This is a genomic window from Streptomyces himastatinicus ATCC 53653 (assembly GCF_000158915.1).
Lineage (GTDB): Bacteria > Actinomycetota > Actinomycetes > Streptomycetales > Streptomycetaceae > Streptomyces > Streptomyces himastatinicus.
In genome coordinates, this window is sequence record NZ_GG657754.1 from 912,430 (window position 1) to 961,803 (window position 49,374).

44 protein-coding genes and 2 pseudogenes are annotated in these 49,374 nt (G+C 70.5%); 22 read left to right on the forward strand and 24 right to left on the reverse strand.

The features are described from left to right. The 4 genes and pseudogenes from SSOG_RS03195 to SSOG_RS03210 form a co-directional block, all read left to right on the forward strand. On the forward strand, positions 1 to 476 hold a 476-nt coding region (locus SSOG_RS03195), incomplete at its 5' end, for a carbohydrate ABC transporter permease (protein WP_039936457.1). Further along, a pseudogene (locus SSOG_RS03200) lies at positions 473 to 1,353 on the forward strand (carbohydrate ABC transporter permease). The gene SSOG_RS03195 and the pseudogene SSOG_RS03200, both read left to right, overlap by 4 nt. Beyond that, positions 1,350 to 2,339, forward strand: coding sequence for a zinc-dependent alcohol dehydrogenase family protein (locus SSOG_RS03205; RefSeq protein WP_009712767.1), 990 nt, complete (start codon positions 1,350 to 1,352; stop codon positions 2,337 to 2,339). The pseudogene SSOG_RS03200 and the gene SSOG_RS03205 overlap by 4 nt, the downstream one beginning before the upstream one ends. 77 nt (positions 2,340 to 2,416) lie before the next feature. Further along, positions 2,417 to 3,790: an NAD(P)/FAD-dependent oxidoreductase gene (locus SSOG_RS03210; protein ID WP_039936459.1), complete on the forward strand. Its 1,374-nt coding sequence runs from the start codon at positions 2,417 to 2,419 to the stop codon at positions 3,788 to 3,790. Between the two features lie 6 nt (positions 3,791 to 3,796). On the opposite strand, the gene SSOG_RS03215 is transcribed toward SSOG_RS03210, so the two are convergent. Further along, entirely contained in the window at positions 3,797 to 4,564 is a 768-nt protein-coding gene (locus SSOG_RS03215; protein WP_009712769.1) for an HpcH/HpaI aldolase family protein, read from the reverse strand. Positions 4,565 to 4,739: 175 nt separating this feature from the next. Here SSOG_RS03215 and SSOG_RS03220 point away from each other — a divergent pair, with 175 nt between their 5' ends. Continuing rightward, positions 4,740 to 5,531, forward strand: a complete 792-nt coding sequence (locus tag SSOG_RS03220; protein ID WP_009712770.1) for a DeoR/GlpR family DNA-binding transcription regulator — start codon at positions 4,740 to 4,742, stop codon at positions 5,529 to 5,531. A 65-nt stretch (positions 5,532 to 5,596) separates the two neighbouring features. On the opposite strand, the gene SSOG_RS03225 is transcribed toward SSOG_RS03220, so the two are convergent. Continuing rightward, complete coding sequence (locus tag SSOG_RS03225; RefSeq protein ID WP_009712771.1) at positions 5,597 to 6,139, reverse strand: snapalysin family zinc-dependent metalloprotease; 543 nt, start codon at positions 6,137 to 6,139, stop codon at positions 5,597 to 5,599. 177 nt (positions 6,140 to 6,316) lie between these two features. Between SSOG_RS03225 and SSOG_RS03230 the strand changes: the two genes are divergently transcribed. Further along, a complete protein-coding gene (locus SSOG_RS03230; RefSeq protein ID WP_009712772.1) occupies positions 6,317 to 6,862 on the forward strand; it encodes a YceI family protein in 546 nt (181 codons plus the stop codon). Between the two features lie 34 nt (positions 6,863 to 6,896). Beyond that, complete coding sequence (recQ, locus tag SSOG_RS03235) at positions 6,897 to 8,762, forward strand: DNA helicase RecQ (RefSeq protein WP_009712773.1); 1,866 nt, start codon at positions 6,897 to 6,899, stop codon at positions 8,760 to 8,762. 151 nt (positions 8,763 to 8,913) lie between these two features. Here the strand turns inward: recQ and SSOG_RS03240 are convergent, their stop codons facing one another. Together SSOG_RS03240 and SSOG_RS03245 are read right to left on the reverse strand one after the other, a co-directional pair. Further along, on the reverse strand, positions 8,914 to 11,094 hold the full coding sequence (locus tag SSOG_RS03240; RefSeq protein WP_039936462.1) for an OmpL47-type beta-barrel domain-containing protein: 2,181 nt from the start codon (positions 11,092 to 11,094) through the stop codon (positions 8,914 to 8,916). 41 nt (positions 11,095 to 11,135) lie between these two features. Then, a complete protein-coding gene (locus SSOG_RS03245) occupies positions 11,136 to 13,523 on the reverse strand; it encodes a ThuA domain-containing protein (RefSeq protein WP_050800255.1) in 2,388 nt (795 codons plus the stop codon). Between the two features lie 338 nt (positions 13,524 to 13,861). Between SSOG_RS03245 and SSOG_RS03250 the strand changes: the two genes are divergently transcribed. Next, positions 13,862 to 14,896, forward strand: coding sequence for a multicopper oxidase domain-containing protein (locus tag SSOG_RS03250; RefSeq protein WP_009712776.1), 1,035 nt, complete (start codon positions 13,862 to 13,864; stop codon positions 14,894 to 14,896). Between the two features lie 16 nt (positions 14,897 to 14,912). Here SSOG_RS03250 and SSOG_RS03255 read toward each other — a convergent pair whose 3' ends face one another. Continuing rightward, entirely contained in the window at positions 14,913 to 15,869 is a 957-nt protein-coding gene (locus tag SSOG_RS03255) for an FG-GAP repeat domain-containing protein (protein ID WP_208867321.1), read from the reverse strand. Between the two features lie 171 nt (positions 15,870 to 16,040). Beyond that, the gene (locus SSOG_RS03260) at positions 16,041 to 16,751 is read right to left on the reverse strand and encodes a FadR/GntR family transcriptional regulator (RefSeq protein ID WP_009712778.1); all 711 of its coding nucleotides are present in this window, start codon (positions 16,749 to 16,751) and stop codon (positions 16,041 to 16,043) included. A 184-nt stretch (positions 16,752 to 16,935) separates the two neighbouring features. On the opposite strand from SSOG_RS03260, the gene SSOG_RS03265 reads away from it, so the two are divergent. Continuing rightward, entirely contained in the window at positions 16,936 to 18,204 is a 1,269-nt protein-coding gene (locus SSOG_RS03265) for an SLC13 family permease (protein WP_009712779.1), read from the forward strand. A gap of 24 nt (positions 18,205 to 18,228) precedes the next feature. On the opposite strand, the gene SSOG_RS03270 is transcribed toward SSOG_RS03265, so the two are convergent. Both SSOG_RS03270 and SSOG_RS03275 read right to left on the reverse strand, forming a co-directional pair. Next, positions 18,229 to 18,684: a lamin tail domain-containing protein gene (locus SSOG_RS03270; RefSeq protein WP_039936463.1), complete on the reverse strand. Its 456-nt coding sequence runs from the start codon at positions 18,682 to 18,684 to the stop codon at positions 18,229 to 18,231. A gap of 237 nt (positions 18,685 to 18,921) precedes the next feature. Then, positions 18,922 to 19,665: an SDR family NAD(P)-dependent oxidoreductase gene (locus tag SSOG_RS03275; protein WP_039936465.1), complete on the reverse strand. Its 744-nt coding sequence runs from the start codon at positions 19,663 to 19,665 to the stop codon at positions 18,922 to 18,924. Positions 19,666 to 19,873: 208 nt separating this feature from the next. Here SSOG_RS03275 and SSOG_RS03280 point away from each other — a divergent pair. Beyond that, positions 19,874 to 22,451: pseudogene (locus tag SSOG_RS03280) on the forward strand (PA14 domain-containing protein). Positions 22,452 to 22,510: 59 nt separating this feature from the next. Here SSOG_RS03280 and SSOG_RS03285 read toward each other — a convergent pair. Together SSOG_RS03285 and SSOG_RS03290 are read right to left on the reverse strand one after the other, a co-directional pair. Continuing rightward, a complete protein-coding gene (locus SSOG_RS03285; RefSeq protein ID WP_009712783.1) occupies positions 22,511 to 22,984 on the reverse strand; it encodes a hypothetical protein in 474 nt (157 codons plus the stop codon). A gap of 51 nt (positions 22,985 to 23,035) precedes the next feature. Beyond that, positions 23,036 to 23,509: a hypothetical protein gene (locus SSOG_RS03290; RefSeq protein ID WP_039936466.1), complete on the reverse strand. Its 474-nt coding sequence runs from the start codon at positions 23,507 to 23,509 to the stop codon at positions 23,036 to 23,038. Between the two features lie 258 nt (positions 23,510 to 23,767). Between SSOG_RS03290 and SSOG_RS03295 the strand changes: the two genes are divergently transcribed. The 5 genes from SSOG_RS03295 to SSOG_RS03315 all read left to right on the forward strand — a co-directional run bounded on the left by SSOG_RS03295 (position 23,768) and on the right by SSOG_RS03315 (position 29,610). After that, positions 23,768 to 24,676, forward strand: a complete 909-nt coding sequence (locus SSOG_RS03295) for an amino acid ABC transporter permease (RefSeq protein WP_039936467.1) — start codon at positions 23,768 to 23,770, stop codon at positions 24,674 to 24,676. Continuing rightward, positions 24,673 to 25,461, forward strand: a complete 789-nt coding sequence (locus SSOG_RS03300; RefSeq protein WP_039936469.1) for an amino acid ABC transporter ATP-binding protein — start codon at positions 24,673 to 24,675, stop codon at positions 25,459 to 25,461. The genes SSOG_RS03295 and SSOG_RS03300 overlap by 4 nt, the downstream gene beginning before the upstream one ends. Next, positions 25,458 to 26,711, forward strand: coding sequence for a dipeptidase (locus SSOG_RS03305; RefSeq protein WP_009712786.1), 1,254 nt, complete (start codon positions 25,458 to 25,460; stop codon positions 26,709 to 26,711). The genes SSOG_RS03300 and SSOG_RS03305 overlap by 4 nt, the downstream gene beginning before the upstream one ends. A gap of 71 nt (positions 26,712 to 26,782) precedes the next feature. Continuing rightward, on the forward strand, positions 26,783 to 27,730 hold the full coding sequence (locus SSOG_RS03310) for a transporter substrate-binding domain-containing protein (RefSeq protein WP_009712787.1): 948 nt from the start codon (positions 26,783 to 26,785) through the stop codon (positions 27,728 to 27,730). Beyond that, positions 27,727 to 29,610, forward strand: coding sequence for a CocE/NonD family hydrolase (locus SSOG_RS03315; RefSeq protein ID WP_245606212.1), 1,884 nt, complete (start codon positions 27,727 to 27,729; stop codon positions 29,608 to 29,610). The genes SSOG_RS03310 and SSOG_RS03315 overlap by 4 nt, the downstream gene beginning before the upstream one ends. 12 nt (positions 29,611 to 29,622) lie before the next feature. Here SSOG_RS03315 and SSOG_RS03320 read toward each other — a convergent pair whose 3' ends face one another. From SSOG_RS03320 to SSOG_RS46580, 11 genes are all read right to left on the reverse strand, one after another. Then, entirely contained in the window at positions 29,623 to 30,714 is a 1,092-nt protein-coding gene (locus tag SSOG_RS03320) for a helix-turn-helix domain-containing protein (RefSeq protein WP_039936470.1), read from the reverse strand. A gap of 38 nt (positions 30,715 to 30,752) precedes the next feature. Beyond that, positions 30,753 to 31,085: a gas vesicle protein K gene (locus SSOG_RS03325; protein WP_009712790.1), complete on the reverse strand. Its 333-nt coding sequence runs from the start codon at positions 31,083 to 31,085 to the stop codon at positions 30,753 to 30,755. After that, positions 31,048 to 31,263: a gas vesicle protein gene (locus SSOG_RS03330; RefSeq protein WP_009712791.1), complete on the reverse strand. Its 216-nt coding sequence runs from the start codon at positions 31,261 to 31,263 to the stop codon at positions 31,048 to 31,050. The genes SSOG_RS03325 and SSOG_RS03330 overlap by 38 nt, the downstream gene beginning before the upstream one ends. After that, positions 31,260 to 31,922 (reverse strand): GvpL/GvpF family gas vesicle protein, encoded by a 663-nt coding sequence (locus SSOG_RS03335; protein WP_245606213.1) that lies wholly within the window; start codon positions 31,920 to 31,922, stop codon positions 31,260 to 31,262. The genes SSOG_RS03330 and SSOG_RS03335 overlap by 4 nt, the downstream gene beginning before the upstream one ends. A gap of 133 nt (positions 31,923 to 32,055) precedes the next feature. Further along, positions 32,056 to 32,433 carry a gas vesicle protein gene (locus SSOG_RS03340; protein WP_009712793.1) on the reverse strand — a complete coding sequence of 126 codons (378 nt, stop codon included), beginning with the start codon at positions 32,431 to 32,433 and terminating at the stop codon, positions 32,056 to 32,058. Continuing rightward, on the reverse strand, positions 32,430 to 32,834 hold the full coding sequence (gene gvpO, locus SSOG_RS03345; RefSeq protein WP_009712794.1) for a gas vesicle protein GvpO: 405 nt from the start codon (positions 32,832 to 32,834) through the stop codon (positions 32,430 to 32,432). The genes SSOG_RS03340 and gvpO overlap by 4 nt, the downstream gene beginning before the upstream one ends. A gap of 3 nt (positions 32,835 to 32,837) precedes the next feature. Continuing rightward, positions 32,838 to 33,089 carry a gas vesicle protein GvpG gene (locus SSOG_RS03350; RefSeq protein ID WP_009712795.1) on the reverse strand — a complete coding sequence of 84 codons (252 nt, stop codon included), beginning with the start codon at positions 33,087 to 33,089 and terminating at the stop codon, positions 32,838 to 32,840. 2 nt (positions 33,090 to 33,091) lie between these two features. Next, positions 33,092 to 33,874, reverse strand: coding sequence for a GvpL/GvpF family gas vesicle protein (locus SSOG_RS03355; RefSeq protein WP_039936472.1), 783 nt, complete (start codon positions 33,872 to 33,874; stop codon positions 33,092 to 33,094). After that, positions 33,874 to 34,338, reverse strand: a complete 465-nt coding sequence (gene gvpJ / locus SSOG_RS03360; protein WP_425385406.1) for a gas vesicle protein GvpJ — start codon at positions 34,336 to 34,338, stop codon at positions 33,874 to 33,876. The genes SSOG_RS03355 and gvpJ overlap by 1 nt, the downstream gene beginning before the upstream one ends. A 27-nt stretch (positions 34,339 to 34,365) precedes the next feature. Further along, positions 34,366 to 35,277 (reverse strand): SRPBCC family protein, encoded by a 912-nt coding sequence (locus tag SSOG_RS03365; protein WP_039940575.1) that lies wholly within the window; start codon positions 35,275 to 35,277, stop codon positions 34,366 to 34,368. After that, the gene (locus SSOG_RS46580) at positions 35,277 to 35,810 is read right to left on the reverse strand and encodes a hypothetical protein (RefSeq protein ID WP_050799750.1); all 534 of its coding nucleotides are present in this window, start codon (positions 35,808 to 35,810) and stop codon (positions 35,277 to 35,279) included. The genes SSOG_RS03365 and SSOG_RS46580 overlap by 1 nt, the downstream gene beginning before the upstream one ends. A gap of 185 nt (positions 35,811 to 35,995) precedes the next feature. Between SSOG_RS46580 and SSOG_RS03375 the strand changes: the two genes are divergently transcribed. The 5 genes from SSOG_RS03375 to SSOG_RS03395 are packed head-to-tail and all read left to right on the forward strand — an operon-like array spanning position 35,996 to position 42,213. Then, positions 35,996 to 36,976: a LacI family DNA-binding transcriptional regulator gene (locus SSOG_RS03375; protein WP_009712800.1), complete on the forward strand. Its 981-nt coding sequence runs from the start codon at positions 35,996 to 35,998 to the stop codon at positions 36,974 to 36,976. A gap of 30 nt (positions 36,977 to 37,006) precedes the next feature. Further along, positions 37,007 to 38,338, forward strand: coding sequence for an ABC transporter substrate-binding protein (locus tag SSOG_RS03380; protein ID WP_009712801.1), 1,332 nt, complete (start codon positions 37,007 to 37,009; stop codon positions 38,336 to 38,338). Between the two features lie 13 nt (positions 38,339 to 38,351). Then, on the forward strand, positions 38,352 to 39,209 hold the full coding sequence (locus tag SSOG_RS03385) for a carbohydrate ABC transporter permease (protein WP_009712802.1): 858 nt from the start codon (positions 38,352 to 38,354) through the stop codon (positions 39,207 to 39,209). 5 nt (positions 39,210 to 39,214) lie between these two features. Beyond that, positions 39,215 to 40,057 (forward strand): carbohydrate ABC transporter permease, encoded by an 843-nt coding sequence (locus SSOG_RS03390; RefSeq protein ID WP_009712803.1) that lies wholly within the window; start codon positions 39,215 to 39,217, stop codon positions 40,055 to 40,057. A gap of 56 nt (positions 40,058 to 40,113) precedes the next feature. Beyond that, positions 40,114 to 42,213 carry a beta-galactosidase gene (locus tag SSOG_RS03395; RefSeq protein ID WP_039940577.1) on the forward strand — a complete coding sequence of 700 codons (2,100 nt, stop codon included), beginning with the start codon at positions 40,114 to 40,116 and terminating at the stop codon, positions 42,211 to 42,213. Positions 42,214 to 42,298: 85 nt separating this feature from the next. Here SSOG_RS03395 and glpK read toward each other — a convergent pair whose 3' ends face one another. Further along, positions 42,299 to 43,816, reverse strand: coding sequence for a glycerol kinase GlpK (gene glpK / locus SSOG_RS03400; protein ID WP_009712805.1), 1,518 nt, complete (start codon positions 43,814 to 43,816; stop codon positions 42,299 to 42,301). Positions 43,817 to 43,825: 9 nt separating this feature from the next. Further along, a complete protein-coding gene (locus tag SSOG_RS03405; protein ID WP_009712806.1) occupies positions 43,826 to 44,683 on the reverse strand; it encodes an MIP/aquaporin family protein in 858 nt (285 codons plus the stop codon). Positions 44,684 to 44,908: 225 nt separating this feature from the next. Here SSOG_RS03405 and SSOG_RS03410 point away from each other — a divergent pair, with 225 nt between their 5' ends. Beyond that, on the forward strand, positions 44,909 to 46,201 hold the full coding sequence (locus tag SSOG_RS03410; RefSeq protein ID WP_009712807.1) for an FAD-binding protein: 1,293 nt from the start codon (positions 44,909 to 44,911) through the stop codon (positions 46,199 to 46,201). Between the two features lie 19 nt (positions 46,202 to 46,220). On the opposite strand, the gene SSOG_RS03415 is transcribed toward SSOG_RS03410, so the two are convergent. Beyond that, positions 46,221 to 48,614, reverse strand: a complete 2,394-nt coding sequence (locus SSOG_RS03415) for a phosphoketolase family protein (RefSeq protein ID WP_009712809.1) — start codon at positions 48,612 to 48,614, stop codon at positions 46,221 to 46,223. Between the two features lie 178 nt (positions 48,615 to 48,792). Here SSOG_RS03415 and SSOG_RS03420 point away from each other — a divergent pair, with 178 nt between their 5' ends. Beyond that, on the forward strand, positions 48,793 to 49,245 hold the full coding sequence (locus tag SSOG_RS03420; protein ID WP_342634268.1) for a CBS domain-containing protein: 453 nt from the start codon (positions 48,793 to 48,795) through the stop codon (positions 49,243 to 49,245). Positions 49,246 to 49,374: the final 129 nt, after the last annotated feature.

The window sequence follows — 49,374 nt, forward strand, 5'->3', positions numbered from 1 at the left end:
ACGGCGTCCTCAACTGGCTGGGCGGACCCCAGCCGGAGTGGCTCAGCGATATGCCGCTGATCGCCGTGGAGGCGTCGCTGATCTGGCAGTGGACACCGTTCATGATGCTCATCCTGCTGGCCGGACTCCAGGGCCGTCCGCTGGACATGATCGAGGCGGCCAAGCTGGACGGCGCGGGCAACTGGCAGATCTTCCGCTTTCTGACCCTGCCCCATCTGCGGCGCTATTTGGAGCTGGGCACCCTGCTCGGGTCGATCTACATCGTGCAGAACTTCGACGCGGTGTTCACCCTCACCCGTGGCGGTCTCGACACCGCCAACCTCCCCTACACCATCTACGAAACCTTCTACAACGCCCACGAGTACGGGCTGGCATCGGCGGCGGGTGTGCTGGTCGTGATCGGCACGATCATCATCGCCACCTTCGCGCTGCGCGTGGTGTCGTCCCTCTTCCGTGAGGAGGCGTCCCGCGCATGACCTCCCTGACCGCCCCCACCGCCATCACCGCGGTTCCCCCGACCGCCCGCCGGGCCAAGCGCCGCGGCGCCGCGCTCGGCCTGCTGGCCTGGTTCATCGGCATCCTGTTCGTCCTGCCGGTGCTGTGGATGCTGCTCACCTCGTTCCACTCCGAGAGCGACGCCGCCACCAACCCGCCCTCCCTGGCCGCCCCGTTGACCCTCGACGGCTACAAGGCGTTCTTCGGCGTGGACGGCCGGGGGCCAGCCCCTGGCCCGCGCTGCTCAACTCGATGGGCACGTCGCTCTTCTCCACCCTCTTCGTGCTGGTGCTGGCGCTCCCGGCCGCGTACGCGCTGTCGATCCGGCGGGTGCGCAAGTGGACCGACGTGATGTTCTTCTTCCTGTCCACCAAGATGCTGCCGGTGGTGGCGGGGCTGCTGCCGGTGTACCTGTTCGCGAAGGACACCGGCTTCCTGGACAACGTCTGGCTGCTGGTCATCCTCTACACGTCGATGAACCTGCCGATCGCCGTGTGGATGATGCAGTCGTTCCTCGCCGACATCCCCGTGTCCATCATCGAGGCCGCCCAGATGGACGGGGCGCGGCTGACGACCATCCTGTGGCGGGTCGTCGCCCCGATCGCCGGTCCCGGCATCGCCGCCACCTCGCTGATCTGCTTCATCTTCAGCTGGAACGAAATGCTGTTCGCGCAGGTGCTCACCGGCGTGGTCGCGCAGACCGCACCGGCCTTCCTGACCGGCTTCGTCACCAGCCAGGGGCTGTTCCTGGCCCAGGTGTGCGCCGCGTCGATCGTCATCTCCCTGCCGGTGCTCGCCGCGGGGTTCGCCGCCCAGGACAAACTCGTCCAGGGCCTGTCGCTAGGAGCAGTCAAATGAGGGCCGCCGTCATCGAAGCACCCGGCAAGGTCACCGTCGCCACGGTCGCGGACCCGGCCCCGGGGCCCCGCGAGGTCGTCGTCGACGTGGCGGCCTGCGGGCTGTGCGGAACCGATCTGCACATCCTCCAGGGGGAGTTCGCGCCCACCCTGCCGATCGTGCCCGGTCATGAGTTCGCCGGAGAGATCGTCGGCGTCGGCAAGGACGTCACCGAGCTGGCGATCGGCGACCGGGTCGCGGTCGACCCGTCCCTGCACTGCCACGAATGCCGCTACTGCCGCATCGGCCGGGGCAACCTGTGCGACAACTGGAACGCCATCGGGGTGAGCGTCCCCGGCGGCGCCGCCGAGTTCGCCGTCGCGCCGGTGGCCAACTGCGTCAAGCTCCCCGAGCACGTGGACGTGAGCGACGCGGCCCTGATCGAACCGCTGTCCTGCGCGGTGCGCGGCTATGACGTCCTCAACGGCAACCTGGGCGCCGAAGTGCTCATCTACGGCTCCGGCACCATGGGGCTGATGATGCTGGAGCTGGCCAAGCGGACCGGCGCCACCAGCGTCGACGTCCTCGACATCAACGCCGAGCGGCTGTCCACCGCCAAGACCCTCGGCTGCTCCCGGGCCGCGGGCTCGGCCGACGAACTCGACCAGCCGCGCGGCTGGGACGTGGTCATCGACGCCACCGGCAACCAGGCCGCCATCCAGGACGGTCTCGGCCGGGTCGCCAAGGCGGGCACCTTCCTCCAGTTCGGGGTCTCCGACTACGCGACCCGGGCCACCATCGAGCCGTACAAGATCTACAACCAGGAGATCACCATCACCGGTTCCATGGCGGTCCTGCACAGCTACGAACGCGCCGCCGGGCTCTTCGCCTCCGGTGTCCTCGACCCGAAGATCTTCATCAGCCACCGGATGCCGCTCGCCGAATACCCCGAGGCGTTGGAGCAGTTCCGGTCCGGCCAGGGCCGCAAGATCGTGGTCGAGCCGTAACCCTGTGTGGTTGACGGCCCATGCCCGGCACCACCAGGCTTGGGCCGTATCGATCACGGTCCAGGGGAGGCGGCGGGATGGGCAGGGGCGACGCGGTAGTGGTGGGCGGCGGGCTCGCGGGAACGCTGGCGGCGGCCGCGCTCCTCGGGCACGTGGACACGGTCACCGTCGTGGAGCGGGACCGCTATCCGGAGCAGCCCGTCTTCCGCAAGGGCGTCCCCCAGGGCCGCCACTTACACGTCCTCCTCAGCGGCGGCCGCCGCGCCCTGGAGAAGCTGCTCCCCGGGATCAACGCCGAACTGGAGGCGGCGGGCGCGCACCGTCTGGAGGCGCCGCGCGATGTCATCACCAGGGCCCCGAACGGCTGGCAGCACCGTTTCCACGAGGGCCGCCACGCCACGCTGAGCTGCACCCGGGCGCTGCTGGACGCCACCGTACGAACCCGGGTGCTGGCCGGGGCCGAGCGCTCCGGGACCCGGGTGGAGGTGCTCCAGGCGACCGAGGTCACCGGGCTGCTCGGCGGGGCGGACCGGGTGACCGGTGTGCGGGTGCGGTCGCGCGCCGCCGAACGCGCGGAGCGCGAGCTGCCCGCCGACCTGGTGATCGACGCCTCGGGGCGGGGCTCACGCGCCCCGAAGTGGCTGGGCGACCTCGGCCACCGGGCGCCGCGCGAGGAGGTCGTCGACGCGGGGATCGGCTACTGCACCCAGATGTTCCGGCCCGCCGCGCCGTGGGACATGGTCATGGTCATCCAGCCGCGCCCCGACTGCCCGCGCGGCGCGGCCTGGTCGCCCGTCGAGGGCGGCAACTGGCTGCTGACGCTCGCCGGGGTCCGTGGCCACCATCCGCCGACGGAGGGCTCGGCGGTGCCGGACTTCGTACGCTCCCTGGGCGAACCGGCGTTGGACGACCACCTGCGCACCTGCGAGCCGGTGTCCCCGCCGTACGGCTTCCGCGACACCTCCAACCGCCGCCGCCACTACGACGCCCGCGGCGGGGTGCCCGAAGGGTTCCTCGCGGTCTCGGACGCCGCCTGCACGTTCAACCCGATCTACGGGCAGGGCATGTCGGTCGCCGCCCTCAGCGGGCTGGCCCTCCGCCGGTGCCTGTCCGACGGCAGCCCCCTGCGCCCCGGTTTCACGGCCCGCGCACAGCACGCCGTGGCCCGGGCGAGCGACACCGCCTGGCTCACCGCCATCGGCGCGGACCGCCCGTACGCGGCCGCCTCGGACACCACGCCGCCGGGCGTCGCCGAGCGGGTGCAGAGTTGGTACTTCGAACGGCTGGCGGCCCGTGCCGCGATCGACCCGGTGGTCGGCGCCGCGTTCCGCGACGTCACCTATCTGGCCGCGCCGCCGTCTCGCCTGGTCTCCCCCGCCGTCGCCCTGCGGACGGTGCTGCTCCCCCGGGCCCGGGGGCTGACCTCCCCACCCCTGCGCGTGGAGGCATAGCCCCGGTTAGCCGCCTGCATCGCGGAGGTGGGCCGCGGCGGCCTGTTCCAGGTGGACCAGGTCGCTGCTGACGGTGGCGAACGTGAAGCCCTGGGCCAGCCGCTTGGCGGCGGTGGCACCGTCCGGGCAGTGGATCCCGGCCGCGATCCCGGCCGCCTCCGCGGCCTGCGCGACCGTCGTCAGGGCCGCGTCGAACCGCTCCGCCACCGACAGGTCGGTGGAGGTCCGTCCGCCGAGGGCGATCGTGAGGTCGGACGGGCCAATGTAGACGCCGTCCAGCCCCTCGGTCGCGCAGATCTCCGCCGTGTTGCCCAGCGCCTCCGCCGTTTCGATCATCACGACACAGGCGACCTGCTGGTTCGCCTCGGCCGGGGTGGGGCCGACGCGCAGGCCGGAGCGCATCGGGCCGTAGCTGCGGACGCCGAGCGGCGGATAGCGGCAGGCGCTCACCGCGGCGGCGGCCTGCTCGGCGGTGTTGACCAGGGGAACGATGACGCCACGGGCGCCCGCGTCCAGGGCCTGGCCGATCCAGAAGCCGTCATTGGCGGGGACGCGCACCAATCCGGCGGCGCTGCCGCGGGCGTCGATGGCGGTCATCGCGCCGAGGGTGCCCTTGTAGTCGAGCAGACCGTGCTGGGCGTCCACGCAGATGTAGTCGTACCCCAGCCCGGCGAGCCGCTCGGTGCCGACCGGGTTGTCGAGGACGACCCAGTAGCCGAGGATCCGCCGGCGGGCGCGGAGCCGGGACGCGAAGTCGGCTGGCGAGGTGTTCATGCTCCTAAGCTTCTCTCGTTTTCTCCCGTCGGGTCGATAGGCGGCGTACGTCGATAGGCGGCGTACGGAGCGGGCGTACGGAAGATAGTGTTCTCTCCCAGTCACGCAGAGTTGCGAAAGAGTCTTGGAAGAGTCGCGAGTCTCGGAAGAGTCGCGGAGAGGATGGCAGGCGCAGATGACATCCAACGGGGAGGGCCAGCGGCGACTGCGCGCCGCGGACCGCCGGGACCTGATCGCCCGCACGATCCGGACCGATGGCGCGGTGGTCGTCGAGGAGCTGGCGCGCTCGCTGGAGGTGACCCCCTCCACCATCCGCCGGGACCTCGCTCTGCTCACCGAGCAGGGCGCCATCGCCCGTACCTACGGCGGCGCGATGAGCGCGGGGCACACCCCCGAGCCGACGCTCGGGCAGCGCAGCGGGCTCGCGATCGCGGAGAAGGACCGCATCGGACGGTGGGCGGCCGCGCGGATCGCGCAGGGCGACACCGTCATCCTGGACGCGGGCACCACCACCGGACGGCTCGCCCACCATCTGCGCGCCCGCACCGAACTCACCGTCATCACCAGCGGGTTGACCGCGCTGCGCGCACTGGCCGAGGTGGACGGCATCGAGCTGATCACGCTCGCCGGGACGCTGCGCCATGTCAGCCAGGGCTTCGTGGGCCCGCTCGCCGAACTCACGCTGTCCCGGCTCACCGCGGACAAGGTCTTCCTGGGCGCCGACGGGCTCGACGCGCGGCGCGGCATCTGCGAGGCCAGTCTCCATCAGACCTCGCTGAAGGAGATGATGGCCGACCGCGGCCGGGAGGTGTTCGTGCTCGCCGACAGCAGCAAACTCGGCGAGTCCCCGTTCACCGCGTGGGCCCCGCTGGACCGGCCGTGGACGCTGGTCACCGACAGCGGCGCCACCGATGACCAGCTCGCACCGTTCCGCGCCCTCCCCGACACCGAGGTCATCACGGTGTGAGGACGGAAAACGGGCGGGCCGGGAGTATCCCCCGACCCGCCCGCATCGTTTCCGGTGAGCCCCGGTCAGTCCTTGTACGCGGCCGTCGTCGCTGCGGACGACTCGAGCAGCGCGAAGGCGTCCTCGACCTCGGCCTTCTCCGCCGCGTTGGGGTTGGCGTTGGTGCAGGACGTACCGGCGCTGGCACCGGACATCAGGCTGGAGCAGGGCCCCGGCTTCACATCGGGCAGGCCCAGGATGTGGCCCATCTCGTGCGAAGCGATCCGTACGGTGTTGTGGCCCTCGTCCACGGCCTGCCGTCCGAAGTAGATCGTGCCGCTGCCGAGCGCGGTGACCTGGGCACGGGGCCAGCCGTTGTCCGCGACGACGCGGAGGTTGGCCCGCTGACCGGAGGTGACCGGCTTGAGCTGTACGTTCTTCACGCTCTGGTTCCAGACCGCCGCGCCCTTGGTCACCGCGTCCTTGAACTCGGCGGCCCCGCTGGCGTCATACGTGACCACGCGCGCGGCGGCATCGGGTGCCGGTGCCGCCACCGCCTGACCACCCGCCAGGGCGAGCACCGCCGCGATCGCGACCGGTAGAGCGCGGACGAGTCTGCTGGATGTCACATCGGCCTCCTCGTGGGGAAAGGATCCATCTGGACGTGCACATGACGAACCGTCATGTTCCAACGGCCACTGTGCCCACGTCCGCCCCCATCCAACCTGCTCCCCTATCGCCACATCACACCGGGTCTCCCTAAGCTGCTGGGGAACGTGTCCCACACCGACGAGGACGTGATCGCCATGGCGGACGCCGCCGACACCGCCCGTACCCCCGTCTCGCCGTCCGCGATAGCGGCGGGCCGCTGGGTCCTGGACCCGGCCGGATCCACGGTCCGCGTCCGGCACAAGACGTTCTGGGGACTGGCCACCGTCAGCGGCGAATTCACGGCCGTCAGCGGGGAGGGCGAGGTGGCGGCGGACGGCTCCGCGCGGGGCACCCTGACCATCGACGCCGCCTCGCTGGACACCCGGAACACCCAGCGCGACGCCCATCTGCGCGGCGCGGACTTCCTCGATACGGATCAGCACCCCGAGATCGTGGTCGCGATCTCGGGCGCGGTGCCCGGCGAGGGCGCCGCCGTCACGGTCGACGGCGAGCTGACCGTCCTCGGCCGCACCCGGCCCCTGTCCTTCACGGCGCGGCTCACCGAGGCCACCGCCGACGCCGCCACGCTCACCGCCGACGTCGACATCGACCGCACCGGCTTCGGCATGACCTGGAACCGGCTGGGGATGATGAGGGGCGCCGCCGCGATGACCGTCACCACACGGTTCACCCGTCGTTGACCAGGGCACCTCGCGGGACCTCTAGAATCGGCGGATGGCTCTTCCCGAAAACGGACCCGACGTCGTCAACGGCCCCGATGGCAGCGAAGCCCTGCGCGTGCTGCACCGCGTCTTCGGCTATGACGCGTTCCGGGGAGGCCAGCAGGAGATCATCGAGCATGTCATAACCGGTGGTGACGCACTGGTCCTCATGCCGACCGGCGGCGGCAAATCGCTGTGCTACCAGATCCCCGCGCTCGTACGGAAGGGCGTCGGGGTCGTCATCTCGCCGCTGATCGCGCTGATGCAGGACCAGGTCGACGCCCTGCGGAACCTCGGGGTCCGGGCCGGGTTCCTCAACTCCACCCAGGATCTGGACGAGCGCCGGATGGTGGAGGCCGAGTTCCTCGCGGGCGAGCTGGATCTGCTCTACCTCGCGCCCGAGCGGCTGCGCGTGGAGTCCACGCTGCGGCTGCTGGACCGCGGCACGGTCTCGCTCTTCGCCATCGACGAGGCACACTGCGTGGCCCAGTGGGGGCACGACTTCCGGCCTGACTACCTGGCCCTGTCCGAGCTGCACGAGCGCTGGCCCACCGTGCCCCGGATCGCGCTGACCGCGACCGCCACCGAGGCCACCCACGCGGAGATCGCGTCCCGGCTGAAGCTCCAGGACGCCCACCACTTCGTGGCGAGCTTCGACCGCCCCAACATCCAGTACCGGATCGCCCCGAAGAACGAGCCGAAGAAGCAGCTGCTGGAGCTGCTGCGCACCGAGCACCCGGGCGACGCCGGAATCGTCTACTGCCTGTCCCGCGCCTCGGTCGAGAAGACGGCCGAGTTCCTGGTGAGCAACGGGATCGACGCGGTGCCGTACCACGCGGGCCTCGACGCCCAGGTCCGCGCCGAGAACCAGGCGCGCTTCCTGCGGGAGGACGGGCTGGTCGTAGTGGCGACGATCGCGTTCGGCATGGGTATCGACAAGCCGGACGTGCGGTTCGTGGCCCATCTGGATCTGCCGAAGTCGGTCGAGGGCTACTACCAGGAGACGGGCCGCGCCGGGCGGGACGGGCTGCCCTCCACCGCATGGCTGGCGTACGGGCTCCAGGACGTCATCCAGCAGCGGAAGATGATCGACACCTCCGAGGGTGACGACGCCCACCGGCGCAAGCTGGGCGCGCATCTGGAAGCGATGCTGGCCCTGTGCGAGACCGTCGAATGCCGCCGGGTCCAGCTGCTCGCGTACTTCGGCCAGCAGAGCACCGCGTGCGGCAACTGCGATACGTGTCTGACGCCCCCGGAGTCCTGGGACGGCACCGTCCCCGCGCAGAAGCTGCTGTCGACGGTGGTCCGGCTCAAGCGGGAGCGGAACCAGAAGTTCGGCGCCGGACAGGTGATCGACATCCTGCTCGGCAAGAAGACCGCCAAGGTCATCCAGTTCGACCATGACGCGCTGTCGGTGTTCGGCATCGGCACCGAGCTGCGCGAGGCCGAATGGCGCGGCGTGGTACGGCAGTTGCTGGCCCAGGGGCTGATCGGCGTCGAGGGCGACTACGGCACTCTGGTGCTCACCGACGCGAGCGCCGAGGTGCTGGGGCGGCAGCGCGAGGTCAGGCTGCGGCGCGAGCCCGAGAAGGTACGCGCCGGGAAGTCGGGTGCGTCCGGGTCGTCGTCGAAGTCCCGCAAGGCCGCGGTCGATCTCCCGGAGGAGGCGGTGCCGGTCTTCGAGCGGCTGCGCGCCTGGCGGGCGGCGACCGCGAAGGAGCAGGGTGTGCCCGCGTACGTGATCTTCCACGACGCGACGCTGCGCGAGATCGCGACCGTCGTCCCCTCGACGCTGGACGAGCTGGGCGCGGTGAGCGGGGTCGGCGAGAACAAGCTGGTCAAGTACGGACAGCAGATCCTGGACACGCTGGCGTCCTGAACGATGGGCCAAAGCCCCGCCCCGCTGGTCGGGGCGGGGCTTTGGCATGTCGTGAGTAGAGGGGTTACCGCTGAGTATTACCTCGGGTAACCTCGAGGGTGCCAGTGGCCGCCGGGGACTGGGGTACTCCGGCGGCCACTCATTCGTCTCCCTACAGCTCCTGGATCCGGATGTTGCGGTACGAGACCACATCGCTGGTGCTGTGGGTCTGGAGACCGATGTATCCGGAGGCGAACCGGCGGCCGTCGGTGCCCGGGTCGTCCGAGCGCGGCGGGGTGAAGTCCTGGCCCCCGGCGTTCTCGAACTCATTGATCAGCACACCGTTGCGGTAGATCGAGTAGTGCTGGCCGACCACCCGGATCTCGTAGTCGTTCCAGCTGCCCTTGGGCGTCACTCCCGCACCGCCCAGCCCGACCCGGTCGAAGCCGTAGATCGAGCCCGTCTTGTACATGTCGCCGTCCGGGCGGTCGTTGATCTGCACCTCGTGCCCGTACTTGATGGCGACCCACTCCGGGCGGGACTCCTCGGGGTGGTCGTTGACATCGGGGAAGCGGACGAAGACACCGCTGTTGGCGTTGCCCGTCCCCGGGGCGTCGTCACGGAACTGGAGCTTCAGCGAGAAGTCGTCATAGGTGCGCCGCGGGAACCACAGCATGCCCATGCCGTCGACCGTGGAGCTGCTGGTCATGGTGCCGTCGCCGTTCAGCCCGAAGGCGCCGCCGCCCACGTGCTGCCACGCGTCGAACGACTTCTTCGTCCCGTCGAAGAGGTCGCGGTAGCCCTCGCTCTGGCCGGGCTTGCCGATACCGGACTCGTCGGCGGCCTTGTTGATCGCCTCGTTCTCGCGCTGGTCGATGACGCCGTCGGAGAGCAGCTTGCCGGTCACCGAGGTGACGTGCTTCAGGAAGAGGGCGTGCGAGGACCAGTCCTTCTCGTCCTCGATCAGCTCGTTGATGGTGCAGCGACTGCGGGTGATGCGGTTGGGGACGCCGGTGTCGACCGTACCGACGATCACCGTGAGCCGCTCGTCCCACTCGGGGCACGCGGGGGCGGGCACGCCGCCGCCCTCGTCCACGGTGAACGCGAGCTTCTTGGCCGCCGAGGTGTTGCCCGCCTTGTCGGTGGCGCGGTGGGCGACGGTGTGGCGGCCGACCCGGTCGACGACGACGGGGGTGGTGTACGCGAGGTACGGGCCGCCGTCGAGGGAGTATTCGGTCTTCGTCACGCCCGAATCGGCGTCGGTGGCGGTGATGGTCACCTTGGCGCTGCCGAGGTAGTTGCCGTCCGAGTTCTTGGTGCCCTCCGCCTTCGCTGTGGTCTCGGGCGGGGTGGTGTCCGTGCTCGGCGCCGCGACCACGGAGAACGTCACCGATTTGGCCTCGGAGGTGTTCCCGGCCCGGTCGGTCGCGCGGTAGCGCACTGTATGGGCACCGTGTGCGGTCACCGCCACCGGCGCGGTGTACTTCGCGAAGTCGCCGTCGTCCAGGGCGTATTCGATGGTGTTGACGCCGGACCCGGTGTCGGAGGCCGTGACGGTGACGGTGGCCGTGTCGTAGTAGTCACCACCCGGGCCCTGCTTGCCGGACACGGTGGCGGACGTCTCGGGCGGGGTGGTGTCGTCCGTCGGCGGGGCCACGACGCGGAATTCCTCCGATTTCACCTCGGAGGTGTTCCCCGCCTTGTCGGTGGCCCGGTAGCGGATGGTGTGGGTGCCCACCTCGTGCACCATCACCGGGGCGGTGTACGCCTGGAACGCCCCGTCGCCCACCGCGTACTCGATCGTGTCCACGCCCGAGCCCGCGTCGTTGGCGGACACCGTGACCGTGGCCATGCCGATGTACGCGCCGTTCGCGTCCTTCTCACCCTCGACCTTCGCCGAGGTCTCGGGCGCGGCGGTATCCTCGCCCCCGCCCTCGGTGACCACGAGGATGCCCTGCATCTGGCCGTGGCCGGGGATGGTGCAGTAGTAGCGGTAGCGGCCCGGGGCGAGGGTGACCTCGACGGAGTGCTTGCCGCCGCTGTCGTCCGCGGGGTTGGCGAGGATGTTCAGCGGGACGTCGTTGTTGTACTCGGGGTCCGACACGTCGAACGTGAGGGTGTGCGGCATGCCCATGGTGTTGCCGGTGGCGGTGCTGTTCTCGAAGACGATGGTGGTCTTCCCGGCGACCGCCGTCTTGGGCGCCGAGACGTACTTGGTGATGTCGTCGCCCGCGGTCCAGGTCAGGGTCTGCTGGGCCGCCCGCTTGCCGGTGTCCTTGCCGGACGCGGCCGTGGCCGTGGACAGTCCCGAGGTCAGTCCGAGCACCATGAGCAGCGCGGCGAGCAGCGCCATCAGCGGTCTCGGAGTCTTCGGGGTTTTCTGCCGCCGTCGCGTCACCGCTGCTCCGCCTTCCTGGCCACGTCCTTGGCGAGCGGGGTGGGCTCGCCGCCCTTGTAGGTGATGTGCCACAGCGCCGACTTCGCGTCGGAGGTGAAGAAGCCGCGCCCGTAGTCGAGGACGTAGAGCGAGCCGTCGGGGGCGAACTTCCAGTCCATGAGGTTGCGGATGCCGTCGGCGCCCACCGGGATGATCTTCTTGAGGGATTCCGCGTGCACGGGCAGTCCGCCCTTCCCGATGGTCTTCGGGTCGGTCACGACGGCGTGGCGCGGCTGGTCGGCGTCGTAGAAGTCGCCGACGAACCACTTGCCGTCCCAGTACGCGGGCCATTTGGTGGCGCTGTTGCTGGTGTCGTCGTACCGGTACACCGGGCCGTTCATGGTGGCCTGGCCGCCGCCCTTGAGCCACGGCAGCAGGAACTTCGCCTCCGACGCCTTGTAGCTGGGGATGCCGTCGGCGTTGCGCGGATAGTCGGGGGCGCCGCCCTGGGGCGAGTACCAGATGGTGTTCCCGGTGACCGGCGGCAGGTTCACGAGGCCGTTGTTGTTGGGCGACTCGTTCTTCGGGGCGTCGCAGTCGTACCAGCCCAGCGGCTTGCTCGGATCGGGCAGATTGCGGTCGCGGTACGGCTGCTTGTTACCCATGCAGAACGGCCAGCCGTGGTTGCCCGCCTTGGTGATGGCGGCGAAGGTGTCGTACTTGGCGGGGCCCCAGGTGGTGCTGGGCTCGCTCGCGTCGGGGCCGACCCAGCCCGCGTACAGCGTGTCGGTCTTCTTGTCGACGAAGATCCGGGCCGGGTTGCGCACACCCATCACGTAGATCTCGCCACGGGTCTTGCCGCCGCCCTCGTCGGGCTCCTTGCCGGTGAACAGATTGCCCTCGGGGAGGGTGTACGTGCCGTCGGCCTCGGGGTGGATCCGCAGGATCTTGCCGTTGAGGTTGTTGGTGTTCCCGGCGGTGCGGCGGGCGTCGGCGAAGGACACGCCCTTGTAGTTCGGCTGCGGGTTGTTGCCCGAGTAACCGTCGCTGAACTGGGAGGAGTTGTTGTCGCCGGTGGCGATGTAGAGATTGCGCTTGGAGTCCCAGGCCATGCCGCCGCCCGCGTGGCAGCAGCTGTGGATCTGCACCGGCCAGGACAGCAGCACCTTCTCCGAGCCGAGGTCGAGCTTGTCGGTCTTGAGGTTCAAGGTGAAGCGGGAGACCCGGCGCTCGGCCATGCGGGTGTCACGGTTGATCTTGGAGTGCGGGGTGTAGTGCAGATACACCCAGCCGTTGGTGAGGAAGTCCGGGTCCAGCTCGATGCCGAGCAGCCCCTCCTCGTTCTTGATCAGCTCATCGCCGCCGCCCTTGTTGCCGAACACGGTGAGCGCACCGGCGAGCGTCACCTTGCCGGTCTTGGGGTCGTAGATGTGGATCTGGCCCTGGCCCTTGCCGATGTCGGGGTCGTTCCAGTCGGTGACGACGGGTGCGCTGTTGTCGCTGCCGCCGCGGCCGATGTACAGCACCCGGCCGTCCGGGGCGGTGACCAGGCCGTGCGGCTCGCCGATCTGGTCCGCCTGGCCGGGCTGGTTGGGCTTGGTGACCCGCTCGGCCTTGTAGTTGGCGGTGATGGTGGCTTGGCAGTCGGCGCGGGCGAGCCGGGTGGTCCAGAGCAGCGCGCCGCGCAGATGGGCGCGGAAGTCCGTCTCCCGGAAACCGGCCGCCGTGCCGCCCATGCCGGTGTAGAAGGACCGGCCGCCGTCGTAGTCGCGGCACCAGGAGATGGGGTGGTCCCAGCCGTTGGCGCCCGTACCGGGCTGGTAGCTGCTCTCCCGGACCCGGGCGACGGTGTGCACCTGGCCGGAGGGGTTCGTCTTCCAGTTGAGCCAGGTGTCGGGGCGCTTCCACTCCAGCGGCAGATCCTTGGTGGCCGGATGGCCGCGGTCGCCGACCTCGACGACGGCGCGCTGCACGGTGGCGGGGCCGGTGGTGGGGCGGGCGCCGATCAGACCGGTGTACCAGTCCGAGTACGGCTCGTTGCGGGCCGCGTCATGGATGCCGAGGAAGCCGCCGCCCGCCTCCATGTACGTTTCGAGCCCGGCTTCCTGCTCCGGGTCGAGCACATCGCCCGCGCCGGTCAGGAAGACGACGGCGTTGTACGTGCCGAGCTTCGGCGTCGTGAAGACGGAGGCGTCGGCGGTGGCGTCGACCGTGAAGCGGGTCGCCGCCGGGCCCTGGTTGCCGATCCGTTCGATGGCCTCGATACCGGCGTCCGCCGTCGGCGCCTCGTCCCCGGCCGAGCCGTGGAAGACCAGCACCTTGACGTCGTCGCCGCCCGGCGGGGACGGCAGCGCCAGCCGGGGGCGCTCCTCGGGGCGGGCGGCGGCAGGAGTGCCGCCGAGCATGGTCGCGGTGACGGCCCCGAACAGCAGTGCCGCCAACGCCGCGCGTCTCCTCCGCGGCCGACGCTTCGTCAGCCGATGCCATTTCGAGGGCTTTTGGTACGGTTCATCCCGCATGAGTAACCCATCCCTCTCCGGTACCGGATACACCGCTGAAGGAAGCTAGACGCCTTTTCGCACTCCGCCAATAGCTATGACCGCAACTCGACGAACTTTGTCCTGAGTGTGGATGAACGGGCGTCCTCCGGCTACCGTGATGCCATCCCCGGGGCACGTGCGCATCGGCAACATCGAGACACCCGCACCGAGTTGGGAGAGCGATGAGCGACGCACCCGGCACCATGCCCAGACGCGGCTTCAGCCGCCGGCTCCTCGCCGGTGGCGCGGCCGCCGCCGCGATCGGCGGCCCGCTGCCCCTCGCCTCCCCCGCCGCCTCCGCCGCCTCCGCCGCGTCTGCCACGTCTGCCACATCCGCCTCGTCTGCCTCGTCTGCCGAAGGTGCGAAGCGCCGGGTGGCCACGGCGGCGGCTGGTGGCGCGGTCCGCCGCATCAAGATGTACGCGGAGAAGCTGCCGGACGGGCAGATGGGCTACGGCCTGGAGAAGGGCAAGGCATCCATCCCCGGTCCGCTGATCGAGCTGACCGAGGGCGACACCCTGCACATCGAGTTCGAGAACACCATGGACGTCACCGCCAGCCTCCATGTCCACGGCCTGGACTACGACACCGCCAGCGACGGCACCCAGCTCAACCGGAGCGCCGTGGAACCGGGCGAGACGCGTACGTACACCTGGCGCACCCACGCCCCGGGCACCCGCGCGGACGGCACCTGGCGGCCGGGCAGCGCGGGCTACTGGCACTACCACGACCACGCGGTCGGCACCCCGCACGGCACCGGCGGCCTCCGCAAGGGGCTGTACGGGCCGGTGGTGGTGCGCCGCGCGGGGGACGTCCTGCCGCAGAAGCAGTTCACCATCGTCTTCAACGACATGACGATCAACAACAAGTCAGGCCATGACGCTCCCGAGTTCAGGGCGACGGTGGGCGAACGCGTCGAGATCATCATGATCACGCACGGCGAGTACTACCACACCTTCCATATGCACGGTCATCGCTGGGCGGACAACCGCACGGGGATCCTTGAGGGGCCGGACGACCCGAGCCGGGTCATCGACAACAAGATCACCGGCCCGGCCGACTCGTTCGGCTTCCAGGTGATCGCCGGGGAGAACACCGGCGCGGGCGCGTGGATGTACCACTGCCACGTCCAGAGCCACTCCGACATGGGGATGGCGGGACTCTTCCTGGTCGCCAAGCCCGACGGCACGATCCCGGGCTACGACCCGCACCATCTGACCGCGGGGCGCGGGTCATAGCTCGTGCGCCGATGGGTCAGCCGCCCAGGACGTGCACTTCGGTGGAGTTGGTGCCGGTGTTGCTCTTCTTCACCGCGACCAGGTCGGAGGTGCCGTCGCGGTTCCAGTCCGCCAGGCCGAAGTCGAAGGTGGCGTCGGTCTCGTGCAGCGCCGTACCGGTCTGGAGGACGAAGCGCTGGAAGGTGCTCGCGGCGGACAGCACATGGATCTCGGTGGAGTTCGTCCCCGTGTTGCTCTTCTTGATGGCCACGAGGTCCTGACGGCCGTCCTTGTCCCAGTCCGCCACCCCGAAGTCGAAGGTGGCATCGGTCTCGTGCAGCGCCGTACCGGTCTGGAGCACAAAACGCTGGAAGGTGCTGGCGCCGGAGAGGATGTGCACCTCGGTCGAGTTGGTACCGGTGGCGCTCTTCTTGATGGCGGCCAGATCCGGACGGCCGTCCCGGTCCCAGTCCGTCACCGCGAAGTCGAACGACCCATCGGTCTCATGCAGCGCCGTACCCGTCTGCACGATGAACCGCTGGAAATTGCTCGCACCGGACAGGATGTGCACCTCGGTCGAGTTCGTACCCGTGCCGCTCTTCTTGATCGCGACCAGGTCCGGACGACCATCGCGGTCCCAGTCCGTCACCGCGAAGTCGAACGACCCATCGGTCTCATGCAGCGCCGTACCCGTCTGCACGATGAACCGCTGGAAATTGCTCGCGCCCGAGAGAATGTGCACCTCGGTCGAGTTCGTACCCGTGTTGCTCTTCTTGACCTCGATGAGATCCGGACGGCCGTCGCGGTCCCAGTCGGCGACCAGGCTCGCGAACGTGTTGTCGGTCTCGTGGAGGGCCGTACCGGTCTGGAGGACGAACCCGCTGAACGGATTGGCGCGCACGCCCGATTCGGCGGCGGACGCGCTTCCGGGGAAGGCGAGGATCATGCCCAGTAGTGCGGGGGCGACGACACCAATGGCTCTCTTGACGCGCATAGAAACGTCTCCCTGCCTCATGCCCTCGGGGGCTCCCGAGAGCCGCGTTGATGCTATGGGCGGGTGTTGTGCCGTGCGCGTCGCGTGGTGCGCCATAGGCCGGAAAACACGGCTGAGCGACCGATTCCGGTCGGGGAGGCGCTGCGGACGCCGCGTGAAGGCGGTCCGCGCTCAGGAGGGTCCGTCCGGGTCCCAGTTCAGCAGGCGCACCTGGGCGACGGTGCGGACATGGCGGCGCATGGCGGCGGCCGCGGCCTTGGAGCGGCCCTCGGCGATGGCGTCCAGGATCTTCCGGTGCTGGGCGAACGACCGCTTGGGGCGGCCCGGCTGACGCAGCGACTCCGCACGGCTCTCCGCGATCTGCTCGGAGATGGAGCGCATGAACTCGGCCAGCAGCGGGCTGTGGGCGGCCGCGGTGACCGCGGCGTGGAAGCGGCGGTCACCCTCGATGCCGTGGCGGCCCGTCGCGATCTCGTCCTCCATCCAGTGGAGCGCCTGCTCCAGGGCGGCGAGGTCGTCGTCGGTGCGGCGCTCGGCGGCGAGTTCGGCGAGCTTGGTCTCCAGCGCCTCCCGGGCGTCCAGCACATCGGGCAGCCGGCGCCGCCGGTCCACCAGGCGCTCCACGGGCTCGGTGTCGAGGCTGTCGCGGAGCAGCCGCATACCGCCGCCCTGGCGCACCTCGACCAGGCCCTGCACCTCCAGGACGACGATGGCCTGCTTGACGGAGGCGCGGCTGATGCCAAGCCGCTCGGCCAGTTCCCGCTCGGTGGGCAGCCGGTCGCCCGCGCGCAGCCCGCCCTCCTCGACGTAGGTGCGCAGCCGCTCCAGCACCTGCTCGTACAGGCGCTGACGGGACATCGGGCGCAGTGCGTCGTCGGCCATGCGGGCTCCCCCCTGCTGCGGCTGGCTGCTGCGGTTGGTGACCGGCCCGATTCGCAGCGTAGCACCGAATGAACGGCGGAGTGGTCGATTGGCTCAGCCAATGTGCCACCTATGTATTGACTGTTGAACCATCGCACCCGCAACGTGAGTCGCGGCTGGGCCACTTGCGACGGGAGCGCGCTCGATGTCCGACGAACTGATCTCGATACTCGTGCTGGTGGTGGTCTTCGTGATCGCCACCACCAGATCGATCAACATGGGCGCGCTCTCCTTCGCCGCCGCTTTCGCGGTGGGGGAGCTGGTCGCCGGTTTCGACGCGGAACAGATCTTCGCGGGTTTCCCGGGCGATCTGTTCGTGGTGCTGGTGGGCGTGACGTATCTGTTCGCGCTCGCGCGGGCGAACGGGACCACCGACTGGCTGGTGCACGCGGCGATCCGGATGGTGGGCGGGCGGGTCGCGCTGATCCCCTGGGTGATGTTCGCGATCAGCGGCGTGCTGACCGCGATCGGCGCGGTGAGCCCGGCGGCGGTCGCGATCGTGGCGCCCCTCGCGCTGAGCTTCGCGGCGCGCTACCGGATCAGCCCGCTGCTGATGGGGGCCATGGTGGTGCACGGCGCCCAGGGCGGCGGCTTCTCCCCCATCAGCATCTACGGCTCGATCGTCAACGGCATCGTGGAGCGGGAGAAGCTGCCGGGCAACGAGGTCACCCTGTTCCTGGCCAGCCTCGTCGTCAACCTGCTCATCGCGGCCGTCGTGTTCGTCGTCTGCGGCGGGCTGAAGCTGCCCCGTACCGACACCGCGGCCGCGGCCGCGTCGGACGAGGAGGAGGCGGCGGCGTCGGACGCGGACACCCGGCTCACCCCGGCCCGGATCGCGACCCTGGTCGCGCTGGTGGCCCTGGTGGTCGCGGTCCTCGCCTTCGACCTGGACGCCGGGCTCACCGCGATCACCCTCGCGGTCGCGCTCAGCGTCGTCTGGCCGGACCACGGCAAGCGGGCGGTCAACGAGATCACCTGGCCCACCGTGCTGCTGATCTGCGGTGTCCTCACCTATGTCGGGGTGCTGGACGAGATGGGCACCATCACCTACGCGGGCAACGCGGTCACCGACATCGGCGTCCCGCTGCTCGCGGCGCTGCTGCTGTGCTACATCGGGGCGATCATCTCCGCCTTCGCCTCGTCCGTGGGCATCATGGGCGCGCTCATCCCGCTCGCCGTCCCCTTTCTCTCCCAGGGGCACATCGGCGCGGTGGGCATGATCGCCGCGCTCACGGTGTCGGCGACGGTCGTGGACATCAGCCCCTTCTCGACCAACGGCGCGCTGGTCCTGGCGGCCGCGCCCGATGTCGACCGGGACCGGTTCTTCCGCCAGCTGATGATCTACGGCGGCATCATGGTGGTCGCCGTCCCCGCCGCCGTCTGGCTGACGATGGTGGTCCCGGGCCTGGGCTGAGCCCCCGGCCCGGGACCCCCGGGTTCAGCACATCTTGTAGTCGGCCCGGCTGCTGTTGTACGAGCAGGTGTCGACCGTGGTGCCGCCGCTCTTGCGGAGCGTGGCCTTGTCGCTGGTGTTGTTCCAGACGTAGGCGCGGCGGTCCTGGTACTTGGTGGCGGAGGTGTCCGAGCCGGTGCCGGTGCGCACCGTCACGGTCTTGCCCGCGCCGAGGGTGTACGACGGGAAGGTGTACGCGTGGCGGCTCGCGTCGACCACCACCCATCCCCTGAGGCTCACTCCGCGCGAGGTGGAGTTCTTGATCTGCACATACTCGGCGTTGAGGCTGCTGTTGCTCCGGGTGTCCGAACCGGGAGAGTCGTAGTAGATCTTGTGCAGATGCACGGAGCCCGCGGCTCCGGCGGGCGCCGCGGGATACAGCAGCGCGATGGCACAGCCCGCGGCAATCGCGGCGGCGGCCCTGGCGGTCGTACGGAACATGACGTCTCTCCCCTTGCGTCGTGTCGCGGTGGTGCGCACACAGACGGACGGACGGCCGCGTCCGAGATGGTTTGGGAGTCACGAGGTGACTCCCTCGGTGCGGCCGTCCGTCCGTCTTTCCCCCACCTGTGTGGGCAACCAGAGTGGACCGTGGGGCTCCGTGGCGGCAGGGCTGCGCGGCCCCTGATCAGGGGCCGTCCGGCCCTTGCGACACGCCGGGGTTGGTGCGGGGGCGCGTCAGCGGCCGTACTGCGCCCCTCCGTTGATGTGCAGGACCTGCCCGGTGACATACGCGGCCTCCGGGGAGGCCAGATAGCGGATGGCGGCGGCTATCTCGGCGGGCACGCCCGGCTGTCCGGTGAGCGTCTGCCCGATCTGCTGCGCGATGAACTCGGGAGTTCCGCGCTCGCCGAAGAACTCGGTGTCCTCGACGTAGCCGGGGGCCACCGCGTTGGCGGTGACGCCCTCCGCGCCCAGCCGCTTGGCCAGTTCGAAGGTGTAGGTGTGCAGGGCGGCCTTGGTGCCGCCGTACGAACCGGGGCCGCGCAGCGCCGCTACCGAGGAAAGGTGCACGATCCGGCCACCGGGTCGGGCGATATGCGGAATGAGGGCTTCGGTCAGCAGGACGGCGGTGAGCACATTGGCCGCGAAGTTGCGCTGGTACTGGTCGGCGATGCCTTCCAGGGTGCCGTCGTTGCCGGGCGCGACATTGCCGCCCGCGTTGGTGACGATCACGTCGACGGGGCCGTCGGCGGCGATTTCGTCGGCCGCGCGGCGGGTCTGCCCGGGGTCGCTCAGGTCGGCGGCGGTCCAGGTGACCAGGCCGTCGCCATGGGTCGCGTTCAGTTTGTCCGCCGCCGCGCGCAGTACCTCGGTGCGGCGTCCCACGATGACGACGCGGTCGCCGTCCGCGGCGAAGGACTCCGCGGTCGCAAGACCGATGCCCGTACCGCCGCCCGACACCACGATCCGTCGCCCCATTACGGCCTCCATCGTGCAAATCGTTGAATCTCGATCATATGCGTGAACCGCACGCTAAGCAGAAAGGGCTTTCTCGTCAAGGGTGTTGGCTTGCGTTCAGTATTGACAGGTTCTGTCGCCAATGGCCGAATGATCGGCGCCCCAGCGTGTTCCACAGCTGTTCCGGCAAGGAGGACATGTGCGTTTACGTTCGGCTCTCACCAGACCCATCGTCGCGGCCCTGGTCCTGGCGCTCGGCGTACTCGGTCTGCTGACCGGCCCCGGTCCCGCCGTGGCCGCCGCATCCGACGACCGCGATCCCGATCCCGTCATCAACGGCCTGCGCGGCGACTACTACCTCCAGTCCGCCCCGGGCGCCTTCGACTTCCACGAACTCAAGGCGACCACCCTCGATCCGTCCCTCGACTTCGACAACCTGGAGCCGCGGCTCCAGACCGCCACCGGACGGTCCGACGACGTCAGCGTCCGGTGGACCGGCCGGATCGTCCCCGAGCGCTCCGGGACGCACACCTTCTCGATCACCGGCGACAACGGCTTCCGGCTGTGGATCGACGGCCGGCCCGTCATCGACCACTGGGTCGACGACTGGGACAAGGAACAGGTCTCCGGCCCGGTCGAGCTGACCGCGGGCCGCGCGTACGACATCAAGGTCGAGTACTTCGAGCACTACGGCGGCTCCAACTTCCACCTCGCCTGGACTCCGCCCGGCAAGACCAAGGAGCCGGTTCCGGCGTCGGCGTTCCGGCTGCCCCCGGACTTCGGCTACGAGGGCCCGGTGAGCAGCGCCGTCCAGCCGGACGGCCGGACGCTGCTGATGGACTTCGCCCGCCCCCTCGCCGCTCCCCCGGCCGGGCCCACCGGCCACCTCACCGCCGTCATCGGCGGCGCGGCCTGGCCGTTGGGCGCGGCCAGGCTGGACCCGGCCGACCGCTCGCGGCTGCTGCTCACGCTGAAGGAACCGGTGGTGGGCCGCGGCGGCGAGGCGATCGTGCGCTACGACGGCGAGGGCGGCCTGGAGAACGACCAGGGCGCCGTCGGCCAGTTCCTCGCCTTCGGCGGCAACAAGTCGACATATCAGCTCAGCACCCCCTGGGCGAAGGACGTCGGCCCGGACAACGCCCACCCCGAATACCCGCGCCCGCAGCTGACCCGCGAGCGGTGGAAGAACCTCAACGGCACCTGGCAGTTCGCCGCCGCCGAGAAGGGTCAGGCGCCCCCGTTCGGGCAGCGCCTGCGGGAAGACGTCCTGGTGCCGTATCCGGTGGAGTCCGAGCTGTCCGGGCTGGAACGCCACGAGGACCGCATGTGGTACCGGCGCACCTTCACCGTCCCCGCGAACTGGAAGGTCGGCGACGGACAGCGGCTGAAGCTGAACTTCGACGCCGTGGACTGGCAGGCCCAGGTCTACGTCAACGGCACCCGCGTCGCCGAACACCGCGGCGGCTACGACCGGTTCAGCGCCGATGTCACCGACGCCCTGCGCCCCGGCCGCACCCAGGAGCTGCTGGTCGGCGTGTACGACCAGACGGACGCCAGGGACGGCGAGAACCCGCCGATGGGCACGCAGCGGCTGGACCCCAGCGGCATCTTCTACCCCCCCTCCTCCGGTATCTGGCAGACCGTGGGATGGAGCCGTTCACTCCTACCACGCCGACAGCCTCAAGCTGATCCCGGATGTGCCGGGCAAGGCGCTCACCGCGGAGGTCCGCGGCGTACGGGACGGCGTGCCGGTCACCGCGACCGCGTACGACGGGAAGCGCGCGGTCGGCACGGCGACCGGGCGCACCGGCTCGGCGCTGACCGTGCCGGTACCCTCGCCCCGGCTGTGGTCGCCGGACGATCCGTATCTGTACCAGCTGAAGGTGACCGTCGGGCGGGGCGCGAAGGCCGACCGGGTGACAAGCTACTTCGGCATGCGCAGCATCGCGGTCGAGGAGGTCGACGGCAAGAAGCGCATGGTGCTCAACGGGAAGCCGTATCTATCCATGGCCACGCTCGACCAGGGCTTCTGGCCGGACGGTCTGCACACCGCGCCGACGGACCAGGCCCTGGCGTACGACCTGAAGATGCACAAGCGGATGGGGTTCAACTCCGTGCGCAAGCACATCAAGGTCGAACCCGACCGCTGGTACTACTGGGCCGACCGGCTCGGGCTGATGGTGTGGCAGGACATGCCCGCCATGAACACCATCGCGCCCTCGGAGCAGTCGCAAGCGCAGTACGAGCGCGAGATGAAGGCCATGGTCGACCAGCACATCAGCAGCCCGTCGATCGGCATCTGGGTCACCTTCAACGAGGGGTGGGGCCAGTACGGCGGGCCGAAGGTGCCCGCGCTCGCCAAGGGCTGGGACCCGTCCCGGCTCATCGACGGCGCCAGCGGCTGGAACGACACCGGCAATGGCGACCTCGCCGACATCCACGCCTATCCGGGCCCCGGCGAACCGCGCCCTGACGCCGAGCGGGCGGGCGTCATCGGCGAGTACGGCGGTCTGGGCCTGGCCGTACCGGGACACGCCTGGCCGGTGCAGCACACCTATGTGGGCGTGGACCAGGAGCAGTACACGGCCGAGTATCTGAAGCTGCTGGACAAGGTGCGGCAGCAGGTCGCCTGCCATGGGAACAGCGGCGCGGTCTACACCCAGATCACGGATGTGGAGGGCGAGCTGAACGGGCTCATCACCTATGACCGCAAGAAGGTCAAACCCGATGTGGAACGGCTGCGCCAGGCGCACCGGTCCCTGATCCGCGCGGCGGAGGACCCGGCGTCGATGGAGTGCACGGGCTAGACGGCGAAGAGCGGTGGCGCCCCGCCCGGGGGATCCCGGGCGGGGCGTCATACCCGGGCCTACTCGTCGACCCTGAGCGCGAAGTGGAGGAGCGGGCCCGCGAGGGTGACGGTGCCCTGGCCGTAGGCGGAGTGGTAGCGGCCGGTGCCGCCGACGATCGCCGTCTTGGCGGTGGCCGTCGCATGGCCCTTGTGGGTGACCTGGTCGCTGAGCACCAGCGAGCCCTTCTTCAGCCGCAGCACCCGGGTGCACTGGACGACCAGCTTGTGGGCGGTGACGCGGACGGTGTCGCACCGCGAAGTGCCGTTCCCGGCGTACGTCTTCTTCTTCTCGGTGTACAGCTTCAGCCGGGTCTTCCAGCTGTCACCGGGCTCGACGTGGCGGGGCTTGGTGCTGATCACGGTGACGCCGAGCAGGTCGACCTTCTCGATGTCCCCGCCCGCGGCGGCCCCCGCGGCGGACGGCGGGAGCAGGGTCAGGGCGGTGGTCAGTGCGGCGGTGGTGACGATGCCACGGACGGCTGACGGAATCATGGAATCTCCAGGAGTGGGGGTGTGACCGGCGGGCGAGTTCGTACGGGAACGTCAGTCGTCGACGGCGAGGGAGAAGCGGATCCGGTCCCGCCGCACGGTGACGGTGCCCTGGCCCTCGGCGTCGTTGTAGTGGCCGGTGCCGCCGAGGATGGCGGTCTTGGCGGTGACCGTGGCGCGGCCCTTGTGGGTGATCAGGTCGGCGAGGATCAGCGAGCCCCTCTTGAGGCGCAGCACCCGGGTGCACTGGACGACCCGCTTGCCGGCGGTCACCTTGACGGCGGTGCACTGGGAGGTGCCGTCACCGGCACGCTTCCCCTTGGGGGTGTACAGCCTCATGTAGGTCGTCCAGCTGTCGCCGGCCGCGCGGTCATCGGGTCTGTTCTCCGCCACCGTCACGCCGGTCACCGTGACCTTCTCGATGTCCTCGTCGCCCGCGTCCGCGAGCGCGACGGAGGCGGGGAGCAGCACACAGGCGGTGGTCAGGGCCGTGGTGGTGACGACGCCGCGAACGGCTGAACTGATCATGGAACCTCCAGGCTCGCGGGATGCCCCGGACTCCCCGGAGCCCTGACCGGTCATTCCATGTAAATGATCACTTTTGGGCAAGGCGGCCCGCACAAGCGGCCCGTCGTGCCACCCGGTCAGCCCCATCGCCCGGCACCTGCGGACACCTCGGCGCCCGACGGTTGACGGTTCTGTGTCAACTGTTCCAGGGGGTTCCGGAGGGCGGATTTAAGATGCGGTATTCCCCAGCCATGACGACGAACCGCTCGAGGGCCCTCCATGAGCAAAGTCCTGAATCTTGACGCTCTACCCGAGCCATCCCGGCTCAAACGCGTGAAGCGACGGCGCCCCGGACTGCTGGTGGCCAATGCCGCGGTGCTGCTGTTCGCCGCGATGGCGGTGACCACGATATTCACCAACCCGCGCTTCGAGTGGGAGACGGTCGGGAAATACTTCTTCGAGATCCGCATCATGAAGGGTATCGGCGTCAGTCTCGGGATGACCGCCGCGACCATGGCATTCGCCTTGGTGCTCGGCACCGTTGTAGCGCTCATGCGGATGGGTTCCTCGCGGCTGATGTCGGCGGCCGCCGGCATGTTCATCTGGGTGTTCCGCTCGATTCCCATGCTGGTGCAGCTGCTTTTCTGGTACAACCTGGCGGCGCTGTTTCCCACCCTGTCCCTCGGCATTCCCTGGGGCCCGCAGTTCGTCACCTTCGATGCGAATTCCCTGCTGGGTCCGCTTACCGCCGCGGTCATCGGATTGACCCTGCATGAAACGGCATACGTGGCGGAGTTGATCCGTTCCGGTTTGCTGTCCGTACCGGAGGGTCAGCACCAGGCGGCCGCAGCGCTCGGGTTGACGCCGACTCAGATCTTCTTCCGCATCACCCTCCCCCAGGCGCTGCGGGTCATCGTGCCGCCGATGGGAAATGAGCTGATATCTCTCCTCAAGGCCACATCTCTGGTCAGCGTGATCTCTCTGGCGGATCTGCTGTACTCGGTGCAGCTGATTTACTCGAAGAACTTCCAGACCGTTCCCCTGTTGATCGTGGCCGCCATCTGGTACATGATCATCACCGGCGTCATCACCCTCGTGCAGCAGCGCCTGGAGCGACGTCTGGGGCGACACACGTTGATACCGGCCGAAAAGGTCAGCAAAGTGAAGAGGATCGAGCACTCGGTATGACCGTGGCATCGGAAAGGGAAGCGCAGCCCATCGTCTCCCTGCGCGGGATCGTCAAGTCGTTCCGCTCCACAGAGGTGCTGCACGGCATTTCCCTGGATATCCACCGCGGTGAGACGGTCTGTGTCATCGGCCCGTCCGGATCGGGCAAGAGCACGCTGCTGCGCTGCGTCAATCACCTGGAGGTCCCGGACGACGGCCTGGTCGTGGTCGACGGCGACGTGATCGGCTACCGGCTGCGCGGCACCTCCCTGCACCAGCTCGGCCCCCGCGAACTGGCCGCCCAGCGCTCGGTCATGGGCATGGTCTTCCAGAGCTTCAACCTGTTCCCGCACCTCACCGCCCGCGAGAACATCGTGGAGGCGCCGTGCCGGGTCCTCGGGCTGTCGAAGGCGGAGGCCGGCGCCCGCGCCGAGGAGCTGATGCGCCGGGTCGGGCTCGACCACAAGCTGGACAGCTACCCCGAGCAGCTCTCCGGCGGCCAGCAGCAGCGCGTGGCCATCGCCCGGGCGCTGGCGATGCGGCCGAAGGTGATGCTGTTCGACGAGCCGACCTCCGCCCTGGACCCCGAGATGGTGCAGGAGGTCCTCAGCGTCATCCGGGACCTGGCCGGGGAGGGCATGACGTTGATGGTCGTCACCCATGAGATGCGCTTCGCCGCCGAGGTCGCCGACCGCGTCGTGTTCATGGACGACGGGCGGATCGTCGAGGAGGGCCCGCCGGACCGGCTGTTCGGCTCCCCCTCCCATGAGCGCACCCGCACGTTCCTGTCGAAGGTCAGCGCATGAGCGCCGAACGCCCTCTGCCCGCCAAGACCCGCGCCCGGCTGGAGCTGTGGGACGGCTACCGCTCGTACCACTACCTGGAGCCGGGCGCCGACTTCCAGGACTTCGAGCTGGTGCCCGCGGTGGGCCGGGTGCCCGGCTCGGCACCGGTGTGGAGCGAGGACGTCGAGGCCCGGGCGCGGGACTTCGAGGAACGCCATCTGGTGATCTCCGCGCACGACCATCTGTCGCTGCGGCCCGCGGACCCGGGTGACTTCGCCGCGTTCCGCCGCCAGGGCCGGGAGGCCATTCCGTACGAGGGCATCGCCCACTCGGGCGTGGACCTGTTCTTCGACGGCGGCCCCGCCGCCGTCAGCATGATCCGCTCGCACACCCCCTGGGACTGGGACGACGCGGTGAGCGATCTGGCCATGCGCCAGGCCGACTTCGCCCATCAGCGCCTGGTGACCCCGGTGCGCACCCTGGAGGACGCGGAGCGGGCCCGGGCCGGGAACCAGGTCGGTGTCGTGCTGACCCTGGAGTCCGCGTCCCCCATCGGCAACGACGTCGACCGGCTCGATCTGCTCTACGGACTGGGCGTGCGGCTGCTCGGGCTGGTGTACAGCGAGAGCAACCAGCTCGGCTCGGGGCTCGCGGACACCGGCGACACCGGGCTGACGGTGCTGGGCCGCCGCGCCCTGCGGCGCATGAACGACCTCGGCATCATCGTCGACGTCTCGCACTCCGGGGACGCGACGGCGCTGGACGCGGTGCGCCGCTCCACGGACCCCGTGGTGATCACCCACGCCGGGTCGCGGGCGCTGTGGCCGACCCCGCGGATGAAGCCCGACGATGTGATCCGGGCGTGCGCGGGCTCCGGCGGATTCATCGGCGTCGAGGCGGCCCCGCACACCACCGTCACCACCCGGCACCCCCGGCACAGCCTGGAGTCGGTGATGGAACACGTGGAGCGCTGCCTCGACCTGGTCGGCATCGACCATGTGGCCTTCGGCCCCGACACCAACTTCGGCGATCACACCGCCTGGCACCGCACGTTCGCCCCGCTGTTCGGCAAGGACGACGCGCTCGACGGCCAGAGTGCCGCACCGCCGCCGCACGAGCCGGTCGAGTACGTCCACGGCTGTGAGAACCCCGCGGAGGCCGTCGGCAACATGATCCGCTGGCTGTTCGACCACGGCTACTCCGACGAGGACGTGGCGAAGCTCGCCGGGGGCAATGTGCGGCGCGTCGCCGAGACCGTCTGGGGCCGCTGACCGTCCCCGTCCCGTAACCCCCCACGTCCCCTCATCCGGATCAGCCGGATCCCCCGAAACGGAGCTCAGTCATGCGCCACCGATCTCGCGCCGCCGGGTGCGCCCTGCTCATGTCCCTCGCGCTCACCCTCACCGCCTGTTCGGTGGATGACACTCCGGATGACAAGGGCAAGTCCAAAGAGGCCGTGCCCACGCCGACCCTCGCCCTGGAGCCGAAGGACGACGCCCTGGCGGCCGAGGTGCCCGCGGCGTACAAGAAGAAGACCCTGCTCATGGGCGTCAGCGAGTACGACCCGTATGTGACCATCGGCTCCGACGGGAAGATCACCGGCCTGGTCCCGGATCTGACCAAGCAGCTCGCCTCCCAGCTCGACATCAAGATCAAGGTGGTGCGGACGCCGTTCGACGCGGTGATCCCGGGGCTGAAGTCCGGCCGGATCGACCTCAGCGCGCCCTCCGGCGACTTCGTCGAGCGCCAGAAGGAGGTCGACTTCGCCGACTTCGCGCAGAGCCAGGTGACCGTGATGGTGAACAAGGACAGCGGGTTCCGCCCGGAGTCCGGCATCGGCATCTGCGGGCACAAGGTCGGCGTCGAGAAGGGCGCGGGCACCGAGAACGTCCTCGCGGGCCTCAGCAAGCGGTGCGCCAAGAAGGGCAAGAAGGCCGTGAGCCCGCAGGCGTACGGGGATCTGGCCGCCGCGAGCCTGGCCCTCCAGAGCAAGCGGATCGACGCGGTGGTCGCCCCCAGCGCCTCCAACACCAATGTCAGCGAGAACTCGGACGGCAAGTTCGAGACGCTGGAGCTGGAGGACATGCTGAGCCTCCCCGCGGCGACGGCGATCTACGGCATCCAGGCCAAGCAGGGCACCGGTCTCGCCGCCGTGATCGTCAAGGGGTTGCGGGAGATGCAGGAGTCGGGCACCTACGCGAAGCTGTTCGGCGGCTGGGGCATGCCGCTGTCCACCATCACCCGGTCGAAGATGCTCCTCAACGGCTCGAAGCAGTCCCAGGCCAAGTGAGCAGCACCCCCATGGCACCGACCGGGCGGACCGAGGCTGCGGAACACCTCGGCGGAGGAGTGTGGCGGCATGTGCTGAGCGTCCCCATGCGGGACGGAACAGCTCTCGCCGCGGACCTGTACGCGCCCGAGGAACGGCCCGGTCCCCGGCCGGTGATCCTGGAGCGCACCCCGTACGGCCGCCGCGACATCCGCGAGTCGGACCGCTGCCGCCACGACGAGCCGGTGCCGACCCCCGAGGAGACGTCCGCGTTCTTCGTCCGCGCCGGATACCACGTGGTGCGGCAGGACTGCCGGGGCCGGGGCGACTCCGAGGGCACCTTCGTGAAGTACCTGGGTGAAGGCCCGGACGGCGCGGACACCCTCGACTGGATCGCCGCGCAGCCCTGGTGCGACGGACGGGTCGCGATGATGGGCGTGTCCTATTCGGCGCACGCCCAGACGGCGGCCGCGGCCGAGTCCCCCGCCCCGCTGGCCGCGATGTTCATGGATTCAGGCGGCTTCGCGAGCGCGTACGAGGCGGGTATGCGGATGGGCGGTGCCTTCGAACTCAAGCAGGTCACCTGGGCGTTCCGGCACGGCGAGGAGAGCCCCGAGGCGGAGCGGGACCCGCTGGTGCGCAAGGCGTTCGCCAGGACCGACCTGCGGGACTGGTTCACCGTGCTGCCGTGGCGCACCGGCGTCTCCCCGCTGTCGCAGGTCGGCCACTACGAGCGGTATCTGCTGGACCAGTGGCGGCACGACGCGTTCGGCGAGTACTGGCGGCAGCCCGCGATCTACGGACGCGGGCACTACGACCGCTTCCCTGACGTGCCGACGCTGCACATGGCGAGCTGGTACGACCCGTATGTGCGCTCCACCATCGAGAACTTCACGGCCATGGGGCGGCTCATGACGTCCCCGGCGTATCTGGTGATGGGGCCGTGGACGCACGGCGCGCGCTGTGTCACCTTCGCCGGTGACGTGGACTTCGGGCCCGCCGCCACGTTCAGCGACAACGTGGACACCTCGTATCTGACCTTCCGGCAGCGCTGGTTCGACGCGGTGCTGGGCGGCGGTGACCTCGGGGTGATCCCCCGGGTGCGGTACTTCCTGATGGGCGGCGGCGACGGCCGCCGCGACGCGGCGGGACGGATGCGCCACGGCGGGCGGTGGCACACCGACACCCGGTGGCCGCCGTCCGGGACCCGGGAGACCGCGTTCTACTGCCACACCTCGGGTGAACTGAGCCGGGAGAGAACCAGAGACCGGGACGCATGGGTCGAGTACGACTTCGATCCGGGCGACCCGGTGCCGACCCTGGGCGGACAGGTGACCTCGGGCGAGCCGGTGATGGTCGGGGGCGCCTTCGACCAGGTGCCCGACGAGCGCTTCTACGGGGCGCGCGAGCCCTATCTGCCGGTGAACGCGCGGCCCGATGTGATCTCGCTGGTCACCCCGCCCCTGGACGAGCCGCTGGAGGTCGCTGGTCCCGTCACCGCCCGGCTGTTCATCTCCTCGACCGCCCCGGACACCGACTTCACGGTGAAGCTGGTCGATGTGCACCCGCCGAACGAGGACTATCCGCACGGGTTCGCCATGAACCTCACCGAGGGCATCTTCCGGTGCCGCTTCCACGCGTCGTTCGAGCGGCCCGAGCCGCTGGTGGCGGGCGAGGTGTACGAGATCGAGATCCCGGCGCCGGACACCGCCAACCGCTTCGGGGCCGGACACCGGCTGCGGGTGGACATCTCGTCGAGCAATTTCCCGCGCTTCGACGTCAACTCCAACACCGGTGCGCCCGAGGCCGTCACCCGGCGCAAGGTGGTCGCCACCAACCGCGTCCATATGGACGCCGACCACCCCTCGGCGGTGCTGCTGTGGACGCGGCCCGGCGCATAGCCACGCAGAGGGTCAGCGCATGATGGTGGCCAGCACGTCCTGCCCCAGCCGGAGCAGGGTGCCGGTGGCCAGCCGGTGGTACACGTACTTGCCCTCGCGCTCGGACTCCACCAGCCCGGCGTCCCGCAACTGCCGCAGGGTGCGCGAGACCTGCGTATCGTCCAGGCCCAGCCGCTGGGCCAGTTCGGACGTGGTGATCGGCTCGCCCAGCAGATGACGGCACAGCTCCATGCGGCCCAGCGACGCCAGCGCGGACATCCGGGCCCGCAGCTCCGCTTGCGTGAGCTGCCCGTCGGCCTGCCCCTCCAGCGCGGCGAACTGGACCACGACGGGATGGGACTCCTCGTCCTTGAAGGTCAGATGCGGCCAGACATGAACGGAAGGGACCAGGAAGAGCGGGCGCGGGCCGATGTCGATCTCGGCGACGGCCAGCTTGTCGTAGCGCACCCGCGTACCGCCCTGGGAGACGACCGCGGTGGGGCTGAGCCCGGCCAGCACCTCGGCCAGCCCGCTTCTGCGGACATCGGTGCGGAACCGCGCCACGGTCGCCTCCAGCCGGTCGTACACCGCGCGCCACTCCGCGGCGAAGAACGCGGTGCCGCAGCGCTCCAGGAAGTCGATCAGCCGGGTCCGCGTCCCCTCGGGCGAGGCCATCAGCTCATGCGCCAGCTCACCGCGCCGGAACGAGCGCCGCTCGCACTCGGCGATGAAGCGGCAGGCGGCCCCCGGGTCGTTCAGCAGGCTGTGCGCGTCGGGCACCCGCTCCCGGAAACCCAGCACCCCCTGCGCACACAGCTCCGTGAACTCCTCCAGCGGCAGCTTCTCCAGCAGCCGCAGCTCGTCCTCGAAGGACTGGTCCAGCGGCAGCGCCAGCGGGAACAGCAGTCGGCAGCGCAGCCGCGCCCACAGCGGCGACAGGGCGCTCATCTCCTGCGTGAGCGACACGTCGAAGGTCGTGCCGAGACGGCGCGTCCAGCGCTGCGCCTCGGGGTGGTGCTCCGGCTCGGCCAGGATGTGCAGCACCGACATGAGCTCGGCGAGCGGCGAGCGCCCGACGTGGACGTCGGCCGCTCGCGCTGACCTCAGGTTGAGCGTGATCCCCACCCGCGCAGCGTACCGCCGACGCAGGCAGCGGGAGACGGTCAGTCGCGGGGCAGCAGGGGACCGAGCGGTCCGAGGTCCAGGTTCAGGTCGTCCTCGGTGAGCCCGAAGTGTTCCCGCAGCTCGTCCATGTTCTTCTCCAGCGCCATCAGCGTGAGCCCGAGCTTCTCGATCTGCTCGTCGCTGACGCCTCCCTGGTCGACGCGGCGCAGCGCCTGCCGTTCCATCAGCTGGCGCAGCAGCTCCACGATGGTCAGCACCAGACCGGCCAGGCTCTTGCGGACCGACTCCTCGTCCACCTCGAGACGGCGGGGGCGGTCGCGGGGGTCACGGGGATCAGGACGGCGGTGGTCCGGGCGGCGCTCGATGCTCATCTGCGTCTTCCATGTCTTCTGTCCGTACAGAAGCGATCAGCGCACGAAGGGAAATGCGCACCAGATCGATGTCGGCGATGCTCAGGGTGATCTCCCCGGCGATCACGACGCCCCCGGCCAGCACCCGGTCGAGCAGATCGACCAGGGCCACCTCGCGCCGCTCGATCGCGTGGGTCACGGCGCCTCCTCACGCTCGGGCGGCGCGGTGAACGAGTACGGCGGCCACGGCCCGCTCAGCTCCAGGTCGACGTCCGGGTACCGCTCCCCCAGCCCGGTCACCGAGGCGGTGAACTCCTCCGTCCGGTCGTCCGGCACCAGATAGGAGTTGTTGAGCACCATCCAGCCCTCGTACGCGGCCAGCCGCGCGTCCTGCGGCGGATGGGCGGCGGTCGCCGCGGCCAGCGCGGTGAGGGCGGTGTGGATCTCCTCCGCCCGCTCGGTGGCGCGCAGATGGGCGGTCTCCTTGTCGTCCCGCTGGGCGCGGCGGCGCAGGAGATAGGCGGTGCCGGGGGTGTCGCCGCCGGAAGGGCCCTCCTCGCCCGGGTCGGGCAGGAAGGCGCGCGGGTCGACGTACGCCTTGACGCCCCACTCGGTCCGTCCGGCCACCCGCGCCAGCGTGGCCGTCAGGTCGTCCCGCCGCTCCTGGAGCATCGTGCGGACCCGGCCGTCGTCGTGGTAGATCGTGGCGAAGCGCAGCGGGATGACCTGGCCGTATCCGGCCGCCCTGCCGATGACCCGGTGGTGGGCCCTGGCCGCCCGCTCCAGCCACGGCAGATCCTCCAGATGGGCGCGCAGCGGCTCCTCGCCGAAGTCGGCCAGCGGTACGGAACCCACCACGGCGGCCAGTCCGGCGTTCTCGACACAGGCGCACCGGTTCGTCCGCCACGCCGGTGAGCCCGGGTGGGTGGAGCGCCGCTCTCGTCGCGGGCCGCGGTCACCGCGTACAGCCAGGTGGCACGTTCCTCGTCGGTCACGATCCGTCCTCCCCTCCCCGTTCACGCTCCGGCTCGCGCTCCGCGTCGCGGCCCGATTCCAGCTCGCCGACGCGCCGCCGCAGCCGCTCGTTCTCGTCCAGGACGTCGCGGGCGCCGGAGGAGAGCGTGGGGTCGTGCTCCCACCAGTCGATGCCCATCTCCTTGGCCCGGTCCACGGAGGCGATCAGCAGCCGGATCTTGATGGTCAGCAGCTCGATGTCCAGCAGGTTGATCTGGATGTCCCCGGCGATGACGATGCCCTTGTCGAGCACCCGCTCCAGGATGTCGGCCAGGCTCGCCGACTCCCGGCGGGCCGGTTCGGGCGGGGCGCCCATGCGCCGGCTCGGCACGTTCCAGTCGGCCCCCTGGCTCATGTGCGATCCTCCGACCTGCCGCGGTAGTAGCGCCGGGTGCGGCGGTACGAGACGAGTTCGCCCTCGTCATCGACCTGGACCCGGTACTCGGCGAGGATGTCGGTGGAGTCCGGGATCCGGTGGGTCTCCAGGACTTCGACGCCGACCAGCCAGCCGTCCTCATGGCGCTCCACCGACGTGATCCCCTCCGGGTCGCGTCCGATCAGCTCCCGCAGCTGGCGGGCGGCGCTCCGGGCGGCCGACCGGGCAGTGGCCGCGGGACGCCGGGTGTCGGACGCGGGGCGCGGGTCACGCCGGTCGTCGGACGCGGGACGCCGGTCGTCTGCCGCGGGGCGCCGGGCGCGCCGGGGCCGCTCCCGCTCCTCGCCGTGGTCGCGTCCGTCCCGTTCCTCGCGGGCCACGGCTCACACCTCCATGCCTCCGCCGGGCGGGCCGCCCGCCATCAGCCGGCGGACCAGTTCGTCCTCCTGACGGGCCGCCTCCTCCTCGGACAGCTCCCCCGACTCCCGCTGCTCCGCGACCTCTTCCAGGCGCTGCTGGATCACCTTGGGGTCGTACAGTTGCCGGTGGGCCTCGTCGTGGAGCCGCTCGGCGATCCAGCCGAGGCCGCGCACCGGGGCCAGCGGCCAGGTGACCAGTCCGGAGAACAGTCCCATGGCTATTCGCCTTCCTTGGCCGGGTTCATCGCGTCGGCCACGAAGTCGTACGGGGCCAGGGGCCCGAGCAGACGGATCCGGACCCGGCCGTTCCAGAGCTTGGCCAGTTCCTCGGCGGCCTGCTCGAACGCCGTCCGCCGTTCGTCCTCGACCAGGAAGGAGGCGTTCACCAGCCCCTCGGCGGAGGACGGTTCCGTGCTCACCGAGGCGAGCGCGTGCGGGCCCAGCCTGCGGTCCACTTCCAGCGCGTCCACGGCCCGTTTGGCGGCGATGGCGTCCATGACCAGCTGCCCCAGCTGGATGCGCTGGTCGTACCCGGCCTCCTCCGGCAGCCCCTGGAGCTCCTCGCGGAGCCGTACGGCGTCGGGCTGCTCGGTCAGCACCTCGCGCAGCACCGCGTCCTGCACATAGCGGGCGCGCAGGGTGAACTGGGAGCGGCCGCGCAGCCGGTCGAGGGCGCGCGCGAAGTCGTCATGCCCCTCGCTGAGCAGTTCATCGGTCACCGCGGTGGTGTCGCGCACCACCGTGCCGAACCGGAACGGCAGCACCGGGGAGGACCTGGCCGCCAGGGAGTCCAGCACCCGGGCGTGGGCGCGCAGATCCTCGGGGGTGCCCAGCGGCTTGTCGACGGGCACCTCGCTGACCACGGCGGCCTGGCCGCCGTGGCGCACCAGGGTCACCGCGGCGTCCGGATCGCCGACGGCGCCCAGGTCCCTGACGGCGTCGTCGCTCCGGTCTTCGGTCACGACCCCGTATACGTAGCAGGCACGTCCCTCTTCGGCCATCACCGCTCGCGCTCCCTGCTCGAACTCCGCCGGTGCCGGGGCCGGTCACCGGATTCCCGGCGTCGTGCTTCTTCCCGCTCCCCCGCCTCGTCCTCGGCCTCGTCGCTCTCGTCGCCCTGGAGCAGGTCCGAGACGGTGTCCTTGACGCCTTCCAGTGCGCCCTTGGTCTTCTTCCGCCCGCCGCTCTCCTGGATCTCGTCCATGAGACCGGGCAGCCCCTTGGTCTCGGTGCCGCTGCGGGCGAGGTCGAGGCGGTTCGTCGCCTCGGCGAACCGCAGATAGGTGTCGACGCTGGCGACGACGATGCGGGCGTCGATGGTCAGGATCTCGATACCCACCAGGGAGACCCGGACGTACACGTCGATGACCAGTCCCTTGTCCAGGATCAGGTCGACCACGTCGACCAGGGCACTCGAACTGGCCCGGTCCAGATACTGACTCTGCTGGCTTGCTACGGTCACCACTCTCACCTGTTCCGGGGGCGGGACCCGTCAGCGCCGCGAAGGCCGCGCCGGCTCCTCGTCCTCCTCGTACTCCTCCTCGTACTCGTCCTCGGACGGCTCGCCCTCTTCGGGCTCCTCCTCTTCGGCCTCTTCCTCGTCGTGTTCGGACTCCGCCTCGCGGTCCTCCTCCTCCACGACCTCGCCGTCGCGAATCTCGCCGCGCCAGCCCTCGATCTCGTCGGGGTTCAGCAGCACCTCGGCCATCAGATGGCGACGGAAGTGCTTCAGCTCCAGGCGCACCCGGCGGCCCTGGGCGCGCCAGATGTTCCCGGTCCGTTCGAAGAAACCCTGGGGGTAGTACTGGAGGACGACCATGATCCGGGTCAGCTCGGGGGCCAACTCATGGAAGGTGATCGCGCCGTTGACGTGACCCTTCTCGGCACGCGACTTCCACACGATCCGCTTCTCGGGAATCTGCTCGATGATCTCGGCGCGCCACTTGCGGTGCGACCAGAAGACCTGGGCCTTCCACTCCATCTCGGTGTCGGACTCCTGCTGGACGTCCTCCACCTTCTTCATGAACGTGGGGAAGTCCTCGAACTGGGTCCACAGGTCGTAGGTGAGGTCGATCGGGGCGCCGACGTCGATCTGCTCGACGATGTTGGTGACCTTGAGCTTCTTGTCCTTGTCGCCGTCCTTGCCGCCGCCGAGACCCGGGATGGCTTCCTTGGCCTTGTCCACGGTCTGCTCCTTGAGCTGGGTCAGTCCGGCCTTGACCAGCGGCTTCACCGGGAGGCTGAGCCCGGAGCCGCCGCCGTCACCGAGGTTGGTCACCGAAGTCAGGGCCTTCTCGCCGAGTGCGGTGATCAGGTTCTGCGCTTCCTTCATCAGCCGCTCGGTGGGCAGCTCCTTGGCGAGCGTGCCGAGCCCGCCCGTGCGCTGGTCCGGTCCCTCAGCCATCACCGATCACCCTTGTCGCCCTTGTCGCCTTTGCTGCTCCTGCCGCTCCGGGCCTCGCCGCTCCGGCCGCCCTCGGCCGCGGCCCGCTTCCGGGGCCGGTCCGTACGGTCGCCCGACGGCCGCGCCCGGTCCCCGCGGGACGACTCCCCACGGGACGACTCACCGCGCGACGCCCCACCACGGGACCGCCCGCCGTCCCCGCGCCGCTCGCGCTCCTCATCGTCCTCCGCGTGCCCGTCCGGACCGTGGCCGTTCGGACGCAGCGACGAGGCGCGCTGCTCCAGCCGATCGCTCAGCGCGTCCATGCGGTGACTGGCCGCCGACAGCGCCGCCGACCGCCCCGCGGACACCAGCTGGCCGCGCAGCCGCCCGATTTCGGAGGACGCCAGCTCCTGCATGCCGCCCGGTAGGTGTCCGGACGCGAGGCGCCGGCCCGCCGCCATCCCGGCGAGGGTGACCGCCAGGCCCACCCTGTGGCCACGTCCGAAGAGGTAGCCGCCGGTGAACGCCAGTGCCACCTGGCTGTTCTTCATGATCGCTCCTCCTCCTGCCATCGAAGCGAGACACCCATATGGGCTCATTTTCCAAGTATGGTGCATTTCGCCCATTCGGCCATCAGGGGCTGCGCGATCTCTTGACGTGGGCTAAGTGCCCGAGAACACTCCTGACTACGTAGTCATGACTACGTAGTCAGACGGCCCGAGAAGGGAGAACGCGCATGCGCAAAGGCCGCGGGCCGGGGATGAACGAGGTCGCCCGGGCCGCCGGGGTCTCCCAGAAGACCGTCTCCCGGGTGGTCAACGGGGAGCCCTACGTCAGCGCGGTGGTCCGCGACCGGGTGCTGCGGGTCATCCGCGAACTCGACTACCGCCCCAACAACGCCGCCCGCGCCCTGATCCGCGGCACCTACCACCGGATCGGCGTCGTCTCCCTGGGCAGCGCGCTGTCCGGGCCCGCCTCGGTGCTGATGGCCCTGGAACAGGCGACGCGCCGCACCGGCTACTCCTTCGCCCTCGCCAGCACCCTGGAGAATCCCGGCGGCGGCTATGCCGCGGCCGTGGAATCCCTGCTGGAACAGGGCGTGGACGGCATCGTCCTGTCCGATCCCATCGACGACGGCGCCCCCTCGGACCTCACCACCGACGTGCCCGTGGTCAGCCTCAACGTGGTCGGGAAGGAGGGCGTGGCGGCGGCCAGGGCGGGCACCGAATATCTCCTCTCCCTCGGCCACCGCACGGTCTGGCACATCCCCGGTCCGCAGAACTGGTGGTCCGCCCGGGACCGGCTGCGCGGCTGGCGGGAGGCGCTGGCGGCGGCCGGGGCCCCCGAGCCGCCGCTGCCCGACGCGGGCGACTGGTCGCCCGCCGCCGGGCATACGGCGGGGCTGCGGCTGTCGCGTACGCCGGGTGTGACGGCGGTGTTCGCGGCCAACGACGAGATGGCGATCGGGGCGCTGCGGGCGTTCTCCGAGGCGGGCCTGTCGGTGCCCGGCGACATCAGTGTCGTCGGCTTCGACGACATCCCGGCGGCCGCGTATCTGGCCCCGCCGCTCACCACCGTCCGCCAGGACTTCCAGGCCCTCGCCGAGCGGGCGCTGGGCGTCCTGCTGGCCCGGATCGAGGGCCGGGCCCGCCCGGACGGCCTCGCCGACCTCCCCGTGCACCTGTCGGTACGTCAGTCGACCGCGCCACCTCCTTAGTCAAGGCAGCACACTCCTCTGGAGCCGCAGATGAGAGGACCGTCCCCGCACCTCACCCGACGCACACTCCTCGGCGGCGGGCTCGCGCTCGGCGCGACCGCCTGCGCGGGCCACCGCGCCGCCGCCGTCCGTACCTCCGGTCCCGTGTCCCTCTCCCTCTGGACTCATGACGAGGGCTACGAGACGTTCTTCCGCACCGGCATACCGGGCGCCGACCGGCGCACCGACTTCCGCTACCGGCTGGACGTGACCCGGGCCGGCGCCGCCGACCTCGTCACCAAGCTGCTCGCACAGGCCGTGGCCGGGCGCGGGATCCCGGATCTGATGGGGTTCGAGATCAACGGCTTCCCCCGGATGCTGCGCGGGGACATCGCCGAACGGCTGCTGCGCGACCTGACGGGCGACATCGCCGCCGTGCCGGGCCTGGCGGCCGATCTGCTGCCCGCACGCACCGCGCCGTACCGCCAGGACGGCCACCTCTACGCCCTCGACTCCGACACCCCGCTGGTCGTCCACTACTACCGCCACGATCTGTTCACCCGGTACCGGCTGCCCGTCGACATCGCCACCTGGGAGGAGTTCGCCGAGGTGGGCGCCCTGGCCCATCGGCGCCACGGCATCGCGCTCAACGCGGTGGTGACGGGCAGCGACGTCAACCAGGTGGTGCAGTCCTTCCAGATGCTGCTGAACCAGCGCGGCGGCGCGCTGTTCGACGTGGAGCAGCGGCTGACCCTCGACTCGCCGGAGGCGGTGGAGGTGCTGGAGTTCCTGTGCCGGGGACTGCGGGACGGCTTCGTCATCGACATCAGTGACTACTACGGCGGCGCCATGCAGGCGGCGCTCAAGCGGGGCACGGTGGCCGGGCTCGCCATGGCGAGCTGGTACAAGGTGTACGGGCTGATGGCAAACGTTCCCGAACAGTCCGGCAGATGGCGCATCCGGCCGCTCCCCCGCTTCTCCCGCGGCGGCCACGCCACCTCCACTGCGGGCGGCACCGGCTTCGGTGTGCTGCGCGGCACGGCGAACGAGCGGGCCGCCGTGGACTTCCTGCGCGCCACCTGGCTCACCCATGAGGGACAGGTGCGCCGCTTCCGCCGCACCGGCTATCTGCCCACCCGGCGCTCGGTCTTCGAGGACCCCTCGCTGCTGCGCACCGAGGACGCGTACCTGGGCGGTCAGCGGCCGTTCGACGTGTACACCACGCTGCTGGCCGACGTTCCGCCGGTCCATATGAGCCCCGATCAGTCCATCCTCCACGACGTGCTCAGCGGCCATCTGCTGCGCGCCTACCGCGGCGACGCGTCCCCGCGGGAAGCGCTGCGCGAGGCGACGGAGGACTTCCGCGACCAGGCCGGCCGGTAGACGGGAGCACCCCATGGCGACGCCCTATCTGTTCATCGCTCCCTTCTATCTGCTGTACGTGCTCTTCATGCTGGCGCCCATCGGGGTGGCGCTGTGGCTCAGCCTGTGCGAATGGGTCGGGCTCGGCACGCCGCACTGGGTGGGCCTGCGCAACTATCACCATCTGCTGACCGATGGCAGCTTCCAGCGGGCGCTGGGCAACACCGGGGTCTACGTCCTGGTGAGCGTGGCGGTCATCGTGCCCGCCGCGCTGCTGATCGCCCAGGCCCTGAACGTCCGCGGGCTGCGCGCCCGCGATCTGTGGCGGACCGCCTACTTCGTGCCCATGGTGGTGTCGCCGATCGTCGTGGCCCTCGTCTTCGGGCTGATCTTCGACCGGCACTTCGGGCTGGCCAACGCGGTGTTGCGGGCCCTGTTCGGCACCGGCGGGGTGGACTGGCTGGGCGATCCGACGATGGCCCGGGTCAGCATCTGCCTGGTCATGGTGTGGCGCTGGACCGGGTATCTGACCATCTTCTTCCTGGCCGGACTCCAGAACGTGCCGCGCGAGCTGTACGAGTCGGCGTCGCTCGACGGCGCCGGGCGGCTGCGTACCTTCCGCGCCGTCACCCTGCCCGCGCTGCGGCCGGTCACCGCCTTCGTGCTGGTGACGTCGTTCATCGGGGCGGCCCAGATCTTCGACGAACCGTATCTGCTCACCGGCGGCGGACCGTCCGAGGCCACGCTGTCGGTGGCGCAGTTCGTCTACCGGGCCGCCTTCGAGCGGCAGCAGTTCGGATACGCCGCGGCCGCCGGCGTCGTGCTGTTCGCGGTCGTCTTCACCGTGAGCCAGCTCTTCAACCGGCTGCTCGGCATCGGGAGGCCGGTGTGAACCCCATGAACCCGGGAGGCCGGCTCGGCCTGCTCGCCCGCCGGTGTCTGCTCTACGCGACGCTGGCCGCCCTGCTGGCCGCCTTCACCGCGCCGCTGCTGTGGGCGCTCAGCGGCTCGTTCAAACCGCGCGGCGACATCTTCGGCTATCCGCCGCGGCTGCTGCCCGATCCGGCGACGTGGCACAACTACCGGACGCTGCTGAGCGATCAGCCCTTCGGGCGGTGGTTCCTGATGTCCACGGTGGTCGCGCTCACGGCCACCGCCGTGTCGGTGTTCGTGTGCGCGCTGGCGGGGTACGGCTTCGCCAAGTTCCGCTTCGCCGGGCGGCGGCTGCTGTTCGGGGTGATGTTCAGCTCGCTGTCGATCCCGTTCGCGGTGATCCTGGTGCCGCTGTTCGTCATCCTCGTCAAAACGGGTCTGGGCAGCCCCTGGTTCGCGCTGATCGTGCCCTGGGTGGCGCCCGCGTTCGGGATCTTCATGATGCAGCAGTACATCGTGCAGGGCGTGCCCGACGAGGTCCTGGAGGCCGCCCGGATCGACGGCTGCGGGGAGTTCCGCATCTTCCTGCGCATCGTGCTGCCCCTGCTGCGGCCCTCGCTCGGCGCCCTGGGCGTCTGGACCTTCCTCCAGAGCTACAACAGCTTCCTGTGGCCCCTGGTGCTGGTCTCGGACAGTGAGCAGTACACCCTGCCGCTCGGTCTCCAGACCCTTTTCCGCGCCGAGAACCGCCAGTACGACCTGGTGCTCGCCGGGGCCGTGCTCGCGGTGCTGCCCGCCGTCGCCGTCTTCGTACGCCTGCGCAGGCAGCTCCTGGAGGGGCTGTCCACCGGAGCCGTCAAAGGCTGACATCACATCGCCCCGCAGTCCACACCGCCCAGCACGCGAGAGGAATGGGAGTGTCCATGCACCAGCTGCCCGGCCGGGTCCTCTTCGGCGCCGCCTACTACCACGAGTACCAGCCGTACGAACGGCTCGAGGAAGACCTCGACCTGATGGCCGCGGCCCACTTCTCGGTGATCCGGGTCGGCGAATCCGTCTGGTCCACCTGGGAACCCGAGAACGGCCGCTTCCAACTCGACTGGCTGCGGCCGGTCCTGGACGGCGCCCAGGAGCGCGGAATCTCCGTCGTGCTGGGCACCCCGACGTACGCCGTACCGCCGTGGCTGGCCCGGCAGTACCCGGAGATCGCGGGCGAGCGGCGGACCGGGCGACGCACCCCGTGGGGTGCGCGGCAGGAGGCCGACTTCACCCATCCGGCCTTCCGCTTCCACGCGGAACGGGTCATCCGGAAGATCCTCGGCCACTACGCCTCGCACCCTGCCGTGATCGGCTTCCAGGTGGACAACGAGCCCGGTCTCGAACTCTTCCACAACCACGGCGTCTTCCAGCGCTTCGTGGACGACCTGCGGTCCCGGTACGGCGACGTGGAGACCGTCAACCGCGAGTGGGGGCTGGTCTACTGGTCGCACCGGCTGTCCAGCTGGGCCGATCTGTGGACGCCGGACGGCAACGCCCAGCCCCAGTACGACTACGCGTGGCGGCGCTTCCAGGCCCGGCTGACCACGGAGTTCATCGGCTGGCAGGCGGATCTGGTGCGGGAGTACGCGGCGCCGGAGCAGTTCGTCACCACCTGCATCTCCTACGACCGGCCCGCCGTGGAGGACGACCAGCTGACCCGGCGGCTGGACGTCACCGCGGGCAATCCGTACTACACCATGCAGGACGCGCTGGCCCTGCCCGACCGCTCGGCGGCCGACCAGAACTGGACCGCCACCGGCACGTGGGCCCTGTACCAGAGCGCCGACCGGATGTATTCCTCCCGGCAGGAACCGTTCCTGGTCACCGAGACCGACGCCCAGGCCATCGGCCACTCCTGGAACAACCGCCCCGCCTACGACGGCCAGTGGCGGCAGGCCGCGTGGGCATTGATCTCGCGGGGCGCCTCCATGATCGAGTACTGGCACTGGCACACGCTGCACTTCGGCGCCGAGACCTACTGGGGCGGGGTCCTGCCGCACAGCGGCCGCCCCGGGCGCGTGTACGCCGAACTCGCCCGCCTTGGGGCCGAGTTGGAGGAGGCGGGCGATCTCGTGGCCTCGCTCACCCCGGACGCCGAGGCCGCGTTCGTCTACTCCTCCCCCAGCAAATGGGCCCTGAGCGGGCAGCCGCCGCTCGCCACCCCCGACGGCGGGCCCGACCGGCGCTCGTACCACGGCATCCTGGACCCCTTCTACCGCGGCGCCTTCGACGCCGGGCTCCAGTCCCGCATCCTGCACGTGGGCCAGCTGGCGGACGAACCGCCGGAGCGGATCGCCGGGCGCTTCCCGCTGCTCGTCGTCCCCGCGCTGTACATCGCCGACGACGCCACGCTCGACCTGCTCACCGCGTACGCCGAGGCGGGCGGGCATCTGCTCCTCGGGCCGCGCACCGGCTACGCCGACCACGAGGCGCGGGCCCGCACGGACGTCCAGCCCGCCCGGCTCGCGGAGGCGGCGGGGGTGTCGTACGACGAGTTCAGCAACCTCGGCGGCGAGGGGCTCGCCGTACGCGGCACGGGGCCGCTCGACCTGCCGCCCGGGGCGCGTGCCACCCGGTGGGGCGGACGGGGCTGGTGGCCTCCGGGGCGAAAGCCCCTCGCGGCGTACGACCACCCCCACTTCGGCCGCTGGCCGGCCGCCACCACCCGCCGCCTGGGACTCGGCCGGATCACCTACGTGGGCACCGTGCCGGATCCGTCGTTCGCCGAGGCCCTGTTCCGCTGGGCGGCCCCGGAGACCGCGCCGGACACCCCCGGCTGGCGGCTCCCCCAGCCCGCCGTCACCTCGACGGGGGCGACGGCGCGGGACGGGCGCCGGGTGCGGTTCGTGCACAACTGGTCGTGGGAGGAGGTGACCGTCACGCTGCCCGCGGCGGTGCGGGACGCGGTGTCGGGGACGGAGTACGGGGCGGGTGACCGGCTCACGCTGGGGGCGTGGGACGTACGGGTGCTACGGGAGCTCTGACGCCGGGATGTCCCGGGGCCTGCGCGGTCGGCCCCGGGATGCCGCCCCGGGACGCCCGCGCCGCGTGGGGACGGGTCCGCCGGGGTCAGTCCACCGGGACCCAGTTCAGGGTGCGTTCCACGGCCTTCTTCCAGCCCGCGTAGCCCTCCGCGCGCCGCTCCTCGCTCCACTGGGGCTCCCAGCGCCGGGATTCGCTCCAGTGCGAGCGCAGCTCATCGGTGTCCCGCCAGAAACCGGTGGCCAGGCCCGCGGCGTAGGCGGCGCCCAGGGCGGTGGTCTCGGCGATGACGGGACGGCTGACCGGGACGCCGAGGACATCGGCCTGGATCTGCATGCACAGCTCGTTGTCCGTGACACCGCCGTCCACGCGCAGGACGTCGAGGTGGATGCCCGCGTCGCGTTCCATGGCCTCCACCACGTCCCGGCTCTGGTAGCAGATGGCCTCCAGGGTGGCCCGGGCCAGGTGGCCATTGGTGTTGTAGCGGGTGAGGCCGACGATGGCGCCGCGGGCGTCGGAGCGCCAGTACGGGGCGAAGAGGCCGGAGAAGGCGGGGACGAAGTAGATCCCGCCGTTGTCCTCGACGGTCAGGGCGAGGCGTTCGCTGCCCGGGGCGTCGTCGATGACCTTCATCTGGTCCCGTAGCCACTGGACGGCCGAGCCGGTGACGGCCATGGAGCCCTCCAGGGCATACACGGCGGGGCTGTCGCCGAACTGGTACGCCACGGTGGTGAGCAGTCCGCTGGTCGAGCGGACCAGCTCGGAGCCGGTGTTCAGGAGCAGGAAGTTTCCGGTGCCGTAGGTGTTCTTGGCCTCGCCGGGGGCGAAGCACACCTGTCCGACGGTGGCCGCCTGCTGGTCGCCGAGGACACCAGTGATGGGGGTGGCGGTGCGCAGTGGGCGGGAGGTGCGGGCCTGGCCGTACGCCTCGGGGTGAGAGGAGGGGTTGATCACGGGGAGCATGGCGCGCGGGATGCCGAAGATGTCCAGCAGCTCGTCGTCCCAGTCGAGGGTCTCCAGGTTCATCAGCATGGTGCGGCTGGCGTTGGTGACATCGGTGGCGTGGATGCCGCCGGAGGGCCCGCCGGTGAGGTTCCACAGCACCCAGGCGTCGGTGTTCCCGAAGAGGGCGTGGCCCGCTTCGGCGGCCTCGCGGACCCCGTCGACGTTCTCCAGAATCCACTTGATCTTGCCGCCGGAGAAGTAGGTGGCGGGCGGCAGCCCCGCCTTGCGGCGGATGGTCTCGCCGTGGCCGTCGCGTTCGAGGGCGGAGGCGATGGTGTCGGTGCGGGTGTCCTGCCACACGATGGCGTTGTAGTACGGGCGGCCGTCGCGCGGATCCCAGATGACGGTGGTCTCGCGCTGGTTGGTGATGCCGATCGCGGCCAGATCGGAGGGTGAGAGCCCACCGGCGCGCAGGGCGTTCTGCATGACGGAGTTGGTGCGCTCCCAGATCTCCACCGGATCGTGCTCGACCCAGCCCGCGCGGGGCAGGAGCTGATGGTGTTCGAGCTGGTACCTCGCCACCTCGCCGCCGTCGTGGTCGAAGATCATGAAGCGGCTGCTGGTGGTCCCCTGGTCCACGGCACCGACGAAGTCCGGCATGCCGCCTCCTTAAGCCTCGGGCCCCTCGGGGGCCGGAACGCGTCCCACTTCCTGCGGGCCGGCCTTCGGGAGGAAGCGGCTGACCAGGACCTTGTAGAGGGCGGCGCCGACGAGTCCGCCGATCAGCGGGCCGACGATGGGCACCCAGAAGTAGAAGTTTCCGTACTGGTCCCGCCACGCGGTGTCGTAGCCGGTGATGAAGCTGGCCAGCCGGGGGCCGAAGTCACGGGCCGGGTTGATGGCGTAGCCCGCGTCGGCGCCCCACGCCATGCCGATCGCGACCACGATCAGGCCGATGATGAACGGCGCGAGGTTGGCCTTGGGCGGATCGTTCAGGAGGTCGGTGAGGGCGAAGATCAGCAGCACCAGGATCGCGGTGCCGATGATCTGGTCGCGCAGCGCACCCCACTCGCTGACCGGCAGCGACCCGTTGCCGGGGAGGGTGGAGAACACGAACTGGGTCTTGAAGGTGTGCCCGGGGTCGGCATGGCCCAGCACCTCGGTGTAGTTCCAGCGCACCAGGAGGGCCGCGACGAACGCGCCGAGCGTCTGGGCCACCATGTAAGGACCCACCTTGCGCCAGGGGAAACCCTTGAAGGCCGCCAGGGAGAGGGTGACCGCCGGGTTGATGTGGGCGCCGCTGAGCCGCGCCGCCACGTACACGCCGAGGGTGACGCCGAGCCCCCAGGCCCAGGCGATGGAGTCGTGGTCGCCGAGCGCGCCGACCGGCTTGGTCAGCGCCCCGCCCGCCACCACCTGCGCCACCACACCGCAGCCGAAGAGGATGAGGATCATGGTGCCGGCGAACTCGGCACAGAGTTCGCCGAGCATTCCGCCACGCGTGCCGGTGTCCTTCTCGTCCGCCATGGCCGCCCCTCTCCAGCGGTGCGCGAGCGGCGGTACCGATCGCGTTCCGCACCATCGTGTGCGCGCCCCCGCCCAGGTGGCCCGTCGTGTTGCTCCGTCCGGGTCACATCCGGCGGCGGCCGGGGCGGTCTGTACGGATCAGGGGGCGGGCCTGTACCAAGGTCCTTGCCACATCACCCCGAGCCCGGAGCGGGCCCAGCCCCCCAGCAGGAACAGGACCCACGGATGCTGACTACCGGAGCGACCACCAACTGGGCAGGCAACATCACCTTCGGCGCGGCCCGGCTGCACCACCCGGCCACGCCCGGCGAACTGCGGCGGATCGTCGGCCTGGCCGACCGGGTCCGGGTGCTGGGCACCGGCCACTCCTTCAACCGCATCGCCGACACCGACGGCGATCTGGTGTCCCTGGACCGGCTGCCGCCCCGGGTCGAGATCGCCCCCGACGGCTCGACGGCCACCATCGCCGCGGGCATGCGCTACGCCCAGGTGGCCGAGGAACTGCACACCGCGGGCTACGCCCTGGCGAACCTCGCCTCGCTGCCGCACATCACGGTCGCCGGGGCCTGCGCCACCGCCACCCATGGCTCCGGCAATGTGCAGCGCTGTCTGGCCGCTTCGGTGGCGGGTCTGGAGATCGTGGGTCCCGAGGGCGATGTGACCGAGCTGCGCCGGGACAATGAGGCCGACCGGCTGTCCGGTGCGGTGGTCGGGCTCGGCGGGCTGGGCGTCGTCACCTCGATGACGCTGGACATCGAGCCCGCGTACGAGGTGGCGCAGTGGGTGTGGACCGGGTTGCCGCTGGACCGGCTGGGCGACAGCTTCGACGAGATCTTCGCCGCCGCGTACAGCGTCAGCGTCTTCACCGACTGGCAGTCGGACGAGGGCGTGGTGTGGCTGAAGTGCCGTACGGACCTGCCGGGCCCGCCCGAGCCGGGCCAGCCGTGGCTGGGCGCCCGCCCGGCCGACCGCCACCACCATCCGGTGCCCGCGATGCCACCGCTGCACTGCACCGAGCAGCTGGGCGCGCCCGGGCCGTGGCACGAGCGGCTGCCGCACTTCCGGCCGGACTTCACGCCCAGCAACGGCGACGAGCTCCAGTCGGAGCTGATCCTGCCGCGCACCGCGGCCACCGAAGCCTTCGCGGCGCTGCGGAGCCTCGGGGACCGGATCGCGCCCGTGGTCCAGGTGTCCGAGGTCCGCACGGTCGCGGCGGACGACCTGTGGCTGAGCCCCGCGTACGGCCGGGACAGTGTGGCGCTGCACTTCACCTGGGTGCCGGACCACGCCGCGGTCATCGAGGTGGTGGCCGCGATGGAGGAGCTGCTGCTGCCGCTGGGGGCGCGGCCGCACTGGGGCAAGCTCACGACGGTGGCCCCCGAGCGGATCGTCGCCTCGTACGAACGGGCCGCCGACTTCGGGCGGCTGCTGGCCGACCACGACCCCGCGGGGAAGTTCCGCAACCCGTTCCTGGACGGCTTCTTCCCGGCGGACTCCTGGCGGGCCGACCGCCAGTAGTGCTGTGTCAGGGGGTCCGCTATCCGGTCCAGGACCACTCGGCGATCTCGGGCATGTCGGTGCCGTGCTCGCGGATCCACTGGTGGTGGCGGGTGCGGGCGTCCTGCATCCGCTGCCGTACGGACACGGCGCGCACCGCGAGCCCCGGGGTGCGGTCGATGACGTCCATGACCAGGCGGTAGCGGTCCAGGTCGTTGCGGACCACCATGTCGAACGGCGTGGTGGTGGTGCCCGACTCCCGGTAGCCGCGCACATGCAGATGCGGGTGGACGGCGCGCCGGTAGGCCAGCCGGTGCACCAGCCACGGATAGCCGTGGTAGGCGAAGACGACCGGCCGGTCGCGGGTGAACAGGGCGTCGAACTCGGCGTCCGGCATCCCGTGCGGATGCGCGTCCTGAGGCAGCAGCCGGGTCATGTCGACGACGTTGACCACGCGCACGGCCACATCCGGCAGATGGCGGCGGAGGATCCCGGCAGCGGCCAGCACCTCCTGGGTGGGCACGTCGCCCGCGGCGGCCAGCACCACATCGGGTTCGCCGGTGCCGGTCTCCGTCCCCGCCCAGTCCCAGCTTCCGGCGCCGCGGGCGCAGTGGACGCGGGCCTGGTCGAGGTCGAGCCAGTCGAAGCAGGGCTGTTTGCCCGCGACGACGACGTTGACGTAATCGCGGCTGCGCAGGACGTGGTCGGCCACGCACAGCAGGGTGTTGGCGTCCGGCGGCAGATACACCCGTACGGCCTGGGGGCTCTTGTTGAGCACATGGTCCACGAAGCCGGGGTCCTGGTGCGAGAAGCCGTTGTGGTCCTGCCGCCACACATGCGAGGTCAGCAGGTAGTTGAGGGAGGCGATGGGGCGCCGCCAGGGCAGGTCGCGGGCCACCTTCAGCCACTTGATGTGCTGGTTGACCATGGAGTCCACGATGTGCACGAACGCCTCGTAGCAGGAGAACAGGCCGTGCCGCCCGGTGAGCAGATAGCCCTCCAGCCAGCCCTGGCAGAGGTGTTCGGAGAGCACCTCCATGACCCTGCCGTGCCGGTTCAGATGCTCATCGGTGACGAGGATCTCCTCCTGCCACGCCTTGCCGGTGGCCCGGTAGACGGCGTCGAGCCGGTTGGAGGAGGTTTCGTCGGGGCCGACGAGGCGGAAGTCGCGGCGGTCGGCGGTGTCCTCCATGATCTGCTCCAGCAGCCCGCCGAGGACCCGGGTCGGCTCGTGCAGGGTGGCCCCGGGCTTGTCCACGGGCACGGCGTACCGCGCCAGGCCGGGGACGGGCAGATCGCGCAGCAGCAGTCCGCCGTTGGCGTGCGGATTGGCGCCGAGCCTCCGGTCGCCGTCGGGCACGAACGCGAGGACGTCCGGACGCGGGCGCCCCTCGTCGTCGAACAGCTCCTCGGGGCGATACGAGCGCAGCCACCGCTCCAGCTGCCGCAGATGGTCCGGGTTCTCCCTTACGGCGGGCAGCGGCACCTGGTGAGCGCGCCAGGTGTCCTCGACGGGCAGGCCGTCGACCTCGGCCGGACCGGTCCAGCCCTTGGGCGTACGGAGCACGATGACCGGCCAGCGCGGGCGCTCGACGGCGTCCTCCTCGCGGGCGGTGCGCTGGAGCAGGGTGATGCGGTCGAGGGCTTGGTCCATGGCCCGGGCCAGCGCCCGGTGCGTCCGCAGCGGATCGTCCCCGGGCCGCGCGGCGACGTGGATCGGCTCATGGCCGTATCCGCGGAGCAGATCGTCCAGCTCGGGTTCGGGGAGCCGGGCGAGCACCGTCGGGTTGGCGATCTTGTAGCCGTTGAGGTGGAGGATCGGCAGCACGGCGCCGTCGTGGACCGGGTCGAGGAACTTGTTGGCGTGCCAGGAGCCGGCCAGCGGCCCGGTCTCGGCCTCCCCGTCGCCGATGACGCAGACGGCCAGCAGATCAGGATTGTCGAGCGCCGCGCCGTAGGCGTGCGCCAGGGAGTAGCCCAGCTCACCGCCCTCGTGGATCGAGCCCGGAGTCTCCGGGGCCACATGGCTGGGCACCCCGCCGGGGAAGGAGAACTGGCGGAAGAGCCGGGCCATGCCCGCCCCGTCCCGGCTCACGTCCGGGTAGACCTCGGCGTAACTGCCGTCCAGCCAGGACCCGGCGAGCACCGCGGGCCCGCCGTGGCCGGGACCCCAGACGCAGATCGCGTCCAGGTCGCGGGCCTTGATGACCCGGCCGAGGTGGGTGTGGACCAGGTTCAGGCCGGGCGAGGTGCCCCAGTGGCCGAGCAGCCGCGGCTTGATGTGCTCGGGGCGCAGCGGCTCTTTCAGCAGGGGGTTGGCCAGCAGATAGATCTGCCCGGCCGCGAGGTAGTTCGCGGCGCGCCAGTGGGCGTCCAGGGCGTGCAGTTCGTGCTCGGTGAGGTCGTTCGGCGCCGTCGTTGCTGCGTCGGCCATGGGCCTCTCTCCACTCGTCCTGACTCGGCCGGTATCCATTCGTCCCGTACGGGTGACCCATACCCCTTTTGTCGATCGGGTCACGGCCGGACCCGGGCCGTTCGGCCCGGACCCGACCCCGGGCAGCCCAAGAGGGCGGGCGGGTGGCCGGTGGAGGCTGGTCCGCGAGGAGGCGGGGATGAAGCATCGCAAGATCGGCAACGTGATGAGCGACGACGTCGTCCGGGTAGGGCACGGGGCCTCGTGCGAGGAGGTCGGCGCGCTGCTCGAACGGCACCGGATCGGCGGGCTGCCCGTGGTGGACGAGGACGACAAGGTCGTCGGCGTCATCACCGGCACCGACCTGGCCGGGGCCGGCGGGGTCGAGGGGGCCGTTTCTGCCGGGCAGCGGATGTCGCGGCCCGCCGTCACCGTGCGCCCCCAGGACACCATCGTCGACGCCGCCCGCTCCATGGCGCGCCACCGCGTGGAGCGGCTGCCCGTCGTGGACGAGGAGGACCGGCTGATCGGCATCGTCACCCGCCGCGATCTGCTCCGGGTCTTCCCCGCCCCGACGACGAGATCCGCGCGGATTTCTTCGACGAGGTGCTGGTGCGATCGCTGTGGCTGCGGCCGCAGTCCGTCGCGGTGACCGTCACCGACGGCGTCGTACGGCTGGAGGTTGAGCTGGACCGGCACAGTGAGGTCCCGATCGCGGTGCGGATGGCCGGGCAGGTGGACGGGGTGGTGGCGGTCGTGGACCGGGCTCACCTACCGCGTC

What these genes read in the sequence shown, in the direction of transcription:
- SSOG_RS03205 (WP_009712767.1), top strand. Translation starts at nt 1,350, where the DNA reads ATGAGGGCCGCCGTCATCGAAGCACCCGGCAAGGTCACCGTCGCCACG.
- SSOG_RS03210 (WP_039936459.1), top strand. Translation starts at nt 2,417, where the DNA reads ATGGGCAGGGGCGACGCGGTAGTGGTGGGCGGCGGGCTCGCGGGAACG.
- SSOG_RS03215 (WP_009712769.1), bottom strand. Translation starts at nt 4,564, where the DNA reads ATGAACACCTCGCCAGCCGACTTCGCGTCCCGGCTCCGCGCCCGCCGG.
- SSOG_RS03220 (WP_009712770.1), top strand. Translation starts at nt 4,740, where the DNA reads ATGACATCCAACGGGGAGGGCCAGCGGCGACTGCGCGCCGCGGACCGC.
- SSOG_RS03230 (WP_009712772.1), top strand. Translation starts at nt 6,317, where the DNA reads ATGGCGGACGCCGCCGACACCGCCCGTACCCCCGTCTCGCCGTCCGCG.
- recQ (WP_009712773.1), top strand. Translation starts at nt 6,897, where the DNA reads ATGGCTCTTCCCGAAAACGGACCCGACGTCGTCAACGGCCCCGATGGC.
- SSOG_RS03240 (WP_039936462.1), bottom strand. Translation starts at nt 11,094, where the DNA reads ATGGCGCTGCTCGCCGCGCTGCTCATGGTGCTCGGACTGACCTCGGGA.
- SSOG_RS03245 (WP_050800255.1), bottom strand. Translation starts at nt 13,523, where the DNA reads ATGCTCGGCGGCACTCCTGCCGCCGCCCGCCCCGAGGAGCGCCCCCGG.
- SSOG_RS03250 (WP_009712776.1), top strand. Translation starts at nt 13,862, where the DNA reads ATGCCCAGACGCGGCTTCAGCCGCCGGCTCCTCGCCGGTGGCGCGGCC.
- SSOG_RS03255 (WP_208867321.1), bottom strand. Translation starts at nt 15,869, where the DNA reads ATGCGCGTCAAGAGAGCCATTGGTGTCGTCGCCCCCGCACTACTGGGC.
- SSOG_RS03260 (WP_009712778.1), bottom strand. Translation starts at nt 16,751, where the DNA reads ATGGCCGACGACGCACTGCGCCCGATGTCCCGTCAGCGCCTGTACGAG.
- SSOG_RS03265 (WP_009712779.1), top strand. Translation starts at nt 16,936, where the DNA reads ATGTCCGACGAACTGATCTCGATACTCGTGCTGGTGGTGGTCTTCGTG.
- SSOG_RS03270 (WP_039936463.1), bottom strand. Translation starts at nt 18,684, where the DNA reads ATGTTCCGTACGACCGCCAGGGCCGCCGCCGCGATTGCCGCGGGCTGT.
- SSOG_RS03275 (WP_039936465.1), bottom strand. Translation starts at nt 19,665, where the DNA reads ATGGGGCGACGGATCGTGGTGTCGGGCGGCGGTACGGGCATCGGTCTT.
- SSOG_RS03285 (WP_009712783.1), bottom strand. Translation starts at nt 22,984, where the DNA reads ATGATTCCGTCAGCCGTCCGTGGCATCGTCACCACCGCCGCACTGACC.
- SSOG_RS03290 (WP_039936466.1), bottom strand. Translation starts at nt 23,509, where the DNA reads ATGATCAGTTCAGCCGTTCGCGGCGTCGTCACCACCACGGCCCTGACC.
- SSOG_RS03295 (WP_039936467.1), top strand. Translation starts at nt 23,768, where the DNA reads ATGAGCAAAGTCCTGAATCTTGACGCTCTACCCGAGCCATCCCGGCTC.
- SSOG_RS03300 (WP_039936469.1), top strand. Translation starts at nt 24,673, where the DNA reads ATGACCGTGGCATCGGAAAGGGAAGCGCAGCCCATCGTCTCCCTGCGC.
- SSOG_RS03305 (WP_009712786.1), top strand. Translation starts at nt 25,458, where the DNA reads ATGAGCGCCGAACGCCCTCTGCCCGCCAAGACCCGCGCCCGGCTGGAG.
- SSOG_RS03310 (WP_009712787.1), top strand. Translation starts at nt 26,783, where the DNA reads ATGCGCCACCGATCTCGCGCCGCCGGGTGCGCCCTGCTCATGTCCCTC.
- SSOG_RS03325 (WP_009712790.1), bottom strand. Translation starts at nt 31,085, where the DNA reads ATGAGCATCGAGCGCCGCCCGGACCACCGCCGTCCTGATCCCCGTGAC.
- SSOG_RS03340 (WP_009712793.1), bottom strand. Translation starts at nt 32,433, where the DNA reads ATGAGCCAGGGGGCCGACTGGAACGTGCCGAGCCGGCGCATGGGCGCC.
- SSOG_RS03350 (WP_009712795.1), bottom strand. Translation starts at nt 33,089, where the DNA reads ATGGGACTGTTCTCCGGACTGGTCACCTGGCCGCTGGCCCCGGTGCGC.
- SSOG_RS03355 (WP_039936472.1), bottom strand. Translation starts at nt 33,874, where the DNA reads ATGGCCGAAGAGGGACGTGCCTGCTACGTATACGGGGTCGTGACCGAA.
- SSOG_RS03365 (WP_039940575.1), bottom strand. Translation starts at nt 35,277, where the DNA reads ATGGCTGAGGGACCGGACCAGCGCACGGGCGGGCTCGGCACGCTCGCC.
- SSOG_RS46580 (WP_050799750.1), bottom strand. Translation starts at nt 35,810, where the DNA reads ATGAAGAACAGCCAGGTGGCACTGGCGTTCACCGGCGGCTACCTCTTC.
- SSOG_RS03375 (WP_009712800.1), top strand. Translation starts at nt 35,996, where the DNA reads ATGCGCAAAGGCCGCGGGCCGGGGATGAACGAGGTCGCCCGGGCCGCC.
- SSOG_RS03380 (WP_009712801.1), top strand. Translation starts at nt 37,007, where the DNA reads ATGAGAGGACCGTCCCCGCACCTCACCCGACGCACACTCCTCGGCGGC.
- SSOG_RS03385 (WP_009712802.1), top strand. Translation starts at nt 38,352, where the DNA reads ATGGCGACGCCCTATCTGTTCATCGCTCCCTTCTATCTGCTGTACGTG.
- SSOG_RS03390 (WP_009712803.1), top strand. Translation starts at nt 39,215, where the DNA reads ATGAACCCGGGAGGCCGGCTCGGCCTGCTCGCCCGCCGGTGTCTGCTC.
- SSOG_RS03395 (WP_039940577.1), top strand. Translation starts at nt 40,114, where the DNA reads ATGCACCAGCTGCCCGGCCGGGTCCTCTTCGGCGCCGCCTACTACCAC.
- glpK (WP_009712805.1), bottom strand. Translation starts at nt 43,816, where the DNA reads ATGCCGGACTTCGTCGGTGCCGTGGACCAGGGGACCACCAGCAGCCGC.
- SSOG_RS03405 (WP_009712806.1), bottom strand. Translation starts at nt 44,683, where the DNA reads ATGGCGGACGAGAAGGACACCGGCACGCGTGGCGGAATGCTCGGCGAA.
- SSOG_RS03410 (WP_009712807.1), top strand. Translation starts at nt 44,909, where the DNA reads ATGCTGACTACCGGAGCGACCACCAACTGGGCAGGCAACATCACCTTC.
- SSOG_RS03415 (WP_009712809.1), bottom strand. Translation starts at nt 48,614, where the DNA reads ATGGCCGACGCAGCAACGACGGCGCCGAACGACCTCACCGAGCACGAA.
- SSOG_RS03420 (WP_342634268.1), top strand. Translation starts at nt 48,793, where the DNA reads ATGAAGCATCGCAAGATCGGCAACGTGATGAGCGACGACGTCGTCCGG.